Genomic DNA, 56,459 nt, shown 5'->3' on the forward strand with positions numbered 1-56,459 from the left:
TCAACGACTCGTCCAGAGCGGTCAACGACTCGTAAGGAGCGGTCAACGACTCGTTTGGAGCAATCAACTACTCGTCCGGAGCGATCAACGACTCGTCCAGAGCGGTCAACGATTCGTCCAGAGCGGTCAACGACTCGTTCAGAGCGATCAACGACTCGTCCGGAGCGATCAACGACTCGTCCGGAGTGATCAACGACTCGTCCGGAGCGATCAACGACTCGTTCGGAGCGATCAACGACTCGTTCGGAGCGATCAACGACTCGTCCGGAGAGGTCAACGACTCGTCCAGAGCGGTCAACGACTCGTCCAGAGCGGTCAACGACTCGTCGGTAGCGATCAGTGACTTTCGACCATCCCCCTCTCCCTCTGGGAGAGGGCGGGGTGAGGGCGTCGGCAGCAGCGATTCACTTCGGGCAGCGCCCTCCCTCCCCTTCGCAGAGGATCCGCTAAGTGGCAGGCCCGGAATCTTCACGTAGGTAGGGACGTAACGCCTCTCTTGGTCTGGGTTATAGATTCACTCGTTTACCCAAAATAGACAGGCTGTATTCCTCCCCGTCCATTTCAGCGATTCTTGGCAGCTTACCCCACTCCTCAAAGCCCAATGACTTGAACAACCGGATACTCGGTTCGTTATGTGAAAATATGAACCCGACAACGGTCTTGATCTGAAGTCCCTGCGTCATCTCCAATGCCTCTGCGAGCACCTCGCGTCCGAGCCCCTTGCCTCTCTGTTCTGGCGAAATATAGATACTTATCTCGGCAGTGTGGTCATACGCCGGGCGGCCGTAGAAGGACTGGAAACTCACCCACGCAACTATTTGGCCGTCTCTTTCACATACCAACAAGGGACGCTTGTGAGGCTCATGTTGCCGAAACCATTCCATCTTGGAGGCGACACTCACCTCTACTGTGTCGGCAGTGGATTGTCGCGTCGGTACCGTTGAGTTATAGATCGCGACGATCGTCTCGAGGTCATGCTCTGTTGCGATTCTCATGGGGTGCAGTCTCCTTTAACGTCCCGTCATCGAACCCCACAACCAGGCCAACGTTGCCCGACCTCGGCATCACGGAACCAATGCATGAGTTCCTTTTGCGCATCATCATCGGCAGAAGGCGACCAGGAGGCGAAGTCTTCCTCTTTGAAAGGAGCGTACGGGCCGTGTTTGACTTCAAAGATGACACCACCGGTATCAAGAGAGAGGACCGCATGCCATGTCGCGACCGGAGTTTCGACCACGCAAACGCCTTCACCTAGCACTGCACGACCGATGACGACGCCGTCATCATCAAAGGTCAAGACGACAAAGCGGCCCCGCAGTGGGGTCAAAAGCTCCCATGAATTGAGATGGCGATGAGGGCGAATATAGGTGTCCGGCTCCATTGCTATCGCTAAGCGCTGGATGGGGTCGGACAGTTCGGAATGAAGGTTACGATTCATCCGCTTGCGTGGGGATTGTTCAGCTTGGCTGCTAAGGCTGGAGAGGTCGTCGATAGAGATTGTTTTCATAGAGGCTCCCGCAATGAGTTTTGCGGGCGAGCGTAGACCGAATCGGTTAACTTTGCAATTCCGTTTTTAGCTATCGCGGCATCAACGCGAATACGCCCCAGCCCAGGTACTCGCGTGTGTTTGAGGCGTAGCGCTGCGGCTCCGAGGTCAGTTGCGCACGGACCTCTATCGCTAACTCATCGTCTGGATTGGCTTCAAGCCATCGGCGCATGGTAAGCCATTTGGCCGCCTCATATCTGTCCCAGCCGTCCTGATCGGCCAGCACCATTTCAACGACGTCATAGCCCAAGCGGCCAAAAGAAGCGAGCAGTTCCGGCAGCATGAGGAAATCGGAGATCGAATTGGCAAGACACCCCTTGGCAACATCGTCCGTCGGAGGCAACTGTCTCCAGTGAGGCTCGCCGATGAGGATGATCCCTCCGGCACGCAGACTCTGCGCCAAGAGCTCGATAGTGCCGGCGACTCCACCGCCGATCCAGGTGGCACCGACACAGGCTGCAACACCTACCTTGTCGTCCGAGACATAGCCGGCAGCATCACCATGGATGAACTGGACTTGTTCGGCGACGCCAAGTTCTTCGGCGCGGAGCTTTGCTTGATTGCTGAATAACTGGCTCATGTCGATGCCGGTTCCGATGATTCCGTAATCGCGGGCCCAGGTGCAGAGCATTTCCCCCGATCCGCTCCCTAGATCGAGCACCCGAGTCCCCTTTTCCATACGCAGTGCCGCACCGAGAGTTGCGAGCTTTTCTGGAGTGAAAGGGTTATGGATGCGGTGAGCACTTTCGGTGATGTTGAAGATCCGGGGTATGTCCATTTCGGAAATTCCTTTATGGGTTGTGTGTGTCGATTGGAATTTACCCTGTAAGGTGAGAACTAGCTGAAAGTCGGGTCGTGGATGTCACATCGCTGACAAATGAGGGGGAAACTTTTTGCTGATGGCAGGATAAATTGCTTTGTATGTTACTGCCAATGTGATGTTTACAACGCCAATCGGCCATTTTCTTTGACTTATGGGCGATAACAAAATGACATATTCAAGGGTAGGGTGTTCCTAACTTATCAAGTGTGGACTCACTATCTGTGCAGTACAACACACGCAGTATGAGCCGCGAAATTTAAAAGGAAGCCCATGACTGACGGCATTTACTTACTAAAATCAAACAGCAAAGCCCGGCTGCAAGCAGCCTAAAAGTTCCTGGTTCCGGGACTGCAGGGATAGCCTCTGGGTTACTGAAATGTAACCCTCCATCGAAACCGATCGAATAGTCAGTGGCCAGCCCCCCAAAGAAATAGAAAGAGTCCGGTAGGGTTATAGGCAGGCCGTTGGGGGAGTGGTCAAGCTCCTGGCTGACGGAACCGTAGCCTCCAGTAGGTGAATATTGATAAAAAGGGCCCAGATTCCAACAGTCGTTAGCTTGCCCATGCAGGTCCATCAGTTGAAGATAACCCGAGCCTACGTAAATATCCCCTGTGCTGGATGTCAAATAAAACTTAGGTATTGAGAAAGTTTCACTTACCTCAGCAGGAAAGTCGAAAGGACTAGGAGATTGGTAGATAGAGGTATAAATGGTAGGATTATTGTTGAAAATTGCGTACCCGTTAAAAAGCACTGAATCGTCATGACCAGTAAGGTTATACCTCGTGTAGGGGAGAGCTTCGGCTGAAGAGGGTAGAGCACTGCACAAAAGTAATAGAACGGCACAGTATTTCATGATAGCAAGAAACATCATAAACCTCCCGGCTTCAATACCACAATAAGCCATTTCCGAAGATTTTATCGGGACTTGAACGGCCAGAAACGTTCGAAATCCCTCTGGTAAACCTTACAAAATTTGCAGTAAACGTGCCAGCGATTTAGGTCTCTATTTTTCAACCCCTTAGCGGGTTTTAGTTTTTGGATTAATATGTTAAACGTAAACATCTTCGACATATTTGTGGCCTATCGTAAAGATCTCCGACATCATCAGGTTTCAAAACCGAGCAACAAGGCGGGCCTTTGGAGAAGTGATATCCACCCCGATTACATCATGTGCAGCACACCAATGTAAGGGAGGCGGGAGAACGACACGCCGAAAACTTTCTATCTGAAACGCAAAATTCCAATTACCAAAGCGATTAGGCAACGTCTTGACATCCTCCTGCCCAAGAGCACCGGCGATCTGGTTAGGGCCTAGCTGGTCTCAGCTGGGCCCTTTCCCTTTATGGTCTGAAAAACCGCATCGAATCATCGCAGCTGCCTCCTCCCTTCCCCCGTGCACACCCAAACCAAGCAATATCTGTCAGGATTAGCGACGATCTTACGCTGATCCCATCACCCTCTGGGAGAGGGATCGTGGATGTCTGTAGCGAAAGGTCATGCCTAATCAGCATATCTGTTGATTTGAGGTAGCGTGCTCGACGATGTCCCATTCGACACACTCGTCGTTGCGGGAATCATCCCCCTGAGATGGCCTGCATCACGGGAACTGACTACAATGGTGGACGTCTGACGCAAACACCCTACAATTGGCAGAAGAGCCTTGTGTCGGAGACCCTCTGAGGGCCGCCCCCTCTCTCTTTGAAAGAGCAGAAAACAACAAACGCCAGTATCGGTCAAGCCGGTCAGCCTGGTGGTGACCAGTTGGAACAAAAGCACGAAGTCAACGGTTACCTTCGTTCTGTTTTAACCATGGTGTCCAATATGCGATTGCCAGTATCGTTAGTTTTGATCGTTTCTTTCGGATTAGCTTCCGGGTGCGCAACCCTGCCCAAAGCATCTGAAGTCATAGACAAGGTCCAGTCTGACGGGACCCCCCCGCGGATTTCGTCGATTGCCGGAGTGTTGTCCCCAAAACAGAGCAGGACCATCATGGATCGTCTGAAAGCATCAGCCGGCCCGACGGAGGTTCTGGAGCGCCAGATCGCGGTAAACGAGGAGGTGAGCGGAGCCCCCCTCATCAAGGGGAACAGAGTAAGGCTACTTGTCGACGGACCCGCCACGTTTGCTGCCATGTTCAAGGCGATAAAGAGCGCAAGGCACACGGTAAACATGGAAACGTTCATTTTTAAGGATGACGAAACGGGGCAAAAGCTCGCGGATCTGCTCATCTGGAAACGGCAGGAAGGAGTCCGGGTGAATCTCATGTACGACAGCGTTGGGAGTATGGCGACATCCGCTTCATTTTTCAAAAGGTTGCGGGACAAAGGCGTCAACGTCGTAGAATTTAATCCGATAAATCCGCTGAAAGCTTCGAAGAAGTGGCGGCTGGCTTTGCGGGATCACCGAAAGCTACTGGTCGTGGACGGCAAGATGGCGATAACCGGTGGGGTCAACATCAGCCAGGTCTATTCGAGCAAGTTCGTCGGTGAAGGAGAGGACACGACCAAAATTCCATGGCGCGATACGGACATCCTTATAGAAGGTCCGGCCGTGGCTGAATTACAGAAGGTATTTCTCCACGCATGGACAATGCAGAAGGGGCCGGTTCTGAATGACAGGGACTACTTCCCGGTACAGAAGGAGTACGGCAACAACCTGGTGCAGGTCGTAAAGAGCAGTCCCGGCGAAGCGGGCAGAACCACCTTCATCATGTATGTGTCCGCAGTCGCCTTCGCCGAGAAATCGATTCATTTGACGATCTCTTATTTCGTTCCTGACCGGCAGATGATAAAAGCTCTATGCGATGCCGCCCAAAACGGGGTGGACGTCAGGATCATCCTGCCGAAAACCAGCGATCAGAATCTGGCGCTATATGCAGGAAGGTATTATTATGACGAGCTGCTGGAGTCGGGTGTCAAACTTTATCAACGACGCAACGCCATCCTGCACGCCAAGACCGCAGTTATAGACGGCGTCTGGGCAACCGTCGGATCTACCAACCTTGACTTTTTAAGCTTTTCCCAAAACTTCGAGATAAATACGGTCATTTTAGGCGGAGATTTCGGCGCCAAAATGGAGAATATGTTTACTAAAGACCTCGCCGAATCAGATCCAATAAAGAATGAAGAATGGGAAAAGAGGCCATGGAGCTCAAGGATTAGGGAGTGGTTTTCGCACCTCTTCTCTCATATGCTGTAAAAAGCGGTCTCCTTTGCCATCGCTGAAAGAGTTGCTTTTCCGCTGACAAGACACTGCCGCCCGGCGTGTACTGCTAATCGCGAAGGACAGTACATTTACATTGATCGCGGCTAATCGCGCGTGCTAATCTTCGTCCCGTCCTGCTAGCGCCGGTCCGGACGAAGGGCTGGAATCTCAAAAGGTAGAGTTCAGCGTTGGAGCAGGACCGTCTGAAGATCCTCGCCTACTTCGGGGAGGGACTTCAAAAACGGCAGATAAGCGAAAGCCCCGGCCGCATGCGAAAGTTCATGCGAAAGCCGGGGCTTAAAGAGAAGAATCCGTAAGGATTCCTTGTAGGTAAATGGAGCGGGAAACGGGGTTCGAACCCGCGACTTCAACCTTGGCAAGGTTGCACTCTACCACTGAGTTATTCCCGCTCAGAAGAGATCCTGTTTATAGCAAACCGATGGCTCCCAGTCAACCCCTTTTTTTAATGACACGAAAAAATCCGGTACCCCCTCCTCCGCAAATGTCGTATCATATCGCGCGTCATCCGCTATACTCTCATCATGAGAAAGGACGACAAGATACGCGACATGATCGCCAGCGAGGCGGCGCGGCTCATGTACGAGGACGGCGTCCGTGAGTATCGCGACGCGAAACGCAAGGCTGCGAAACGGTTCGGCCCCGAGAAGGCACTGTCGCTCGGCTCCCACCTCCCCACCAACGCGGAGATTCACGACGAGCTCGCCCGTTTGATCGCGGCCAGGGAAGAGAAGGTGCTTCCGGAACGGCTTTTGCGCCTGAGGCTCACCGCCCTCTCCTACCTGGAGTTCTTCGCCCCCTTTTCGCCGTACCTGGTAGGCTCGGTCCTCTCCGGGGCGGTCACCGAGCGCAGCGACATCGACATCCACCTCTTTGCCGATGCCGTCGAGGATGTGGAGAAGATGCTTGCGGAGCACGGGATGGCCTTCCAGACCGAGACGGTCCCCATCAGGAAGGGGGGCGTGATCAGGGACTACACCCACATCTACCTCGAGGACGACGGCGTCGAGATCGAATGCTCCGTCTACCCGACCGAGGAGAGGCGCAACCGCACCATAAGCAGCATTACGGGTAAAGCGATGGAGCGCGCCAACGCGGCACAACTGAAAAGAATCATCGCGGCCGGTATCAGGACGCAATGAAAAGGAGCTTTCATGGATAACAGGAAGGCGGAACTGATCGAGACCCTCCTCCCGAAGGATACGAACTCTTACGGCAACATCTTCGGCGGGGTCATCATGAGTATCATGGACAAGACGGCCGGTGTGGTCTGCTGGAGATACGCGCGCAAGAGGGTCGTGACCGCTTGCGCGCAGCGCATAAGCTTCCTCACCCCCATCAACGTGGGCGAGGTGATCTACTCGCGGGCCACCATCATCCACGTCGGGCGCTCGTCAATGGAGGTCGAGGTCGAGGTCGAGGCGGAGAACGTCACCGACGGCGTGAAGCGTCTCGCGGCGAGCGGCATATTCACCATGGTGGCGGTGGACGAGAACTGGCATCCCTCTCCGGTCCCGCAGTGGCAGCCGGTAACGGAGGCGGAGCTTGAGAAGTGGCGCGCGGTGGAGAAGAGGAGAAAGGAAGCGTGAGGCCTTCAAGTTTCCTGCTGCTCGGCTTTCTCTTTCTCTCGGGATGCAAGACGCTGAACGAGGCGATGGTGCGGCACATGATGAAGGAACCGGGGATGAGCGGAGAGATGCTGGACCAGATCAGGGAAGGGTTGCAGAGACGAGAACAGGGTCCTCCGGCGAAGAGGGAATCGCTGCCGGCTTCACCTTTTCTCGATCAGGGATGAATAAGGGTAGCACGGGGTTCAAAGGCAAATCCCCCCTGCCCCCCTTCGCAAAAGGGGGGACACTTGGCCACGCTCACTACTTCGTGGCAACAACCCCTTTGCTCCCAGAATTCTCGGATTCGCAAAAAGGGGGAACGTCAGGGCTCTTGCAGCGCTTCGTGGAGAGCTGTACGGAATTCTTCTCAGTGCTTTAAAGAAATGGGGCGGGGGTGCGGGGAACGGCGCCTAGATTGAGATGGGCGACACCCCAGGCGAGCACTTCCGCGGGAGGGGCATCCTGCAGTTCAGGCGGCGGGGCCTGCCCCAGAAAACGAAGCGCGGCACAGAGGAGGCTGCCGCCGTCGCGGTCGAGATCGCGACCGGCAGCCAGGGAAACGGCGTTGTCGCGCTTGCTTAGTTTCGAACCATCGGGCCCGGTCACCAGCGGCAGATGGTAGTAATCCGGCGTCGGGAATCCGAAGATGCGCTGCAGGTAGATCTGGCGCGGCGTGGAGGCAAGCAGATCGCAGCCGCGCACCACCTGATTCACCCCGGAGGCGGCGTCGTCGACCACCACGGCAAGATGGTAGGCATAAGGCCCATCGGCCCGATGGATGACAAAATCGCCGCAGGACGCGGAGAGATGCTGGCTGTAGCGCCCCACGATACCGTCCTCGAAGGAAATCACCTCATCGTAGACCTTAACCCGCAACGCCCTTTCCACCTTTTCCGGCGGTAATCCTTCTCTGCACACCCCGGGATAGACCAGCTCCCCTTCATGGGGTGCGGAGGCGATCTCGGCGATTTCCTTTCTGGTACAGCCGCAGGCGTAGGCAAGGCCCTTCTGCTGCAACTCCCTCGCTGCGGCGCGGTACTGCTCGGTGCGTCGGCTCTGGTAGAGCACCTCGCCGTCCCACTTAAAGCCCAGCTTCTCAAGCGTCGCCATCATGTCGTCGGCGATACCCGGGACCACGCGCGGCAGATCCAGATCCTCCATGCGCAAAAGCCAAAGGCCTCCAGCGCGCTTCGCGATCAGGTAACTCCCCAGCGCCGCCACCAGTGAACCGACGTGTAGCGGTCCGGTAGGGGAAGGGGCGAAACGGCCTACGATGCTTTTTGTCTCTGAGGGTTGGGAAATCAAGGTCACGCTCGTGCCCCTTGCCGAGGATCAGCCTCGGCAAGGGGCGTCATGTTAGAGGTAGGAGCAGCAGTAGTCGGTGACGGTGGTTACCTTGAGCTCGAAGCTCGCGTTCTCGGGGACCTCGAAGGCCTCCCCACCCCTGATGGTGGCCCAGTCAGGGGAACCCGGGAGCAGCACGGTCAGCTCACCCGACAGGATCTCCATCACCTCGGCGGAGCCGGTGTTGAAGCTGTACTCGCCAGGCATCATGATGCCCAGGGTCTTGCGGGACCCGTCTTGGAAGAATACGGTACGGCTGGTGACCGCCCCGTTGAAATAGACGTTGGCCTCTTTGACGACGGTTACATTGTTGAACTCAGACACGAAGAACCTCCAGTTTAGTTATGTTGATTCCATTTAGTGACGGCAGTCCATCGGGACCAGCCGGGGCTATTTCTCCCAGTCGCCGTTTTCCCAGCGCTCAAGAGCTGCCTGCGCCCTGAACCCGATCAATCCGGGCAGCGCCGCGATGGCGGTTAGGGCCACCACGCAGCGTCCTGGGGCCTCGCGCATGGCATAGACAGCTACCATCCCGACAACCGCCGGGTCTGGATGGCCGAGTCGAAGCAGAAGTTCATCCACTCCCCCCTCGCGCTTGAGTGCCGCATAGTAGCGATTCAGGTCCGCGACTTCAGCTGGAGCCGCCTCATCGTCCATGGTCTCCATCGCCGCGGCATGCCGCAACGCCCCCTTCACGAACCACTCGACCAGCTTTTGCACCTTCTCATGCTGCTGCAAACTTCCCCCTAGCGCCACGGCACTCTGCCGCCTCAGCGGCAAATCGGCAGTGCGTGAAGTTAGCAGTTTTTCCGAATGGCATCAAGGAGAAAGGCCTCCTCCCATGACGCGAAAAAGGCGGGGAAATAATCCCCCGCCTTTTTTGCTGCCCGTATGAGCAGATCTGCCTAGATGTCGAAGTACAGTGCGAACTCGAGCGGTACCGGACGCATACGGACCGGGTTGACTTCGGCTTCGGTTTTGTACTCGATCCACTTGTCGATGACGTCCGGGGTGAAGACGTCGCCTTTGTAGAGGAACTCGTTGTCTTCCTTGAGGGCGTTAAGAGCCTCCTCAAGGCTGCCCGGAGCGGACGGGATGGTGGAGAGCTCCTCCGGGGAAAGACCGTAGATGTCCTTGTCCAGCGGCTGGCCCGGATCGATCTTGTTCTCGATGCCGTCAAGACCCGCCATCAGCAGTGCCGCGAAGGCAAGGTAGCCGTTGCAGGACGGGTCCGGAGTGCGATATTCGATCCTCTTCGCCTTCGGGTTGGAGGAGAACATCGGGATGCGCAGCGAAGCGGAACGGTTACGGCTGGAGTAAGCCATGTTCACCGGAGCCTCGAAGCCCGGCACCAGACGCTTGTAGGAGTTGGTGGTCGGGTTGGTGAAGGCGCAGAGGGCACGGGCGTGCTTGATGATGCCGCCGATATAGTACAGAGCCATCTGGGAAAGCCCGCCGTATTTGTCGCCGGCGAAGAGGTTGGTGCTGTCTTTCCAGAGGGACATGTGGCAGTGCATACCGGAGCCGTTGTCGCCGTAGAGCGGCTTCGGCATGAAGGTGACCGTCTTGCCGTTGCGGTTCGCGACGTTCTTGATGACGTACTTGAACCACTGGAGCTGGTCGGCCATATCAACGAGCGAGGAGAAGCGCATGTCGATCTCGGCCTGGCCGCCGGTGGCGACCTCGTGGTGCTGGCACTCGACGCGAATGCCGACTTTCTGGAGCTCCATCACCATCTCGTTACGGAGGTCGTTCTGGGAGTCGGTCGGTGCAACCGGGAAGTAGCCTTCCTTGTGACGCGGCTTGTACCCGAGGTTCGGGAACTCTTCACGACCGGAGTTCCATGCGCCTTCGACGGAGTCGACGGCGTAGAAGGAGGAGTTGGCGGTGGAGTCATAACGGACGTCGTCGAAGATGAAGAATTCAGCTTCCGGTCCGAAGTAAGCGGTGTCGGCGAGGCCGGTGGACTTCAGGTAGCTCTCAGCCTTCTTCGCGATGTTACGCGGGTCGCGGGTGTAGCTCTCTTTGGTGATCGGGTCGAAGATGTCGCAGATCAGGGAGAGGGTCGGAACAGCGGTGAACGGATCCATTTTAGCGGTGGTCGGATCCGGGAGGATGATCATATCGGAAGCGTGAATCGGCTGCCACCCACGGATGGAGGAGCCGTCGAAGCCCTGCCCTTCCTCGAAGGTGTCCTCGCCGAACTCGCTCATCGGCACGGTGAAGTGCTGCCAGATGCCGACGAAGTCCATGAATTTGAAATCGACCATCAGCACGCCGTTTTCTTTGGCAAACTCCACTACTTGTTTTGGTGTCATCTACTGTCTCCTTTCAAATTAAGTAAAGAATCAGCCGACTAGAGAGCGTCCTCGCCCCTCTCACCGGTCCTGATCCGGACTACTTCTTCTACGGGGGTGACAAAGATCTTGCCGTCGCCGATGCGACCTGTTTTCGCTGCCTGCTCGATGGCGTCTACCACCTTGCTTACCACTTCGTCTGACACGATGATTTCCATCTTGATCTTCGGGATGAAATCGACCACGTACTCGGCGCCGCGGTAAAGCTCGGTGTGCCCTTTTTGACGACCGAAACCTTTGACCTCACCGATGGTGATGCCCTGGATACCGATCTCATTGAGTGCTTCTTTCACTTCATCAAGCTTAAAAGGTTTTATGATTGCTTCGACTTTTTTCAAGGCAGTTATCCTCCGCTTGTTGTTCAGTGCGCCGCGAATTATAGATACCTTGCCATTGAATTGCAAGGTTTAATAAACCGCTGGCTGGTGCTTGGTGACCCTGTTGCAAGACTTTGGCCAATCAACTGGAAGGTAAACACCCATTCCTGATTCCGGGAACTTAGCCGGGGCGACCCAGCCTCCGGCAATCAAGGCAACAAGACTGTTGCCTAAAACTTACGCAGGCTATTGTCTGCAATATGGCCAGTCAGACCACGGCTTGATTAACCAGTTATTTATTAACACGTCCTAGCGGCAAAGCTGAAATAGGAGCCCCGTCAAGAGGCTCCTATTGTCAGGCAAGTAATAGACTCAGGGATTACAGAACGAAAAGCATTTCCCTGTAGGTCGGCAGCGGCCAGTACTTGGCAGCGATGATTTTCTCCAGCGCATCACCGGTGGAGCGCAGCTCAAGCATCTTGGTGAAGACGTTTGCCCTGAATGCAGCGGCCTGCTTGTCGGCATCGGCGATGCCGTTCGCCTCTTCAAGGGCCTTCTCAAGCGCCTTGGTGTTGGCGCTCATCGCGGCAAGCTTGTCGCTGAGCTCTTCCAGTAGTTCCTTCTGGGTGGAGACGTCCAGCTTGCTGGATACCGCGGTAACCGCATTGACGGACGCTGCCACCGTGGTCGCATACTCGATGGCGGTGGGGATGATGCTGTGGTTGGCCATGTCGATCATGGTCAGCGCTTCGATGTTCAGGGTCTTCACGTACTGCTCGACCATGATTTCGTAACGGGCATGCAGTTCCTTGTCACTGAAGACACTGTGAGCGGCGAACACCTCCTGGGCTTCCTTGGAAATCAGCTCTTTGAGTGCTTCGGGAGTGCTCGGGATGTTGGGCAGGCCGCGCTTGGCAGCTTCCTGGACCCACTCGTCGGAGTAGTTGTTGCCGTTGAAGATGACGCGCTGGTGTTTCTTCGCGGTATCCTGCAGCAGCTTGTCGAGGTCGGCGTCGAAGTTGGTGGATTTCTCCAGCACGTCGGCGAATTCCTTCAGGGCTTGGGCGATGATGGTGTTGATGATGATGTTCGGGCCCGAGATGGAGAAGGAGGAACCGAGCATCCTGAATTCGAACTTGTTGCCGGTGAAGGCGAACGGCGAGGTCCTGTTCCTGTCGGTGGCGTCTTTGGGCAGCGAAGGAAGGGTGCTTACACCGATGTCCATGTGACCGCTCATCTCGGAGGATTTCGTCTTGCCCGCTACGATCTGGTCGATGATGTCGGCAAGCTGCTCGCCGAGGAAGACCGAAATGATCGCCGGAGGTGCTTCGTTGGCGCCCAGGCGATACTCGTTGCCGGCGTTGGCGCAGGAGCAGCGCAGGAGCCCGGCAAAGGTGTCCACAGCCTTGATGGTTGCCATGAGGAAGGTGAGGAACTGGGCATTTTCATGGGGGGTGCGGCCCGGCTCGAGCAGGTTCTGCCCGTCGTTCGAGCTCATGGACCAGTTGTTGTGCTTGCCGGAACCGTTGACGCCTGCAAACGGTTTTTCGTGCAGCAGGCAGACCATGTCGTGCCTGAGGGCAACGCGTTTGAGAACCTCCATGACCATCTGGTTGTGGTCGGTGGCGATGTTGGTGTTCTCGAAAATCGGGGCTATTTCGAACTGTCCCGGCGCCACCTCGTTGTGCTGGGTTTTGGCGGACACACCGAGCTTCCACAGCTCTTCATTCACTTCCTTCATGTACGCCAGCACTCTTTCCTTGATGCTGCCGAAGTAGTGGTCTTCCATCTCCTGCCCTTTGGAGGACATGGCGCCGAAGAGGGTTCTACCGGCCATCATCAGGTCGGGTCTTTGCAGGTAGAAGGACTTGTCTACCAGGAAGTATTCCTGCTCTGCTCCGACGGTCGAGGTAACCCTGGTGACACTGGTGTTTCCGAACAGTTTAAGAACACGCACGGCCTGCGTGGAAAGCGCTTCCATGGAACGAAGCAGAGGAACCTTCTTGTCCAAGGCCTCACCGGTGTAGGAGCAGAAGGCGGTGGGGATGCAGAGGGTGACGACGTCGGCCTCTTCCCTCAGGAAGGCAGGCGAGGTGCAGTCCCAGGCGGTATAACCCCTCGCTTCGAAGGTCGCCCTCAGGCCGCCGCTCGGGAAAGAGGAGGCATCCGGCTCGCCCTTGACCAGCTCTTTACCGGAGAACTCAAGCAGAGCGCCGCCATCCGCCGGCGAAATGAAGGAGTCATGCTTCTCCGCGGTGATGCCGGTCATCGGCTGGAACCAATGGGTAAAATGTGTTGCACCTCTTTCAACTGCCCACTCTTTCATTGCCGAAGCGACAACATCTGCGATGGAGGGATCCAGCGGCAGACCTTCGTCTATGGTTTTCTTGAGGTTCTTGAAAACACTTTTCGGCAGCCTATCTCTCATTACGGACTGGTTAAACACATTTTGCCCAAACATCTCCACGGTGCAGCCTCCTTTTTGTGCAGCGGTGTCTAAAAAATAAGCAGAATGCTTATCGAAGATTTCAGAGTTCCAGGCATTTACAGTCGATCACGCCTGAGTCACGCTTATTAAGCAAGAGAAGTGCCCAGCCAGGCAACCCAATGATTAATATTCGCACACCCATCAGCACCGTCACTGGCACAAGCGCCGCCCGGTCCGTAGATACAAGTAGCTGCCACTTGCAAAGCGCCGACAATACTAATATAGTACGACTGCCTCAAGCAGAGTGAGACGCTCCCCGAAGTCCGGACCAAGGATCAACAGTGAAGAAACAGGCAATCACACGACGGTGGAACGGAACTTCACGGCTGGCGCTTGCACTGCTACCTGCCTTATTCTGCCTAATATCGAAGCAGAGTGTCTACGCTGACTTCTACCGATACACCGACGAAAACGGCGTAGAGGTCTTCACCAACACCCCTTCCAACAAAAGCGCGGTCCGTATCATCCGCGAAGCGCGGAAACCAAAACAGACGAACCTGCCGGCGAGAACCACAGCCAAGACGCCGTCCGCATCGTCCGAGCCTGCCGGCACAGAAGGGCTCCTCCCGGTCCAGGGGGTAATCACCTCCGGATACGGTATGCGCCATGACCCAATCGACGGAGGTCTGCGGCATCATAACGGCCTGGACATTGCGGTGCCGACCGGCACGAAGGTGAAGGCGATTGCGGCGGGAACGGTGGTCGAAAGCGGCATGCATGGGGGGTACGGCAACCTGGTGACCATCCGGCATGCCGACGGCATGGTCTCTATGTACGGGCACAACGCGCAGTTGGAGGTCAAGGTCGGGGACCAGGTGGCGGCGGGGCAGACCGTGGCGCTGTCAGGCTCGACCGGGAGATCGACCGGCCCGCATGTGCACTTCGAACTCTGGAGGAACGGCGTGAACGTGACGCGTAACTATCTGGAGACAGGGGCAGGTATTCCTGAAGTTGCCGACAGCATCAGGAGCTACGTACACAAGGACGGGTCACTGGTCTTTACCAACATCAACTGAACCGGCAATCAACGTACTCTTCATCCCCTCTCCCTCCGGGTCGCCGCACAGCACCACAATTACATTCTCTTCTTCACATGCCTTGTTGCCGGGGCGTTCCACGGGTCGTCAGGCCAGGGATGCCTGGGGTAGCGACCTTTCAATTCCTTGCACACCTCACGGTAGGCACCGTTCCAGAAGCTCTTCAAATCGGCAGTCACCTGGATGGGACGCCGTGCAGGCGACAACAGGTGGATCAGGACCGGCACCCTCCCCCGCGCGAGCCTCGGCGTTTCGGCCAGGCCGAACATCTCCTGAAGCTTCACCGCCAGAAACGGCTCCCCTTCTGCCGGATACTCAAGCGAAACGCGGGACCCGCTGGGGACCTGCAGGTGCGTGGGTGCCTCCCGCTCCACTAACTGCTGCTTCCGATAGTCAAGAAGGGCCTTCAAAGGCTGCAGCAGATCCACCTTGGCAAGCTGGGCCTGGCTCCGCACCCCTTGCAGGTAGGGGAGCAGCCACTGCCCGACGCTCTCGGTGAGCGCCTGGTCGGAGAGGTCGGGAAGTTCCTCCTCGGGGAGCACCCGTGCCAGGAAGCGCACCCGGTTCCGGTACTGCGCGGCCTGCTCGCTCCAGTTGAGCCCGCCGATGCCAGCCCCCGACAGTATCCCCTGCAGAAGCGCAGCAGCCACCTCCCCCTTCTCGGGGACCGCGGCCCGCTCGGAAAGTACAACCGCGCCAAGCCGCTCTTCATCCCGGGCTACCACCCTTCCCTCGCGCTCTTCCCAGAACACCCTGCGCTCGCGCGTGATGGCGCCCGCGCATCCGGAGCGGACCGCCTCCAGGGAAACAGCGCTCGCCATGTGTATGTCCGCCTCGCCACCCCCACCCTCGACCTCAACGGCGACGATGAAGGGCTGCGCCCTCAGGTTACTGCGCGGGGAAAGTTTGGCCCCGGTGCCGTTGGCCATCAGGTAGCGCCCGGAGCCGGGATTCCTCTCGCGCGCGACGCGGTCCGGATAGGCCATAAGGAGGAGCCGCCCCACGGTAGCCGCATCGGCATGCGTGGAAGCGTCCGGCACCCCGAGGGCGCCGCGGAAGTAGGCGGCGAGCCGTTCAACCGTGCGCGCCCCCTGCGGGTCGCGGCGTTCGCCCAACGCATCCAGACGGTCCAGCAGATCGCTATCGGAAATGCTACCGCTGCCACGCGGCATGAGGTCACGTTCCGAGAGGATGGCGGCGAGTTTACAGGCAAGCGGTGCGTGTCCCGCGGCGAGCGAACCAACCAGCATGGCGGCAAGGCGCGGGTGCATGGGAAGCGCCGCCATCCTCGCCCCCAGGTCGGTGAGGGTGCCGCGCGCATCGAGAGCGCCCAAGGCGCGCAAGAGCGCCCGACCTTCGGCGAGATGGGCGGCCGGGGGTGCGTCGAGAAAGCTAAGCGAAGCGGGATCGGCCACGCCCCACTGCGCCAGGTCCAGCGCCAGCGGAGCGAGGTCGGAAACCTTGATCTCGGGGGGGGTGAAGGGAAGCAGAGCGCTCTGGGTGTGCTCGGTCCAGAGGCGGTAGCAGGCGCCGGGGGCTACGCGGCCGGCGCGGCCGGCGCGTTGCTGGGCAGAGGCGGCCGAAATGCGCATGGTGTCGAGGCGGTTCAGGCCGGTCGAGGGATCGTAACGGAGCTGGCGGGAATAGCCGGTATCCACCACCACCCGCACCCCCTCGATGGTGAGGCTCGTCTCGGCGATGTTGGTGGCAAGCACCACCTTACGGCGCTCGCCCGGGAGGATGGCCCGCTCCTGCGCCGCAAAGGGAAGGTCGCCGTACAGGACCGCGATCATCACCCGGGAGCCGACCTGCCCCTGAAGGATGTTCTCGCAACGCCTGATGTCGCCCGCGCCCGGCAGGAAGACCAGAAGGTCCCCTTCGGTCTCGGCAAGCGCCTTCATGACCCCGGCGCAGGCGGTTTCGGCGAGCCTCGTCGCAGGTTCTGTGCTGAGATAACGGACGTCGACCGGGAACTGGCGACCTTCGCTGGTGACGAGGGGTGCGCCGCCAAGGAGTTTCGCTACCGGCTCCGCATCGAGCGTCGCCGACATGACCAGCAGGCGCAGGTCCTCGCGCAGCCCGAGCTGCACGTCGCGGCAAAGGGCAAGGGAGAGATCGCAGGTGAGGCTCCGCTCGTGGAACTCGTCAAAGATCACCGCCGAGACCCCTTCGAGGAGCGGGTCGCTCTGCAGACGGCGTGCGAGGATTCCCTCGGTGACCACCTCGATGCGGGTCGCCCGGGAGACCTTGCGTTCGAAACGGATGGCGTAGCCTACCCGCTGACCCACCTCCTCGCCGAGGCACTGCGCCATGTAACGGGCGGCGTTGACCGCGGCAAGCCGGCGCGGCTCGAGCATGATGATTTTCCCGTCACCGAGGAAAGGGGCGTCGAGGAGGGCAAGAGGGACGCGGGTGGTCTTGCCGGCGCCGGGTGGCGCCTGCAGCACGGCAACGTTCCTTTGCGTGAGGGCCGCGATCAGCTCGGGGAGGACCCCGTCGATGGTGGTGGCGTTCCGGCTTTGCATTGCGCTATACGAGGAGGCTCAGCCCCTCGATATCGACCCCGACCAAGGAGTTGACCACGCGGCTTGCGCCGGAGAGCTTCTCCCGCGGGTAGCTGTTGGTGACGGCAAGGACCTTAAGCCCCGCACCGGTGGCGGAGGTGATCCCCGCCGGGGTGTCTTCGACGGCGATCGAGGCCGCCGCGTCGACCTTGCCGGGAAAGCGCTCCTGCAGACGCTGCACCGCGAGACGGTAGCTCTCGGGATCGGGCTTGGAGGCGGCGACCTCGTCCGCGGTCACCTTGACGTCGAAGGCGTCGGTGAGTCCCAGCTGCTTGAGGATCGGCTCGATGTCGCTTTTGAGGGCGCCGCTGCACAGGGCGAGCGGGAGGGTGCCGGAGATGGAACGGATCAGCTCGACGACGCCGGGGTAAGCCGCCACGCCACCGGAAACGATGTCGAGGAAGGCCGCCGCCTTGCCGCGGATCAGCTCCTTCAGCTCGTCTTCCGAGAGCGCGCGCCCGTGCACGCGGAAGGCCTCGCGGAAGGCATCGCGATCGTCGAAGCCGATGTAGAGCTCCATGTACTCCTCCCAGGAGTAGCCAAGGCCCAGGGGGACCAGCAGCTCCTGGAAGGCCTTGTAGTGCAGCGGTTCGGTATCCACGATGATGCCATCGAAATCGAAGATGACTGCGTTCAGCATGGGAAGCTCCTTATAGATAAGTTGGCTGTTTTCAGAATTTGCCTACAACGGCGACGGCCGGGGTCCCCTCGATGGAGAGCGGGGCGATGGTGACGCCGCCGGGAGCGAGGGAGCGGTATCTGCCGACGGTGGCACCGGCCAGCTCGCCGATGGCCGCGGCAAGGACCACATCGCTCGCCCAGTGTTTGGTCTGGTACACGCGCGAGAAGGCGACCAGCCCCGCTCCGCCGTACCAGGCGAGTTTGCCGGCGATGCTGTCGGTCCTGGAAGAAAGGACGTGGGCAAGCGCGAAGGTACTCGCCGTGTGCATCGAGGGGAGCGAGTCGTAGCCCCCCTTGTACTGCAACGGGCGGTAGCTCGTGCTGCTCTCTACCTGGTACGGGCGCCCGCGCCCGATGACGCCTTTAAGCACGAAGACGGTACCGTCGGCCAATAAAAGCGCCTCCCCCATCTCCTCACCCAAGCCCATCACCTTCGTATTATCGGTCGCGGCCCCGGCGCCGTAGAAGACGGCGGCGACGCCCAGGTGCAGCAGCGGATCGCTTACCGCGTTCCCCACGTTGGTGATCCCTTTCATCACGCCGTGGTGGGGGCCCGCAAACTCGTCGCGGATCTTTTCATCGAAGACGTAGGCAACTCCGAAGAGAGTCGCGGCCACTGCTGTCTCGGTGAGATAGGGATCGACCGGTCCCTTGAGGAAGAGCTTCGTCTCGCCGGCAAGGCGCCCGGCCTCTTCGGCGACGGCCTTGCCGCTGGTGAAGACGTTTTCCGCAGCGTGGAGCGGCGTGGTGAGAAGAAGGAAGAGGAGGCTCAGGAAACCGATGAGGGACGGGATACGGGACGGTCGGGGCCCAGGGGTATGTTGCCTCAAAGGGAGGGTCGAGCCCACAACGCCCCCCGTAGCTCCGTTGCGAAGGGGGGATTTCAAGCCAACGGCAAATCCCCTCTGTCCCCCCTTCTCAAAGGGGGGGACGCGAGTTCCCGTGCAGCGCTTCGTGGATAGATCAATCCCACGCCCCGGCTTTCGCGAAGAAACCTCAGCAGAAGTGGGGACGCAACAGTCTCGCGTGGTTCTTGGAGAGGACATAACCCTGGCTCCCTGGTATTCCGGAGTTGGACAAAAAAAAACAGCGCCCTGCTTCTGGCGCTGTTTTTAAGGTGGTGATCCCAAGGGGACTTGAACCCCTGTTACCGACGTGAAAGGCCGGTGTCCTAACCACTAGACGATGGGACCTGACTATGTAGCAGCTTGCAATGAAGCTGGATTAGCTATGGCTGGGGTACAAGGATTCGAACCTTGGATGACGGAGTCAGAGTCCGTTGCCTTACCGCTTGGCGATACCCCATCGTTGAGAGACCAGATTAATACCAGAATCGTAGAACCAAAGTCAAGCTTCTTTTTTCGACTTTGCCACCTGCGCCCCGGTTTCTATCGCCTTCACGTTGGCGGGGATGAACCGGTGGTTGCGCTCCGGCAGCGCCTGAGCCAAGGCGGTTGAAAGCGACTCCATCTGCACCGCTCCGGTGAGCGCGACGTAGGCCCCTACCGCAACCATATTCACCATCCTCAGGTCGCCCAGGTCGGTGGCAATATCGTTCATGGGTACCGGGATGATGGTGATGTCGCTGCGGTTCAGCTCGGTGATGTCGACGAGCGACGAGTTGACGATCAAAAGGCCGCCGGGACGAACCTTGGCGCCGAAGCGCTCGAGCGACGCCTGGTTCAGGACCACGAGAACCGCCGGTTGCCCGAGCACGGGTGAGCCGACCGTGCCGTCAGCGATCACGACGGTGCAGGTGGCGGAGCCGCCACGCTTTTCCACGCCGTAGGCGGGGAAGTAGCTCACGTTCTTGCCTTCATCTATAGCCGCATAGGAAAGCAGGTTCCCGGCCAGGAGCACGCCCTGCCCGCCAAACCCGGCTATCAAAACTTCTGTACGCATCGTCCCTCCTCAAACTGCAGAACAGGTTCTACGTTCTGCGTTCTAGGTTCTACGTTAAAAGGGCCTTCCCTAGGCCTCTTCTTTCTTGAAGATGCCGAGCGGGAAATACGGAATCATCTCCTCACCTATCCTCGCGTTGGCCTTGAGGGGGTTCATCCCCCAATTGGTCGGACAGGAGGAAAGCACCTCGACGAAGGAGAAGCCTTTCCCCTCTGCCTGGTACCCGAACGCCTCGCGCATCACCTTCTTGGCCTCGAGAACATGCTTGGGCGAGTCGACGGCGACACGCGCCGAGTAGGCAACGCCGCCCAACTGCGCCATCAGCTCCGCCATCCGGATCGGGGAGCCGTCTTTCGACTTGTCCCTGCCGTACGGTGAGGTGGAGGTCTTCTGGCCCACCAGGGTGGTGGGGGCCATCTGGCCACCGGTCATGCCATAGGTGGTGTTGTTCACGAAGACGACGGTGATGTCCTCGCCGCGGTTGGCGGCATGGATGATCTCCGCGGTGCCGATGGCGGCAAGGTCGCCGTCACCTTGGTAGGTGAAGACGAAGTTGTCGGGCTTCGCGCGCTTCACGCCGGTGGCGACCGCGGGCGCCCTGCCGTGCGGTGCCTCCACTACGTCGATGTCGAAATAGCCGTAAAGGAACACGGAGCAGCCGACCGAGGCCACGCCGATGGTTTTATCCTGAACGCCGTACAGGTCCATCGCGTCGGCCACCAGGCGGTGGATGGTGCCGTGATGGCAGCCGGGACAGAAATGGGTCTGAACGTCCTTCAAACTTTGCGGTCTTTTGAAAACCTGCTGCATATCTCCCCCCCTGCCTAGCGCGCCGTGTCGTCGTACTGCTTCCTGATCACATCGAGAAGTTCCTCAGGTGAGGGCAGCGAGCCGGCTCCCGGCGGCCTGCCGTAGAAGCAGACCTGCGCCGCGGCTCCGACGGAGAGGCGCACGTCCTCAACCATCTGTCCGGTGTTGAGTTCCACGACCAGCACCTTGCCGGCACGGCCGGCGGCCTCGGCAAGGGCCTTCTCCGGGAACGGGAACAGGGTGACCGGACGGAAAAGACCGACCTTCATCCCCTCTTCACGGGCCATGGCGACGGCGGTGTGGGCGATCCTGGCGACGGAGCCGAAGCCGGTGACGATGAGACGGGCGTCGGCGGTCTCGTACTCCTCGCTGATGCACTCCTTCTCCTTCATCACCTGGTACTTCGCGTGCAGGCGCCAGTTGTGCGCCTCTAGCTCTCCGTCACCGAGGAACAGCGATTTCACCACGCGCTGCTCGGCGCCGCTTTTGCCGCGCACAGCCCATCCCTTCTCCGGGAGCTCGCGCACCGGACGTGCGTTCGGGACGAGCGCCTCCTTCATCTGACCGATCACCGAGTCCCCCAGGAGCATGACCGGGGTGCGGTACAGATCGGCGAGATCGAAGGCGTGCATGGTGAGGTCGTACATCTCCTGCACCGAGTTCGGGGCGAGGACGGGGATGTGGTAGCCACCGTGCCCGCCACCCTTCACGGACTGGAAATAATCGGACTGGGAGGCGTCGATGCCGCCAAGGCCCGGTCCGGAACGGGAGATGTTGATGATCACGCCGGGGAGTTCCGCGCCGGCCATGTACGAGATCCCTTCCTGTTTGAGCGAAATACCCGGGCTCGAGGAGGATGTCATGGCGCGCACGCCGCATGAGGAGGCGCCCAGGAGCATGTTGATCGCACCGATCTCGCTCTCCGCCTGGATGAACTCGCCGTTCAGCTTCGGAAGCTCACGCGACAGATATTCCGGAATGTCACTTTGCGGGGTGATCGGATAGCCGAAGTAGTAGCGGCAGCCGGCTTCTACAGCCCCCATGGCCGCGGCTTCATTTCCTTTAACAAACAGCCGTTTAGACAATTGACCCTCCCACGGTTCCTGTTCGTTCGGATGCACTTAGAGACACCGATATCGACACGGACCGGTCGATCCGCTGCGACATCTCTCAGTGCTGAACGAAAGGATTTACTTGAAGACGGTTATGGCAACGTCAGGACAGATTTCGGCGCAGAGAGCGCATCCCGTACACTGCTCCAGATTGGGAGCTTCGGCAGGTGCGTACCCCTGGATATTGACCTTCTCGCAGAGCCTGATCAGCTTCTTCGGGCAAGCAATCGTGCAGATACCGCAACCCTTGCAGCGCAACTCGTCTATTACAATTCTTCCCATACTAAGTATCCCTCATTGTCTTGCTGCCGTTACCCGGCATGCAATCAGCGCAAAAACCTAGCAGAAATCTGTCAGGCCAGTCAACTTTTTTGTTTACACGAGTGATTTATCGCTTGCTTTTAAACAGGTGTGTAGTTTAATAAAAAGCGACTCATGTACCTTAACTAAGAATTTAAAAGGAGGAGCGAAACGATGGCATCATCACTGCTCGAGTTGACGGCCAGTATTGTCTCTTCACATGCCTCGGTTACAGAGATGTCAGGCGACGATCTGCTTCTTGAACTGCAGAAGGTGCATGGCGCACTGCAGAAACTCGAAGTGGAAACAGGCGAGGGAATGGAGGTGGGCGGCGAAAGGGGACCGACGCTTACCCTGAAGAAGGCGTTCCAACCGGACCAGATAAGCTGCATGTTGTGCGGCAAGACCGGCATGAAGACCCTCGCGCGCCACCTTGCCCAGGTCCATGGAGTAAAACCCGGAGAGTACAGAAAACAGTTCGGCATCCCGAGCAATCAGGCGCTGACCGCCAAGAACTTCTCCGAGGCGCGCAGGCGGATGGCCCAGGAGAAGGGGCTTGCCGACAACCTTGCCAAGGCGCGCGCCGTCCGCGCGGCGAAGCTCGCCGCCAAAGGGGGCGCGGAAAAAAAGCCGGTGAAACAACCTCGCGGCTCGAAGCAGAAGCAGCAGATGAGCGCCTGAATCCTAATGTGATCCTCTTTGCAGCTTTCAATATAAATGAAAAAGCCGCCCTGCAAGGGGCGGCTTTTGTTGTTCATGCAAACTCGACTTCGGCCGCACCACTTCCTGCAGCGCTACAAACTAACGACGCGGCGCGATCTTTCTTCTCGCCACCACACCGGTCTTTTTCGGCCCCCGACCGGTACCGACCGCAACGATCTTCCTTTTCAGCTTGGTCACCTCTTCGGAGGTCAACTCCCTGAACTCGCCCGGCTTCATCTCGCCGATCTCCAGGAAGTCGTAGCGCGCGCGCTTCAGGCGCACGACGTTCAGCCCCACCGCCTCGCACATGCGCCGCACCTGCCGGTAGCGCCCTTCGTGGATGGTGATGGAGATCCAGGCGTTGTTCTCGCTCTCGCTTACCTGCGCGACCTTGGCCGGAGCGGTCATGCCGTCCTCCAGCTTCACCCCCTCGGAGAGCTTCTTGATCTGGACCGTACTGACGTGTCCGCTAACCCGGACCAGGTATCCCTTGTCCACCTCGTGGCTTGGGTGCATCAGCATGTTGGCGAAGGCACCGTCGTTGGTGAGCAGCAGGAGCCCTTCCGTGTTGTAGTCGAGACGACCGACGGGATACACCCGCTCCTGCACCCCTTTGAGGAGATCGGTGACGATGGGGCGCCCTTCGGGGTCCTTCATCGTGGTCATGTACCCTACCGGCTTGTACAGGAGCAGGTAGACCCGCTTTTCCTCAACGGCGATCGGCTTACCGTCCACCGTGATGGTGTCGGTTTCCGGATCGGCCTTGGTGCCGAGCTCGGTGACTACCGTGCCGTTCACGGCCACTCGCCCCGAGGTGATGATGGTTTCGGACTCGCGTCGTGAGGCGATGCCCGCCTGCGACAGTATCTTTTGCAAACGCTCCTGCATATGTCTCTCCTTACCTGGGCTCTCGCCGGTGAATTTACGCGGATCAAGTCATATCACAGCAGCCGTGCAGGTAGCAACCAGTTATGCGGTAAACAGTGCGACCTATCAGCGAAGCTGTTGCCTTGATGTGCGGAACCTGCTAAAAAGACAGGCTGCGCTTCAGGCGCAGTACAGAGATATGTTCGCAAGGAGTAGATGTACATGCAGATGACGGATGTAAGAACCGCAGCTTTGAAAAAGAACAAGACCGTAGCCGGTGCGCTGCTTGTCGGAGCCGCCCTGCTCTTTATCGTCGCACGCCTGCAGCACGGTAGCGGGGCCTGGGGGTGGGTTGCCGCCTTCGCCGAGGCCGCCATGGTGGGTGCTCTCGCGGACTGGTTTGCGGTAGTCGCCCTCTTCAGGCATCCGATGGGGCTTCCCATCCCCCACACCGCCATCGTTGCGGAGAAGAAGGAGACCATCGCCGACAATCTCGGGCAGTTCATCCAGGAAAAGTTTCTGGCCACCGAGGTGCTGGTCGAGAGGATGCGGGCCTTCGACCCGGCACGGCGCCTGTGCGATTACCTCGTCTCCCGGCAAAACGCCGAGGGGCTTGCCACCGGGATCACCCGGATCATCTCCGAGTCGATCGACTTCCTCGAAGACGAGCGGGTCAGCAAGGTGGTGAGTGCTGCGCTCAGCGACCGGGTGGAGAAGTTCGATGCCGCCTCTTCCGCGGGGGTGCTGCTGGAAAGCCTCAGGAGTGAGAGCCGGCACCAGGTGGTGCTGGACGAGTTGCTGCGCCGCCTCGGGGGATGGCTCGCGAAACCGGAAGCGCAGGAGAAGGTGGCGATCGCCCTCGACAACTGGGTGGACGCCGAGTATCCGCTGCTCAGCAAGTTCATCCCGAACCGTCCCCAGTTCGCCAGAAACGCCGGGGAGAAGATCGTGAGGAAGGTAAGCGGCTTCCTCGACGCGGTGAACGCCGATCCGAGCCACGAGCTGCGCCACGAGTTCGACAGCGCCGTCGGGGATTTCATCGTGAAGCTGAAGCACGACACGGCGATGCGAGCAAGGGTCGAGGAGTTGAAGCAGGAGTTGGTGGGTAACGAGCAACTCGGGCACTACGCCCGTGGGCTGGTCGGCGACCTGAAGGCCTGGGTGGTGCAGGACCTCGAGCGTGAGCATTCCGCGATCAGGCATAAGGTTGCAGACGCAGCGGTAGCGCTTGGCAACACCCTTTCGAAGAGCGGCGAGCTGTCCGAGTCCATCAACGAACACCTGGAAGGGGTGGTGCGCAAGTACGCCGACGGACTTAGGACCGGGTTCGCGAAGCACATCTCCGGAACGGTGAAGGAATGGGACAACGAGGAGTTCATCAGGGAGATCGAGCTAAGCATCGGTTCGGACCTGCAGTTTATCAGGATGAACGGAACGCTGGTCGGCGGCATGATCGGCATCCTGCTGCACGCGGCGTCGCTTGTCATCGGGTAGAGCCCTTCGCAAAGGTGGATACTTTCCAACCAAGCGCCGCACGCGAACTCGGCGCTCCCCCCTTTGCGAAGGGGGGACGCCAGGGTCCGTGCAGCGCTTCGTAGGAAGCTACACTCAGGTTCCACGAATTCTCTTAAGAAACTTATTTTCCACAATGAACCAAAGAAAAAGGGGGCATGGCTTTACGCCATGCCCCCTTCTCTTTATTGCTGTTGACCCCGCCGCGGACTACTCGGCGAAGCGGCTCATCTTGCGGAACTTCTGGTAGCGCTGTTCGATCAGCTCGTCGGCCGGAATCGCCTTCAGCTCCTTCAGGTTCCTGGAAAGCGCCTCATGCAGGTTCTTCGCCATGGTCTCGTGGTCGCGGTGCGCGCCGCCGGCCGGCTCGGGGACGATCTCATCGATGACCTCGAGATCCTTGATGTCTTTGGCGGTGAGCTTCAACGCCTCGGCGGCCTGGGCTCCCTTGGTGCCGTCGGACCAGAGGATCGCGGCGCAACCCTCGGGGGAGATGACCGCGTAGACGGAGTGCTGCAGCATCAGGACACGGTCGCCCACGGCGATGGCGAGCGCGCCGCCGGAGCCACCCTCGCCGGTGATGACGACGATGATGGGGACGGTGAGACGGCTCATCTCACGCAGGTTCCTCGCGATCGCCTCGGCCTGGCCGCGCTCCTCCGCGCCGATGCCGGGGAAGGCGCCCGGGGTGTCTACGAAGGTGATGATGGGGAGCTTGAAGCGCTCGGCCATCTCCATCAGGCGCAGCGCCTTCCTGTACCCTTCCGGGTTCGGCATGCCGAAGTTGCGGAACACCTTCTCCTTGGTGTCGCGCCCCTTCTGGTGACCGATCACCATGACTGGCTCGCCGTCGAGACGGGCAAGGCCGCCGACGATGGCGTGGTCGTCGCCGAAGTTGCGGTCACCGTGCAGTTCCACGAACTCGGTGAAGATCAGGCTCAGGTAATCGAGGGTGAAAGGACGGTTGATATGGCGGGCAACCTGGGCCGTCTGCCAGCGGGAAAGATTTGCAAACATGTCTTCGCGCATCTTCTCTGCCTTCTCCTCAAGTTTGGCGACCTCCGCGGAGAGATCGACCCCCTCAGTGGAAAATGCCAGCAGTTCCTGGATCTTCTTGTCCAGTTCCGCCAGCGGCTTCTCAAAATCCAGATAGCTCTGCTGCAATGCCATATATCTCTATCTCCTTGTTCTCAAATAAAATAACCGCATGCGTCCTGAGTCTACTCGAAGGACACGGCATTATAGCCGAAGAGGTTACTCACTTCCACTGTTAATTCTTCGCTAGCGGCCACTTTGTATACGTCAGAAAGTTTGATGGTTACGCGCGAGCTGTTCTCTATGTCCAGATGCAGAAAGCTGCGACAGATCCCCTGATAGCGCGAGATGATGTCCTTCAGCCTGTCGAGCTTGCCCGTATCGGCTTCCTTCGCGTCTATGGTGAAGTTCACCCTGCGCGTATCACGCTCGACCAGGTCGCGCAACAGCATGATGTCGCTCGCCATGATCTTGGCCCCCTTCTCGCCTTGCTCGACCGTGCCGGTGATGTGAATGGGGTCGTCCCCCTTCAGGTGCTCTGAGCAGCGGGCGTAGACGTCGGAGAAGACGACGACCTCCAGGGAGCCGACCAGGTCCTCGAGGGTGATGAACCCCATCCGGTCCCCCTTCTTGGTCATGATCTCCTTGAGACTCGCGGGCACGCCGCAGATCTTCACCTCGCTCTTATCCTTTGCCTCGTTGATCGAGGAACAGTCGACATTAGAGAAGCGGCGCATGTCGGCCACGTAGCGGTCCAAGGGGTGCCCGGTGATGAAGAAGCCGATCGCCTCCTTCTCGCACCCGAGGCGGTATTTCTCGTCCCACTCAGGGATGTCCGGAAGGCGGTTCCCCGAGCCGTTCGCACTGCGCTGGATCTCGGCTATGCCGAAGAGGGAGACCTGCGCGCTCTCGCGCTCCTGCTGCACGCGCTGTCCCTGCGCGGCGGCGTCGTCGAGTCCCGCCATCAGTTGCGCGCGTTTGGCGCCGGTGCAGTCGAAGGCGCCGCTTTTTATCAGTGCCTCGATCACCCTCTTGTTGCAGCGACGCAGGTCGACGCGTTCGCAGAAGTCGAAGATGTCCTTGAACGGCTCGTCCCCGCGCGCCTCGAGGATCGCCTCGATGGCCCCCTCCCCCACGTTCTTCACGGCACCGAGACCGAAGCGCATGGCGTTTTCGAGCACGCGGAAGGAGCGCAGCGACTCGTTGATGTCCGGCGGGAGCACCTCGATGCCCATCTCGCGGCAGTCACCGATGCTCTTGATCACCTTGTCGGTGTTGCTCATGTCCTCGGTGAGGAGGGCGGCCATGAACTCCACCGGGTAGTGGGCCTTCAGGTACGCGGTCTGGTAGGCGACGAGCGCGTAGGCGGCGGAGTGCGACTTGTTGAAGCCGTACTCGGCGAACTTCGCCATGAGGTCGAAGATGGCGGCGCACTTCTTGGAATCGAGCCCGAGCTTTTCGGACCCCTCCATGAACTTCAGGCGCTCTTTCGCCATCTGTTCGGCGTCCTTCTTACCCATGGCGCGACGCAGGAGGTCCGCGCCGCCCAGCGAGTAGCCGGCCAGGGAACGGGAGATCTGCATGACCTGTTCCTGGTAGACGATGACGCCGTAGGTGTCCTTGAGGACCGGCTCGAGCTGCGGCAGGTCGTAGACGGTCTGCTTGCGGCCATGCTTTCGCTCGATGAAGTCGTCGACCATGCCGGAGCCGAGCGGACCCGGACGGTAGAGGGCGCAGACCGCGATGATGTCCTCGAAGCAGGAGGGCTTCAGCTTGACCAGGAGCTCCTTCATGCCGCTCGACTCGAGCTGGAAGACGCCGGTCGTGTTGCCGGCCTGCAAAAGCTTGTAGGTTTCGGGATCGTCGTCGGTAAGGAGGGTGATGTCGAAGTTCGGATCCTTGCCGTTACGGATGTGCTTGCAGGCGTTGTCGATGACGGTGAGGTTCTTGAGGCCCAGGAAGTCGAACTTCACGAGGCCGACCTTCTCGACGTACTTCATCGAGTACTGCGTGGTCAGCGATCCGGTCTTCTGGTCCTTGTAGACCGGGCAGAAATCCTCCATCTGCCTCGGTGCGACCACGAGGCCGGCGGCGTGGGTCGAGATGTGGCGCGCGAGCCCCTCGAGGCGCAGGGCGACCGTCATGACCTCGTTCACCTTCGGGTCGGCGGCCATCAGCTCCTTGATTTTGGGCTCCTGCTCGAGCGCTTTTTCGAGCGTGATGCCGAGGACCTCGGGAACCAGCTTCGCGATCTTGTCGACGTCGGCGAAGGTTAGATCGAGCGCGCGCCCGACGTCGCGGATGACGCCGCGGGCCGCCATGGTACCAAAGGCGGCGATCTGGCACACCTTCTCCCTGCCGTAGCGGTCGACCATGTACTGGATCACCTCTTCGCGGCGGTCCTGGCAGAAGTCGACGTCGATATCCGGCATGGAGATACGTTCCGGGTTGAGGAATCGCTCGAACAGCAGGTTGTACGGCATGGGATCGATGTCGGTGATCCTGATGCAGAAGGCGACGAGGCTACCCGCCGCCGAGCCCCTGCCCGGTCCGACCGGGATGCCGTGGTCCTTGGCCCAGTTGATGAAGTCCGCAACGATGAGGAAGTAGCCCGGGAACCCCATCTGCCTGATGCAGTCAAGCTCGATGCGCAGTCGGTCGTGGTAGGACTGCTCCTGCTCCGGGGTCAGGTTCGGGTACTTGATCTTGATCTTCTGGAGGCGCAGCTTGAGGCCTTCGATGGACTCGCGCTCTAACTGGTCATCGAGGGTCTCACCCGGCGGCGCCTCGTAGGCCGGGAAGTGATAAGTCTTGAAGTCGAACTCGTAGTTGCAGCGCTCGGCGATCTTGACGGTGTTGGTGAGCGCCTCCGGGCAGTAGTGGAAATCCTTCGCCATCTCCTCCGGGCTCTTCACGTAGAAGGCCTCGGTGGTGAAGCGCATCCTGCTCGGGTCGCTCATGGTCTTCCCGGTCTGGATGCACAAAAGGATCTCGTGCGCCTTCGCGTCCTCTTTGTTCAGGTAATGGCAGTCGTTGGTGGCGACAAGCGGAAGATCCAGCTCGCGCGCGATTTCCATCACCCTCTGATTCGCGATGGTCTGCTCGGGGAGCCCGTTCTCCTGGATCTCCAGGTAGTAGGAGCCCGGGAACATCTCGGCGTACCACTTCGCTGCGTTTCTCGCCTCCTCCATCTTGTTCCTGCCGGCGAGATAGGCGATCTCGCCCTGCAGACAGGCGGAGAGGCAGATGAGCCCTTCACTGTGTTTCTCCAGCAGTTCCTTGTCGATGCGGGGGCGACGGTAGAAGCCGTCCTTGTAGCCTGCGGAGGTGAGGTAGCAGAGGTTCTTGAAGCCGACCATGTTCTCGGCCAGCAGGATGAGGTGGTAACTCGTGACCGGGTCGGCGCCGGTCGGCGCCTTCTTTTCCAGGCGGGAGCCCGGTGCGATGTACACCTCGCTCCCGAGGATCGGCTTGATCCCCTTGTCCTTCGCCTTGAGGTAGAACTCGAGGGAGCCGAACATGTTGCCGTGGTCGGTAACCGCCACGGCAGGCATGTGGTACTCCTTCGCCTTCTTGACGAGGTCGCCGATACGGATGGCGCCGTCGAGTAGGGAGTACTGGGAGTGCAGATGGAGATGTACGAAGTTTGCTGAATCCATAACAGGAAAGCCTTAATCAAGTGGGAAACTATCTGGTTTGAAACAACAAAAGGAGCCGTAGTTTGAAGTGGCTCCAGTGACTGTTTCGGGCGAAAAAATTGCGCCCAAATATCGCATGAAGCGGAGGTTATGTCAATGGAACAGAAGGACTCTTGGCCGGAAGGAAGGGAATGAAGGGGGGGGCCTCCACTCTCCGGTGGAGGGTCGCCGAAGGCCGGGTGAGAGCCGCGCACAGGCCCGCATCTTGCCGATAGCTGCGCCCTCAACCCGCCCCTCTCACCCCTTCGCGGACCGAAGCGCTTCGGCGCGCAGCCCCGAAGGGAGAGGGAGGACAAAGAAAAATAAAAAAGGGGACAGGCTACTTTACCTGAAAAAGTAGCCTGTCCCCTTTTCTGTTGTGTTGTTTTTACCGCTCCTTCCCTCTGGGGGGATTGATCGGGAAAGCTAGGTCTCGGACTTCATGGCGGCCTGGATGGCCGCCGCATCGAGCGCAACCTCGGCCTGGTTGCCGACGTCCATGTTCTTGAGGGGGGCGGTGCCGCGGGCGAGTTCGTCGCCACCGATGATCAGCGTGAAGCGGGAGCTGAACTTGTCGGCGCGCCTCATCTGGCTCTTCAGGCTCTTCCCTTCGTAGTCGATCTCGACCGCAAGCCCCAGGCGCTGCAAGGCGCTCATCAGGCGGAAGGCTTCTGAGTGCGCCTCATCACCAAGCGCCGCGATGAAGAGGTCGGGACGGCGCGAGAAATCCTTTTCGGCCAGCAAAAGCGCCACGCGCTCTACGCCCATGGCGAAGCCGATGCCGGGGATCTGCGGCCCGCCGATCTCGGAGATGAGGCCGTCGTAGCGGCCGCCAGCTGCAACGGCGCTCTGGGAACCGAGCATGGTGGTGACCATCTCAAAGGTGGTCCTCGTGTAGTAGTCGAGGCCCCGCACCATCCTCGGGTTTATGCTGTACGGGGTGCCGACCAGTTCGAGGTATTTCCTCGTCTTGTCGAAGTGGTCACCGCACTCGGGGCAGAGGTGGTCGAGCATGGAGGGTGCGCCCTTCGTCGCCTCCTGGCAGCCGGCGGACTTGCAGTCGAGCGCACGCAGCGGGTTCGTGTCGTAGCGGCGCTTGCAGTCGTCGCAGAGCTTGTCGATGCGGTCGAGCAGGAACTTCTTGAGCGCCTCGCGGTAGGCCGGACGGCAGCAGGGACAACCAAGGGAATTGATCTGCAGGCTAGGCTCGGTGAGCCCCAGTTCCTGGAAGAAATGGGTCAGCATGGTGAGCACCTGGGCGTCGACGGTAGGGGCCGCAACACCGGTGATCTCGGCGCCGATCTGGTGGAACTGGCGGTAACGCCCTTTCTGCGGACGCTCATAGCGGAACATCGGCCCCATGTAGTAAAGGCGCGCGACCGGGTCGAGGGCGTGCATCTTGTGCTCCACGTAGGCGCGCATCACCGACGCGGTCCCTTCCGGGCGCAGGGTCACCTTGTTGCCGCCTTTATCCTCGAAGGAGTACATCTCCTTCTCCACGATGTCGGTGGCGTCGCCGATCGAGCGGCAAAACAACTCGGTCTTCTCCATGATCGGTATCCTGATCTCGGAAAGGCCGTACAGTTCGAAAACCCGGCGCGCAGTAGCCTCGATGTGCTGCCACTTCTCGACCTCGCCCGGGAGGATGTCATTGAACCCCTTGATGCCGGTGATTGCCACGGTGATGCTCTCCTTGCTCACACAAAATTTAAGACGAAGGCTTTAACGCAAAGACGCAAAGCCGCAAAGACGCTAAGAGAAACCTAAATAGGGGAACGGCAAAACCTTTTACCTTGATTTTACCTTTGCGCCTTCGCGCCTCCGCGTCTTTGCGTTGAGGCCGTAAAAATAAAAAAACCGGCATAGACTGCTGTCCGGTCCGCCGCACATCCATTCGCCCCACCGCTTTCGTCAGGGAGGGGTCGTCAGCCTTTCCGCGTGGAACGCCCTGTTCTTGCCGGCGCTCTTGCCGCGGTACATCGCCTGGTCCGCCATCTCCAGAAGCTCCGCCTTGGTGCCGGCATCGTCCGGCGCGCACGCGTAACCAAGGCTCACGGTGAGCTTGATGGCGAGCCCGTCGGCCTTCGCGAAGGTGTGCGACTCGATGGTTTTCCGGATACGTTCGGCGACGATGGCCGCGCCTTCCATCCCGGTCTCCACGAGAACGATGGTGTACTCGTCGCCGCCGTAACGAATCACCGCATCGACGTCACGCACGCTCTTTCGCACCAGTGCGCCGACCTCGCGCAGTACGCGGCTCCCGATCAGGTGGCCGAAGTTGTCGTTCACCGATTTGAAGAGGTCGATGTCGAGGAAGAGCACGCCGAGGTTGGAGCCGTAACGCTCGCAGCGCTTCAGCTCGCGCTCCAGTACGACGTCGAGGTAGCGGTAGTTGTACAGGCCGGTTAGCTCGTCGATGTAGAGGAGGTCTTTCGCGATGTTGTAGCGGACGGCGTTGTCGAGGGCAAGCAGCCCCTGGTCGAGCAGGAAAGAGATGTGCTTGCGGTTTATGTCCCTCGGGAGCATGGCGCCCGGATCGTTGAACAGGATGACCACGCCCTGGAGGTCCGACTTGTAGCGCAGGTAGAGACACATCGCCTCGGTGATCTCGCTCGCGTATTCGGCGCCGTCCGGCAGGAAGTTCCGCAGGTAGATCAGGTGCGAGGTGCCGTCGTCCCTCAGGTCGCTTTCACTGATGACCGCCTGGCCCAGGAGATGCGCGTTCAGCTCGTCGATCCCCTTCAGCTCGCACAGCTTCAGCTGCCCATTCTCGGCAAAATAACCAATGGCACGGCTCACGCCGACTTCCTTCATCAGCGCGTCGGTGAGCATCTGGTATAGGCGCTCCAGTTCCAGACAGTTGGAGATGTTCTGACTCACCTGGAAAAGGTTAACCAGCCCTTTAAGCTCGAGATTCTCGTCGAGCAGCCTGCGCTGTTCCATGCAGTGGCTGACGATGTGGCGGAATTCGTCCTGGTTGATGGGCTTTATGAGGTAATCGGTGGCGCCGTTTTTCAGGGCGTAGATGGCGGTCTCGACGTTGGCATGGCCGGTGACCATGATCACTGCGGTTGCAGGGTCGAGCCGTTTCACTTCGGAGAGGATATCGAGGCCGCTCACGTCGCGCATCACCAGGTCGGTGACAACGAGGTGATAGCCGCCTCTCCCGATCATATCCAGCGCCTCTTCACCTGAGGCGGCCACATCGACGTTATAGCCGTCCTCCTTAAGAAGGTCGGTATAGACCTCTCGGAAAAAGCTATCGTCTTCGACTAAAAGAATCCTTTGCATGCTACGGATCTCCTGGATCGTCGGGGTATACGTGAGAATGCCCGCCTAAACTAGCAGATAGCGCTCTAGAGTGTCAATTAAAATGCCCCAAAGGGGTCGTAATTGTAAGTGTGCCGTCAGCCGTGCAGATCACGATTATCGTGCCGTCCTGATCGGTGCGGTAGGTGCGGATACCCTGCCGCTGCAGCCTGAGTAGGGTCGCGGGTGCCGGGAGCCTGAAGGTATTGCGGTATCCGGCGGAGATGACCGCAGCGGCGGGTCGCACTGCGGCTAGAAAGGAATCGGTCGAAGAATATCTGCTGCCGTGGTGCGCAACCTTAAGCAGGGAACAGGGCTCGACCGCTTGGCGTGCCAGGAGTCCGCGCTCCGCGGCGGCTCCGATGTCACCGGTAAAAATGACCGCACTCCGACCATAAGAGAGGCGAAAGACAAGGGATGCTTCGTTCGCGTCGGTGTAGCTTTCGCGGCTATCGGCGAGGGGCCAAAGAGGACGCAGCAAGGCGCCGCCGAGCTGAAGCGGACCTCCTTCCGGGCCCAGAGGCATGACCGGAACGCCACGGGCAGTCAGGATCCATTTCAGTTGCTGCGTATCCGGTGATCTGAAGAATAGCGGGCTCGCAAGGAACTGACCGATCTCGAAGTACGCGGCGAGGTGCACCACGCCCTGCAGGTGGTCCGGATGCTCGTGTGAGAGCACCAGGTAGTCGATGCGCCGCACGGAAAGTGCCCTCAGGGCCGGCACGAGTACCCGCGGGCCGACACGCGCCTCGGTGTCCGTCGCGTTGCCGCCGCCGTCAACAAGCATCCACTTCCCCGCGGGGAGATGCACCAGCGCAGCATCCCCTTGCCCGACGCTCAGAAAGTAGATGCGCATGGCGCTCTCCGGTGCGCTCGACGCGGGCACTGCGCGCAGGATCAGTGCAAAGAGCAAGAGGCTTGCGGCGGCCACACGCTGCGGAAGGGAGGAGACAAAGGTGATCACGAAGAGCGCGAGGCACGCAAGGAGCAGGTCGAGCCGCCCGGGGGCATATCCCTCCAAGACCGGTGCCCGGGAAAGATATACAACGATATGGTCCGCCCAGCGCACAAGCAGCGCGGCTAGGTGCAGCAACAGGCGGGCTGGCGCTTCCCCCACCCCGCTCGCGGCAAGGCCCAACAGACCGAAGACTACGGCACCGTACCCCATGAGCGGCACCACGAGAAGGTTCGCTACAAGACCAATGACGGACACGCGCCGGAAGTAGTACGCCACGTGAACGAAGGTCGCGAGAATGGCAGCCGCGGACGCGGCAACAAGAAGCAGCGTCCAACGCAGCGCCCTCCCCTTCGCGGCAACGAACCTGGAAAGTGGCGGGGCCAGGACGGCCAGTCCCCAGATGGCCAGAAAGGAGAGCTGAAAAGAGACGTCGAAGAGGGTCTCGGGAGCGGTGAAAAGGATGGCGCAGGCAGCGAGCATGATGGTGTTCACCGGGTCCAATTCGCGCTTCAGGTACAGTGCGGCAACCGCGGCGAAGATCATCAGCACGCTGCGCTGCGTGGCGGGGGCGGCGCCGGAGAGAAAGAGGTAAAAGAGCACCACGGGAAGCGACGTGAACAGGACGGTCTGGCGCAACCTCACGTGCAGGGCGAGCCACTCGGAACGACGCGCCAGGAAGTAGAGTCCGTTGAACAGGGTAAGAAACAGGACCCCGACGTGGAAGCCGGATATGGAGAGGATGTGGTTCACGCCGCTGCGGGAAAACGATTCCTGCAACGGCTCCGACAGATCCCCCCGGTCGCCCAGCAGCAGCGCCTTCAGGACGCCCCCTTCGGTCCCAGGTTCCGCCGACATGATGAAGTCCCCCAACCTGTCGGCAAGGAGGTCGATGCCGTGCCGCCACCCGGTTCCCGCGTGCAGGAGCACCATGTCATCGGCTTCCGGTACGAAACCGGTTTCGAAGACGCCCAGGTAGGCGAGCCGCCGCGCGTAGTCGATCTCGCCGGGCACCCCTAGGCTGCGCGGCTTCCTGAGGCGGGTGGAAAGGCGGACCCGGTCTCCGGTAAAGAGTTTCGGTCGTCCCGATTTCACGTAAACCAGCAGTCGTCCCATCGTAGCGTACTCGCGGTCGTCTTCCACGATCTTATCCACGCTCAGGTAGATCCTGCTTCCACCATAAGCCGCTCCCTCGACGCGCGCATCTACGTACCCTTCCACCACAACCGGCCGATCCCGGATGAAGGCACCGAGCGCGTCGACCGGTCGCAGGAAGGGCTTCATGGAAAGTACACCCCAGACCATGAAGAAGGCGGCAATGGATAGTGTGAAAGGGAAACGGGATCTGACGAAGCAGGCGGCTAAGGTTAAGGCGAGCAGGGCTACGGCAGGCCAGGACGGTATGGCGATGTCGAGCAGGTCAGCCAGAACAAGCCCGGCCACCAATGAGCTAAGAGGCACCAAAAGCGGTTTCTCCAGGTGACACCCCCTTGGGGAGCATAACCGCGGCGCCCCAGGAATGATTAAATTCAACGAATGTTATAGCATCCCCCCTCCCCTGCACAACGGCATCTGCTCAGCAAGTTCAAGCTGTTCACAGTTCGACATCCGCATAAGTTGCTGAAATTACATACCTTACACCCTCCGACAGTAAAACCTTGTGCAGCTTTAGTACAGACGGCCCGGTTTTGTCCTTGCCGTAGGCGCCTGTACCAAGGCCTACAAAACCGTTTGACAACAATCACTTACGACACAGACAGAAGAATGTGCGATTTTGGTACGCCAGTTGAAAAGTAAGGAGAAAACGGCAACAAGGGGGGACATCATGGCATACAGAGATCGCAGCGCAAGTGAGAGGTCCGGCTCCTACGCATATACCATCATGGAAGTTCGTTTGAGGAAGAAGGGTGCTCCGGAAGGGACCGAGGACGATATTCGCCTCATGACCGTGGACAGCCACTGGGACACGCTACGCTTCGTGCAGGACAACATGGATCAGTGTGTTGGCAACGTGGTGCGCCTCAAGCGGACCGAAACGAAGCGCGAACAGGGCATGAATGAAAGCGCGGCGCTGTTCCAGAAGAACCTCGAACCGCTCGTCTCCACCCTGACGGCGAACCAGGGACAAGGGGTGATGGACAAGCTCTCCATCTCGCTGAAGAAGGCCCTTTTGCTCATGGTGATGGAGCGCTACCAGAGCGACCGAGACAAGGCATGCAGGGTGCTCGGCATCTCCCAGGAGAAGCTTGAGAGCGAGCTGAAACTGTGCGGCGTCCCCGCCAGATAGATAATCTCTAGTAGTACTCCTCCTGATACGAAGGGATCTCCGCACACCAGCGGGGGTCCCTTTTTGCTTTTGCGAGGGCGGCGTCGACGGTATCGATGAGGCGCTGCCGGTCTTTCGGGTAGCTCCCGGCAAGCTCCAGGAAATTGGAGACGTGGTTCGAGCGCAGGATGGTCCCCTGCGGCTCAAGGCGCTCGAGGAGAGCCCGGGTTTCGAGCAGAATCTCGCCGTGGCTCAGAGGCTCGATCAGCCTGAGGAAGTCGTCGTTGTGACGCTGAAACATGGTGAGAAGGGAAAAGTACTCGGGCGAAAGTGCGGTGATCCATCGTGCCGTCGCCGCCGCGTGTTCCGCGCTTCGCTTCTTACCGGCAAGCCCGAGGATCGCGGTCACCGACAGTTTCATCCCGGCGGCCATGGCCTTACGGCACTGCTCCAGCATCTCTTCCGGCGTGAACCCCTTGTCCACCAGGTGCAGCGTTTCGGGGTCGCCGCTTTCCAGGCCGAAGTAGAGGATGCGCAGCTTCTTCGCGCGCAGCAGCTGCAGGTCTTCCTTGCTCTTTCCGTTCAGGCTGTTGGGTGAGGCGTAGGCGCCGACACGGGTGAGGGACGGAAAGACCTCGTTCAGCTCCTCCAGGATCCGCGCGAGCCCCACCTGCGGATAGATGAGGGCGTCGCCGTCGGCGAGGAATACGCGACGGACCGCGTCACGGTAGCGCGGCGGTATCGAGCGAATCTCCGCTACGATCTCGTCTATAGGACGCACCCGGAAGCGTTTCATCTTGTACATGCCGCAGAACTTGCAACGGTTTTGGGAGCAGCCGATGGTGATCTGGAAGATGAGGCTTCCCGCCTCAGAGGGTGGCCGAAAGAGGGGCTCGTCGTAGTGGAAGAAGTACATGGCTGCTCCGCATGAAAGATGAGGTTCACGAACCCGGCCGGTTGCGTGACAACTTTAACGGATAACGGCGGGCTGACACCAGCAAAAACCGCGATGACGATGGTTCTTAAGTGAATCCAGGGAACGGCATGCAGCTGTCAACGAAGCACTGCACGAGCCCCAGCGTTCCCCCCTTTGCGAAGGGGGGGCAGGGGGGATTTGCCTTGCCCACGCTGCAAAAGATATATGACAGAGGCGGAAAAACCCTGGTGGCCGCTTGTAGCTGAGAAACTAGCCCCTCAACTTTATTCAAGCGGTGGTAAGACGTAAAAAAGCAAATCCCCCCCGTCCCCCCTTCGCAAAGGGGGGAGCGTGAGTTCACTTACGGAGCTTTGTAGCGCCTACATCTGCCTACCCGACACTCGTCGACAAGCTGCAATAAAAAAGGGGGGCGACTTGCGTCGCCCCCCTTCCCTTTATCCTGCTATCGATACCGCCCCTTGTTAGGCGAGACGGTCGGCGTACATCGGGAAGCGCTTCATCAGCGCGTTCACCTGGGTCTTCACAGCGGCGAGCTTCGCCTCGTCCCCCACGTTGCCGAGCACTTCGGCGATGAAACCTGCCACCTGCTCCATCTCGGCTTCTTTCAGGCCGTGGCTCGTGGCCGCCGGGGTGCCGATACGGATGCCGGAGGTGATGAACGGCGAGCGGGTGTCGAAGGGGATGCCGTTCTTGTTCACGGTGATGCCGGCGCGGTCGAGCGCCTCCTCGGCCACCTTGCCGGTCAGCTCGGTCTGGGAGAGGTCGACCAGCATCAGGTGGTTGTCGGTGCCGCCGGAGGTGAGCTTGAAGCCGCGGCTCATGAGGCCGGCGGCGAGCGCCTGAGCGTTCTTCACGATCTGCTGCTGGTACTGCTTGAACTCGGGGGCAAGCGCCTCTTTGAAGGCGACCGCTTTGGCGGCAATCACGTGCATGAGCGGGCCGCCCTGGATGCCGGGGAAGATGTTGGAGTTCAAGGTCTTCGCCCAGTCCTCGCGGCACATGATCATGCCGCCGCGCGGTCCACGCAGCGTCTTGTGGGTGGTGGTGGTCACGAACTCGGCGTAGGGAACCGGGCTCGGGTGGATGCCGGCGGCAACAAGACCCGCGATGTGGGCCATGTCGACCATGACCACGGCGCCCACCTTGTCGGCGATGCGACGGAAGGCCTCGAAGTCGATGATGCGCGGGTAGGCGGATGCGCCGACCACGATCATCTTCGGCTTGTGCTCGATGGCGAGACGCTCGCACTCTTCATAATCGATGGTCTGGGTCTCCTGGGAGACGCCGTAGGGGACGATGTTGAAGAGCTTGCCGGAGAAGTTGACCGGGGAGCCGTGGGTCAGGTGCCCGCCGTGCGCCAGGTTCATGCCGAGCACGGTGTCGCCCGGCTTCAGCACGGAGAAGTAGACCGCCATGTTGGCCTGGGAACCGGAGTGCGGCTGGACGTTGACGTGGTCCGCGCCGAAGAGCTCCTTGGCGCGCTCGATGGCGAGGTTCTCGACCTTGTCCACTTCGTGGCAGCCGCCGTAGTAACGCTTGCCGGGATACCCTTCGGCGTACTTGTTGGTGAGGACCGAGCCCTGCGCCTCAAGCACCGCCTGGGAAACGAAGTTCTCCGAGGCGATCAGTTCGAGGTTGTACTCCTGGCGCTCCGTCTCGTGCTTGATGACTTCCGCCACTGCCGGGTCGAATGTTTCCAGTACTGACATGTCTGATCTCTCCTAAAAAATGCTGGTGAAATAGGAAAACGGGACTCTGGGAGTCCCGTTCTTTGCTTCAGAATCGTTTGTCTTTCCAGTGCCGCCCTACCGAAAACCCTTTGTCGGAAACCGACGGTTATCCCTTGAGTTCGCGCTCCAGGGCGGTGATCTTGTCCAGACGGTTCTGGTGCCTGCCTGCGGCATACTCGGTGTCGAGCCAGGCCGCCACCATCTCGCGCGCCTTCTCGACTTCCAAAACGCGGCCGCCCAGCACCAGGATGTTGGCGTTGTTGTGCTCCTTGGCCATGGTGGCCATGAAGACGTCGGTGGCAAGTGCCGCGCGGATGCCGGGGAACTTGTTGGCGACGATGGACATCCCAATGCCGGTACCGCAGACGAGGATACCCTTCTCGGCACTCCCCTCGGAGACGCGGCGCGCCACGGCCTCCCCGAAATCGGGATAGTCGACCGAGTCGCCGTTATGTGTCCCGAGGTCTTCGCAGGGAAGCCCGCGCTCTTCGAGGAGTTTCTTTATCTCGTTCTTCAGATCGAGGCCGCCGTGATCGCTTCCAAGAACTATCATCCGTTAGACCCTCTTGAAAAGAAGCGAGGCATTGGTGCCGCCGAAGCCGAAGGAGTTGCTCATCGCGTACTCCACCTTCGCCTCGCGTGCGGTGTTCGGCACGTAGTCGAGATCGCACTCGGGGTCCGGCTCGTTGTAGTTGATGGTCGGCGGGACGACGGAGTTCTTCATCGCCAAGAGCGAGAAGACAGCCTCGACGCCGCCGGCAGCACCGAGCAGGTGACCGGTCATCGACTTGGTGGAGGAGACCATCAGTTTGGTTGCGTGATCGCCGAAGACGGTGTGGATCGCCGTGGTCTCGCCGACGTCGCCGTAGGGAGTCGAGGTGCCGTGGGCGTTGATGTAGTCGACCTGCTCCGGGTTGATGCCCGCGGTACGCAGCGCCATCTTCATGCAGCGCGCCGCCCCCTCACCGCCCGGGGCGGGAGAAGTCAGGTGATAGGCATCGCCGGAAAGGCCATAACCCACGATTTCGCCGTAGATCTTGGCGCCGCGCGCCTTGGCCGCCTCGTACTCCTCGAGCACCACGATACCGGAGCCCTCGGACAGGACGAAGCCGTCCCTCCCCTTGTCGAACGGACGCGACGCACCGGCCGGGTTCTCGTTGTTGGTGGAGAGCGCCTTCATCACGGAGAACCCGCCGATACCCAGCGGTGTCACCGTCGATTCGGTGCCGCCCGCGATCATGGCGTCGGCATCGCCGCGCTGGATCATGTGGTACGCGTCACCGATGGAATGGGTGCCGGTCGCACAGGCGGAAACGGAGGAAACGTTCGGGCCTTTTGCCCCGTACTTGATGGAGATGTGCCCCGGAGCCAGGTTGATGATCAGCATCGGGATGAAGAAGGGGGAAACCTTCTTGTACCCGCCTTCCAGCAGCGCGCTGTGGTAACGCTCGATGGCGGGAAGACCGCCAAGGCCCGCACCCACAAGGACGCCGACACGCTCGGCGTTCTCCTCGGTGATCTGCAGACCGGAGTCTTCCATCGCGAAGTGGGCCGCAGCGAGGGCGTACTGGATGAAGAGATCCATCTTCTTGATCTCTTTCTTGTCGATGAAATCCTCGGCGACGAAGTCCTTGACCTCGCCAGCGATTCTCACCGGCAGGTCGGAGGCATCAAAACGGGTGATGGGAGCAATGCCGGACGTACCGGCCACAAGGGCATCCCAGTTCTTTCCGTTACCGGTCCCCAGCGGGGAGACCACGCCTACCCCCGTGACAACAACTCTTCTCATACTCTGAACTCTCCTTGGTTGCTTTTGACTCACGCACGCCCGAAGGCGACATGAAAAAGGGGAAGCATAACTCCCCCCTCTCTACTAGGTGTGATCAGTGATGTAGTCGATTGCGTCCTGTACCGACTGGATCTTCTCGGCATCCTCGTCGGAGATCTCGATTTCGAACTCTTCCTCAAGGGCCATCACCAGTTCCACGGTATCCAGGGAGTCGGCGCCCAGGTCGTCCATGAAGGAGGACTCGTTGGTCACCTGAGCCTCGTCAACACCAAGCTGCTCAGCGACTATCTCTTTAATGCGTTTCTCGATCGAAGCCATTCAATTACCTCCATTTGATTGTAACGTCAGACGTTTTTAGTTTTGCTTTGCCGAAAGACTGCTATTTCATAGCATGAAAAGCAGAATTTGCAAAAGGTATTTTTGGCGCTGAAAGTAAAAAAGAACGCCGTTTGCGACATCACATGTACATGCCGCCGTTCACCGAAAGTACGTGTCCGGTGACGTATGCCGCGGCGTCGGAAACGAGGAACAGTACAGCCCCCGCTATGTCATCGGAGCTGCCAAGCCTTCCCATCGGGATCTGCTCCTGGAGCGCTTCTCTGGTCTTTTCGGAGAGCTCCGCGGTCATGTCGGTCTCGATGAAACCAGGGGTGACCGCGTTGACGGTGACGTTTCTCCTTGCGAGCTCTTTCGCCACCGACTTGGTGAGGCCGATCATGCCGGCCTTGGAGGCGCAGTAGTTGGCCTGCCCGGGGTTACCCATCTCGCCGACCACGGAGGAGACGTTGACGATCCTGCCGTAGCGTGCCTTGGACATGAGCTTTGCGGCCTCACGGGTGCAGTTGAAGCAACCCTTCAGGTTCACGTCGAGGACCGCATCCCAGTCTTCTTCCTTCATCCTGAGGAGCAGCCCGTCCTTGGTGATGCCTGCGTTGTTGACCAAGATGTCGACCTTGCCGAAGGCCTCGACGGCCTGTTTGAAGAGCCCCTCGACCTCGGCGACCACGGAAACGTCCACCTTGACGGCGAGCGCTTTGCCGCCTGCGGCGACGATCTCTTCGGCGGTCTTGGCGGCGCCCGCTTCGCTGGTCGCGGTGACGACTACGGCGGCCCCTTCTGCGGCAAGTTTCATCGCGATGGCGCGACCGATGCCGCGGGAGGCGCCGGTTATCACTGCTACCTGTCCGTTAAGACTCATTGTGCCACCTCCGTCAACGCTTTTACCCCGGCTGCGTCCTGCACGTTGGCGCAGGAGGTTTCCTTGTCGATCCTCTTCACGAGACCTGCGAGCACTTTGCCCGGGCCGATCTCGACGAAGTTGGTGACGCCGGCGGCGACGATGTTCTGGATGATCTGCTCCCAAAGGACCGGCGCGCAGACCTGTTCGACGAGAAGCTGCTTCACGCGTCCCGCGTCGGCATTGGGCTTCGCCTCGACGTTACTCACCACCGGGGCGATCATGGCGCCTACGGCGACCGCCTCGAGGGTCTGGGCCAGACGGTCCGCGGCGGGCTTCATCAGGGCGCAGTGGAATGGGGCGGATACCGGGAGAAGCATGGCCTTCCTGAAACCCCTCGCCTTCGCGATGTCGATGGCGCGGTTCACGGCGCCGGTGTGCCCTGCGACCACGATCTGGCCGGGGGAGTTGAAGTTGGCCGGGGAAACGACCTCGCCCTGCGCCGCCTCGGCGCATATTTCCTTGAGGACCTCGGCCTCGGCACCGAGGATCGCAGCCATGGCGCCAACGCCGATGGGTACTGCGTCCTGCATGTAGCTGCCGCGGGCACGCACGGTCCTCAGCGCATCGGCAAAGTCGAGCGCGCCGGAAGCGACCAGTGCGGAGTACTCACCAAGCGAGTGACCGGCCAGGAAGGAAGGCACAAGCGAGGATTCCGCCCTCAGCACCCTGAGCGCCGCGACGCTCGCCGCCAGGATGGCGGGCTGGGTGTTGGCGGTAAGCTTCAGCTCATCCTCGGGCCCTTCGAAGCAGAGCTTGGAGAGGGAGAAGCCGAGCGCGTCGTCGGCCTCCTCGAAGGTGACCCGGGCGGTCTTGAAGTTATCGGCCAGGTCCTTCCCCATCCCGGCGTGCTGGGAGCCCTGCCCCGGGAAGATGAATGCATAGGATTGCATAGATGACCTCTTTTCTTTTTAGTGGGAGCCAGGCGTCTGGCCAAGGTGGCGATCCACCTTCACCAAGGCTACGGCGGACAAGTCCGACAGCACCTCCGCCAAGGCTACGGTGGACACGGCCTGTGGCCTACGGTCCCAGGCCTACCAGCGGATCAGCGCGGAGCCCCAGGTGAGACCGCCGCCGAAGGCGTCAAGCAGCAGCAAGTCCCCTTCTTTCAAGCGACCGGCGCGCGCCGCCTCGTCGAGCGCGATGGGTATCGACGCCGCGGAGGTGTTGCCATAACGGTCCAGGTTCACGAAGACACGCTCGCCGGTGATGCCGAGACGCTTGCCGACGGAGTCGACGATCCTCTGGTTCGCCTGGTGCGGGATGAAGAGCGTTACGTCGTCGGGGGTGAAGCCGTTGGCCTCCAGGGCCTCCTGGGCGACCTCGCCCATGGCGCGTACCGCAAGCTTGAACACCTCGTTCCCCTGCATGGTCAGGTAGACCAGCTTGTCGTCCACGTTCTGGTGCGTGGCCGGCTTGCGGCTGCCCGGGCCCTTCTGGTACAGGATCTCCCAGTAGTTGCCATCGGAGTGCATGTGCGTGGAGAGGACACCGTGGTCCCCCTCCCGCGCCTCGAGCACCACCGCGCCGGCACCGTCGCCAAAGAGCAGGCAGGTGTTCCGGTCGGACCAGTCGACGATGCGGGAAAGCACCTCGGCGCCGATCACGAGCGCCTTTTTCACCTGTCCGGAGCGGATGAACTTGTCGGCGGTGGAGAGGGCGTAGATGAAACCGGAGCAGGCGGCGGAGAGATCGAAGCAGAAGGCGTTGGTGGCCTTGAGGGCTTGTTGCACGATGCAGGCGGTGGCGGGGAATGGGAAGTCGGGGGTCAGGGTACCCACGACGATGAGGTCGATCTCCTCGGCCTTAACCCCGGCGGCGGCAAGCGCCTTCTCCGCGGCAGCGATGGCGAAGGTCGAGGTGTACTCCCCCTCCGCGGCTATGCGGCGTTCCCGGATACCGGTCCTCGTGACGATCCACTCGTCGCTGGTGTCCATCATTTTTTCAAGATCGAAGTTGGTCAGCACTTTCTCCGGAACGGCGGAGCCGGTTCCGGTGATTCTTGCTCTAATCATGAAGCTACCCTTTCTGTTGCGGCGTCCGGGTTCTGGGCGCCGGCTCGCTCGCGCGGCTCACCGGGGAAGCTCTCGTTGAGCTTTTCCGCCATGCGGCTGTTGACCCCTTTGAGCGCGTATTCATGGGCAAAGCGGATCGCGTTCTTGATCGCCTTGGTATTCGAACCGCCGTGGCAGATCATCCCCACGCCGTTGATCCCAAGCAGAGGCGCTCCGCCGTACTCGGCATAGTCTACGGTTTTCTTGAAGTTCTTGAACGCCTTACGGCTAAGGAAGTAGCCGATCTGGGACAGAAGGCTCGCCTTGATTTCGGCCCTAAGCATCTTGCCCACGGCCTCGGCCAACCCCTCGGAAAGCTTCAAAGCCACGTTGCCGACGAAGCCGTCGCAGACCACGACGTCGACGGAGCCGTTGAAGATGTCCCGGCCTTCCACGTAACCTATGTAGTTGATGGGCTTTTCGCGCAGAAGTGCGCTGGTTTCGCGGGTGAGCTCGTTCCCCTTGCTGTCCTCTTCACCGTTGGAGAGAAGACCGACGCGGGGTTTGTCGACGCCCATGACGAATCTGGCGTACACCTCGCCCATGACGGCGAACTGAACCAGATGGATCGGCTTGCAGTCGACGTTGCCGCCGACGTCGAGAACGAGGGTTTTACCGGTAACGGTGGGGAAGAGTTGGGCGATCGCGGCGCGATCGATCCCCTTCATCCGCTTCAGCACGAACATGCCGGCCGCCATGGTGGCACCGGAGTTGCCGGCGCTGACGACGGCCACCGCCTCGCCACCTTTTACGAGCTCGAAGGCGACGCGGATGGAGGAATCCTTCTTCTTGCGTACCGCGTCGGAAGCGGAGTCGTGCATGCCCACTACTTCCGAGGCATGCCACACTTCGATATCCAGCCCTTTGCAGTCATGGCGGGCCAGCTCGGCCTGCACCTTTTCGACATCACCGACCAGAGTGACCGGGATGCCAAACTCTCTGGCAGCAGCTACTGCACCTTCAACTTCAACATGAGGGGCGTTGTCGCCCCCCATTACATCGACAGCAACTCTCATATTTCCCCTAGGGAGCGGATTTCGAACAGTCACGGCTGTGAAATCGAAATCCTAGAGCTCTTCAGCCTTCAGCACCTGGCGTCCCTTGTAAGTACCGCAGGACGGGCAGACGCAATGCGGCAGCTTCGGAGCCTTGCACTGGGGGCAGGTCGAGACGGTGGGAGCGGTCAGGAAGTCGTGTGCACGCCTCATGTTCTTGCGCGACTTGGAGGTTTTCTTCTTAGGTACAGCCATGATGTTCTCCTTTTTACTTTTCTATCTTGATCTTCTTCAGGGCGGCCATCTTCAGGTTTATCCCGCCGCGATCGCAGCCGCATTCTCCGGCGTTCAGGTCAGCACCGCACTCGGGGCAGAGCCCTTTACACGATTCGCTGCATAGTGGCTTGTATGGCACCTCCAGCATCACCTGTTCGGCGATCTCGGGGGCCATGTCGATCTCGTCACCGGTGTAGGTGGCGGAGATCAGCTCCTCGTCGGAGAGCTCTACTTCATCCTCGGAACCTTCATCCTCACCCTCGGTGTAGAAGATGGTGAAGTCCGAGGTGAGCGGTAAGTCATACTCGGCGAGGCAGCGGGAGCAGGTGAGGCGTGCTGCGCTCTCAACGTGCCCGGTCGCCCGCACATGGTCGTATTCCCATACCGCGGTGACCTTGGCGCTGACCGGTGCGGTGAAGGTACACTCGCCGGCCGCTTCCATTGCCACCAGGACCGGGAAGTGCGAAGCCGGCTCCACCTCCGAGAGGTCGAGCTGCTTCTTTTTCACCTTCTCTATCTCAATCTTCAAAGGAAGCTCTCCCTCATTTTCAAAGTTTCTCAGTATAGAGATGCCGGTTTTTTTGTCAAGGTAAATCTAGTTACCACCCCATCCTGTAGTCCACACTGACGCCGCTGTCTGCACCTGTGAGGACACCAAGCTTGCCAGCGGCTCCTTCAACCAGCATGTCCACAAGCTTACCCTTCTTCTTCGGGGTCCGGATAAGCCTCGGCTCTCCCTTGATGCCACCTAAGCGCGCCGCCTCATCGATGGCGTCCTGCATGGAGCCGATGCGGTCCACAAGCTTCAGGGCGAGCGCCTGTTCGCCGGAGAAGATCCTGCCGTCGGCGATGGCGCGCACCGTCTCCTCTGGAAGCTTTCTCCCCTGCGCCACCGCCTTCACGAACTGGCCGTGCGTCGAGTCGATCACCCCCTGCAGCATGGCCCTCTCCTCGTCGGTCATGGCGCGGGCGGGGGAGCCGGTATCCTTGAACTTGCCGGTCTTGATGGTGTAGGCCTTCATGCCGACCTTGTCCATGAGCCCCTCGATGTTCGAGAACTTCATCAAGACGCCGATGCTACCGGTGATGGTGCCCGGGTTCGCGTAGATGAGGGTGGCGGGAGCGGAGACGTAGTACCCGCCCGAGGCGGCGACGCTCCCCATGGAGACCACCACCTTCTTCGTTTTGGCGAGGTCCTTCACCGCCGCGTAGATCTCCTGGGAGGGACCGACCACGCCTCCCGGGGAATCGACACGGAAGACCACCGCCTTCACGTGTTCGTCCTTTTTCATGCTGCGCAGTTGCCGTATTACCTCCTGGCCGTCGATGATGGCCCCCTTGAGCTCCACGACGCCGATCCCATCGCCGCCGGCCAGCGTGTCGTCATCGCCTATGAGGGCGCTGACCACCGCGACACAGGCCGCGAAAAGCAAAGACAAGCCAAGAACCAGGGCGAGTATCCATAACAACAACTTCCTCATGACGCCTCCGTTAGTATCGGCAATACTCGATCACCCTTATCAAGTCAACTGTTTACAGCTTATTTTGCTTGTCATTTGACGGGACAATGTCCTATATCTGAACAAGGAAGAACAAAGACATCGCCCGATCAACGCCAACAACTGTACACCAAGCGGGATGCGGCGCAAAAACATATTGTCGAGCGGCTCGGCCGGCGCCGATGCCTTTGACGCGATAGATGTAAGAGGAATTATGAGAGTACTGGTGATTTCAGACAGTCACGGCAACTACGCCCACGCCTTCAAGGCGCACCAGCAGGCGGGTCCGGTGGATCATATCGTTCATCTGGGGGACGGATGCGAAGACGCACGCCTTATGGAGGAAGTGCTTGCGGTGCCGGTGCACCGCGTGGCAGGTAATTGCGACATGGACCGGCGCGTCCCCGCCGAGCTCACCCTGGAATTCGGGGCGTGCCGCATCCTGGTAACGCACGGATACCGGCAGCAGGTGAAAAGCGGCCTGAAGCAGCTGATCGACCAGGGGACGAAGGTGGGTGCCTCGGTCGTGCTCTACGGCCACACGCACCAGGCGGCGGTCGAGTCGGCGCAGGGGATGCTCCTGGTCAACCCGGGGGCCCTGAAGGAGGGACTCCCCGGCAGCTACGCCATCGTCACGGTCGATGGCGCAACGGCACGCGCCGAGATTTTCCCTCTTTAGCAGCCGCAGCCGCAGTTGTGGCAGACCTTGCGGTTTTCGTCATCGGGAGGCACGGTCTCCGGCGCGAAGGCGATGCGGTTCACGGCGCGCTTTATATCCTCATGCAGGTCAAGGCGCGGGCTTTGGCCGATAACGTGCCCTACGCAGACGTTGCTGATACCGTCGGAAGGCGAGGCGATGCGCACCGAGTTCAACAGGTCGCCGTAGCCGTTCACCTCGATCACCTGCCCGGTGTCGTCCCCAAGCTCCAGTGCTATGCCGAAGCGCTCCAGTTCCTGGGCCAGTTCCGCGAAAAATATGTCGAAGGTCACCCCTGAAAGCGGGGCTTCCCACTCTGGTTTACTCTTTGCCCTTCCGTAACAAGTAAGTCTCATCTGTTTTGCCATGCTGTGTAGCTCCTGAAAGGTTCTTCTAATTGGCCGCGGCCTTTCTGTGCATCGAGCTGAAGATCATGTCGAGCACCGCCTTCTGCTTCGCCTCGTACTTGTTGAGGACCGCGAGACAGGTCCCCATGGGGAACTGCTCGTGCAGGTAGTCCGAGTCGCGCCCGGACAGGATGACGATCCTGTTCTTGTCCATGCCGATGGAGACGGCGTACTTGAAGATCTTTGACCCGTCCAGGGTCGGCATCTCCAAATCCACGAGCAAAAGATCCACCTGCTCTTTCTTGAGCACAGCCAGGGCCTGCAAGGGGTCGGTACACGTTATCACTTCGAGCAGCGGGTAGAGCGCATGGATCTTGTCCTTTAGCGCCCCCACGAATGCCGCGTCGTCATCCACGATTACAATCTTTCCCATCAATACCTCTATGTATCTATTTAAGCACCCGGGTCGCGGCGGTGAGCACCGGGAAGGGAACGTTCAGGTCGAGCAGTCGGGCGGCCTTCAGGTTCACGATGAGATCGACCCGCTTCGGCGTGACGACGGGGAGATGCAACGCCTTCTTCCCGCTCAGGATGCGCGCCACGTAGTCGGCCGCGACCTGCCCCTGTTCCGCGGGATCCGCCTCCAGGGAGATGAGGGCCCCTTTGTGGGCTGCCCCCGGCATCTGCGATATCACCGGGATCTTCACCTCGTGGGCGCGGTGCACGATCTTCTCGAAGAAGCGCCCCCCCGCAGTGCATTCCGTCACGTAGATGCAGTCGACCCTCGTGGCCAAAAGCGTGGCGAGCGCGGCGTCGAGCCCGGCCGGAGAAGCGACGTTGGTTTCGACCAGCACCACGCCGGCCTGGGCGGCGATCTTGCGGGCCTCCTTCAGTTGGGCCATCGCCCCCTCTTCACGGCTTGCGCAGATGACCCCCAAGGTCCTGATCGGCTTCACCTCCATGGCGGTCTTAATCAAAGTGACTAGCGGGACCTTGGAGCTCACCCCGGCGATGTTCCGGCCGCTGGAGGCCATGCTTTTGGCAACGCCAGTTTCCACCGGACCGTACACGTCGGCGTACACGATCGGGATGTCCTGCGATTCTCTGAGGGCGGCCAGGGTGGCCGAGGTGCCGTAGGCGACGATGACGTCGGCTCCGATGGCGTTGAACTTGCGGATACTGTTGGACCAGGAGATGAGATCGGGGTTGGGTGTCTGCGTGATGACCTCCACGTTGCTCTGGTCGTACCCCTTCAGCACCAGCGCCTTCATGAAGGCCCGGTGGGCATCACGGTAGCGCGGCAGGTCGCACGTCAAGAGCGCCGCCACCAGTTTTCCGGCCGCGCGGGAGTCAGACGCGGGGAGAACCGAGCAGAACAGCAAAAGCAGGAGTATGGATCGGATGACAGTTTTGATATGCTACCCCTCGATCACCACTTGGCCGCCAGGCCGGCCACGATGGCATGCACCATCCCGTTGTACGTCTGGTAGTTGATGTTCTGGCTGTTCTTCTCGTCGTAATCCCTGAGCGTGTACTCGAGGGTCGTCGACAGTACGCGCGAGAAGCGGTATTCCCCCCGGGCGGAAAGTGCGCTGATCACTGTGTCCTGTGCCGTTATCCCGCTGATCCCCGCGGTGCTGCTGCCCGAGTACGCAGCGGAACTGAAGTCGGCCGGCGAGAAGGAGGCCCTCGAGCGTATCTGCTGGGCCATGAGCGACAGATCGCACTGCTCGCCCAGCGCGTAGGAGACGTTCACCGTGTAGACGTGAGAACTGCTGGAAAATTGGCTGTCGGCCTCGCTTCCCACGCCGACGGTGGTAAAGAACACCGGCTGCTCCACCTCGCTGTGCAGGTAGGAGTAGTTGAGCCCCACGGTCAGTTTCGGCAGCGGCATCCACCATGCCCCCACGTTCGCGTTCTCGCTGCTGCCGTTGCGTGAGGTGAGCGGCATTACGCTGTAGTCCAGCGGATCCAGGGTATTCAGCACGAAGTGGACCACCTCGTCGTTGCGGTCGTGGCGGAAAAGGGCGTGGGTGGAGACTCCCCACCGGCCGCCGGTGTAGGTCAAAAGGAGCTTCCCCTCCTGGCGCTCTTTGAACGAGGCGCCGTACGCCGGGTTGTCGGTGAAGGCGTAGCTGTATTGGGCGCTGCTGCGCAGCCCCTTAAAGGGGCGGTAGTAGACGGCGAGCGAGCCGGTGTGGGTCGCGGAGTGGTCCGGCAGGGCCCAGGTGGCAGGCGAAGGGAGATCGCTCACGTTGTCACGGTTCACGAAGTCGCCACGGTATTCCCCCACGAAGGAGAGGTCGTGCCGCGGCCGGTACCAGACGGTGCCGGTGACGAGGTTGCGGGTGGTCTCAAGGGGAGATTTGACTTGCTGGAGCGGATCGGCGAAGTTCACGCTCAAAAGCGCGCCGCGGTTGCCGTTGTCGAGCTCCTGGCGACGGTACTTCAAGGCGAAGGTGTACTCGCGGTTCGGCGTATAGGTGACGTCCCCGGCCGCATTTTGCAGGTACACCTTCATGTGGCGCGCGCCGGTCACGTCGGACAATTCGGAGAGGTTCTCACGCTGGTCCACGCTGTAGGAAGCGGAGCCGACAAGACCGCCGGACAAGGAGGTGTGCAGCTTCAGGGTGTGGGAGAAGAAACGGCTGTCGGGATTCTCGTTGTGCTGCTGCTCCCCGCCCAGCCGCTCGAGGTTCCCGTGGATGTCGTTACGCGCGGTGTAGGTGGCGACCGGCGTAGGAAGGCGGTCCTCGAAGTACCGGATCTTGAAGTCGTAGACGAGGTCGACCGGGCCCAGATGTGCGTCGAGACCTAGGCGCCCCTCCTGGATCTGCTGATCGATGCTGCGCGGGCGGGCGTAGACCGTGTTGGCTTCCCCCTCGAAGGAAGCGTCGGCGAAACGCTGCTGGATGGTCCCTTCCTTCGTGTAGCGCCAGTAGCCCAGGTTCAGGTGCAGCGGGAAGTTGTGCAGACGGTAGCGGAAGTCGGCCCGGTCCTGGACCACGCTCACCCCGTAGTGCGCCTGCGGGTCCTGCTGCTCGGCGCTGTAGGTGGCGGACCCGGGGGCGTCGGTCCTGGGCCCCTGGAAGCTGGGCGAGAAGAGGATGTCGCGGTCCAGGTTGTGGTAGAGCGACTCCGTCCTCAGGTGCAGACGGTAGTCACCCCGGTAATCCATCAGCAGATCGCCGTGGTAGTCGTTCTCGTTCAGGTAGAAGCCTTCCAGCTCGAGGTTCGTGTCCTTTTCCATGTGACGGTAGAAGAGTCCCCCGCTTCTGCTGGATTTAAGGAAGCCGTACTCGAGGGCGCGCCCACGGTTGTCCTCGCCGAAGACGAAGTTGTAGCCTAGCGAGCCACCCTTTCTTTCCAGTACCTCCACCTGGCGCTCGTCCTCCGGCACGTACGCCGGTTCCTCGGCCGCCTGGGAAACCGCTTCGTCCGCCGGCTCGGCTGCCGAGACGCCTGCCCCCTCCGGCGTACTTCCCGTCACATCCCCCCCCGGCTCCTCCGCCGCAGGGTCCTGCGCTGGCTCGACGGCGTCGGGTGCAGTCACCGACTTCGCAGGCTCCGTCCCTTTCGCCGATACGGCTGCCTTCTCGAGGTCGCCCGACGGCAACGCGTCCAGTTCCGCCGCGGAGACGCCCCCCGCCGCCACGAGCAGCAAAAGCAGCGGTGATAGTACGGTTGATGCGAGATCAAGCGGTGTTTTCACCATCGGCTCCTTTCGCGCTTACTGCCGCAGGGTGCCCCGGCCCGTTACGGCCTGGGATGGGATGTCGCTGCCGTGTATCTGCGAATGGCAGTCGGTGCAACGGTTCGTGTAAAGCTTTTTGAGCCCGCCGCCGGGGGTATCCGTGGCGAGATGCCCGGAGTGGCACTGCAGACAGAGAAACGGCATCGCGGCATTTAAGAGGTTGTTGTTCACCGAGCCGTGCGGGGTGTGACAGTTCATACAGTTCTCGGTCACGTCACCATGCTCGAAGGCGAAAGGCCCCTGCTTCTCCATGTGGCACCTGGTGCAGGTCTCCTTCGGCGTGTTCCCTTTGAGCAGGCGGTCCTGCGTGGAACCGTGCACCTCGTGACAGTCGACGCAGAACATCTTCTTCTCGCGGATGGGGTGGTGCGAAAAGAGCGAGTTCTCCGCCTGGACCTCGGGATGACAGGTGAAGCACATCTCGGACATCTGCTGCGGGCTCACCTTCTGCTGGGGTCCCTGGTGCAGTTTATGGCAGTCGAAGCAGCTCACGTCGTGCAGCGCGTGCGCGCTCGCCTTCCAGTGGCTCAGCACGGGGATCGAGGCGGCGGCGTGGCATTTGAGACAGATGAGGGACTGGGCCTGGGCGGGAAGATGGTTGATGTCGAGGAACTTCGAGGTGTCGCACTTCCTCTTTTCCCGGGTGTTCTCCTCGCGGTCGTCGCTTAGGTGCGCGATGGCGAGGCTTCCCGGTCCGTGGCAGGACTCACAGTTCACCAGGGGGAGCCCGGTTTCCGGCTTGATCTGTTCTCCGTGGAGGCTGTGGCTGAAGTCGTCGCTGATCTTGTCGTGGGCGTGGCACTTGGAGACACAGTTACTGGTACCGACGTACTCGGCGTCCAGGCGCCCGACGATCATCTTCTCGTATTCGCGGGTGGGGAGGATGGGCTTGCTTTGCTTTAGTTCGGCACAGGAAACGGAAAGGAGGGGAACGAGCGCCAAGAGGATCGCGACTTTCATGCGGCGCAACGGATGAACGTTCATCTATTCCCCCCTTATCCCCTTCGTTGTCGTGTAGATGAAACCGCGGACGATCGGGTTTTCGCTATTCTTGATCTCGCGCGGCGTGCCGATCTCGACCACGGAGCCGCCGTGCATCATGGCGATCCGGTCCGAGATGTAGAGCGCGAAGTTCAGGTCGTGCGTCACGATCACCGTGGTGTTCTTGGTGCTTTCCTTGAGCTTCAGGATCGTGTTTGCGAGCTCGTCCGTGGTGACCGGGTCTAGCTCGGCGGTCGGCTCGTCGTAGAGGATCAGGTCCGGGTTCATGGCGAGGGACCGGGCGATCGCCACGCGTTTTTTCATCCCGCCGGAAAGCTCCGAGGTGCGCAGCTCCTCCTTGCCGACGAGCCCCACCATCTCCAGTTTCTGCTTGATGATCTCGCGGATCTGCTGTTCCTTGCAGACACGCTTCTCCCTGAGCCAAAGCCCCACGTTCTCCCCTACGGTCAGGGAGTTGAAGAGGGCCGAGGACTGGAACACCATGCTGTAGCGGTAGTCTCTGGCGGCCGAGTCGGGCTTCGGGCCGAACAGGGGCAGGTCGTCGATGTAGATCTCGCCGCTGTCCGGGGTCTCCAGCTTGACGATGTGCTTTAAAAGGACGCTCTTTCCGGTACCGGAAGGTCCTATGATGCAGAAGGTTTCGCCGGCGCGGATTTCCAGGTTCACGTCCTTTAGCACGTGATTCGGGCCGAACGACTTGTTCAGTTGGTCGATCCTGATCCCGACGCCCCTGGTGTCCTGCAAATCGACGGGGCGATTGCCGTTTTCAGGGTGAAAGAAGGAGCCGGGCAGGCCGTGTTTTAGCTTCTCGAACATCCGTATCCTTTTGAGAGCGATTCTGCGTGATTGAGGCGCCGCGCAGAACACCGGCTTTGCCAGTAAATTCTGTCATCTGCCGTCGCGTAGAAGCGCGCACATACTACCAGAGATGTGACTGTGCTGGCAAGGGGGAATATTTGAACACACTTAACGTTTACACAAGGTCCGAGCCCCTGTTCCGGCTCGGTGAAGGCGGGGGCAGTGACGTCAGGAAATACGAAGCGGACGGGCAGGTCGTTGAGCGACATGCATGGCGGCGGGCAGGAGGCGACGCCCCCCGCCAGCCGCGGTTTTCAGCGTTTCATCGTCTTTACGTGTTCCTTCAGCATGCAGCGGTCCATCACCACGAGGAGCCCCGCCTCGTGGGCGCGCTTGGCGGCCTCCTCATGGACCACCCCTTCCTGCAGCCAGAGCACCTTCGCCCCCTTGGCAATCGCCTGCTCGACGATCTCGGGGACGAACTCGGAACGGCGGAAGACGTCGACGATCTCCACCGCTTCCGGGATATCTGTGACGCTCGCATAGCTCTTCTCGCCGAACACCTCGGGGACCGCGGGGTTCACCGGGATGATGCGATAGCCGGCCCGTTTGAGGTAGGCGGCCACCTCGTGACTTGGCTTGCCGCTATCGGGGGAAAGCCCGACGACGGCGATGGTGCGGTACTTGGTCAAGATCTCTTTGATGTCAGGAACCTGCATGAGCACCTCCCTTAGAGCTGTATTTTTACCGCTTACGCATCCCGCTCACGGCGACGAAGAAGAAGATCACCCCCATGACGCCGGCGATGAATATCCAGTCTGCCGCGCTGAATCCGAACATAATGCCTCCTTGGCTGTCTCTACTGTTCCAACTGTTCCAGCGCGGTCTGCGCCTCGGAGAATTCCGGGTTGATCCTGAGCGCCTGACGCAGGTAGAAGCGCGCATCCGCTGCGGCCCCCAGGTCCTTGCAGCAAAGCGCCAGGAGGTAGGGGATCTCCGCCATGGGGAACTCCAGCGCGAACCAGGCGTCCGCCATCACGTCGTTCAGGATCGCCGTCGCCTCCTGGTACCCCCCCTCTTCCCTGAGCGCCATGGCGCCCGCGATCGCCTCCATGTAATCTACGGCAGGCACACGCGGCACTTCTCCCCGGTCGATCCGCTCCAGGCGCGCTTTCAGCTCGGCCTTCGCCTTCTCCTCGACCTCCGGAAGCAGTGCGCGCCACAAGGAGGCCGCCTTGTCGTATTTCCCGAGCAGGAAGGAGACTTCCGCAAGGGTGGTCAGGCAGCGCGGCTGATCCCCGGCCAGCTCGCGGGCACGGTCCAGGTACTTTTCCGCCTTGAAAAGGGCCGCGGTGGAAAGGTGCAGCGCCGAGAAACGGCACGCCTGATCCAGAAGGGTGACGCCGATCTCCAGCGGGAAGTGGGCGTTTTCCGGCTCGAGGAGCGAGAAGATGCGCAAAAGCTTCACCCTGCGCTCAAGGTAGGGGACCTCGACGTCCTTCTCACCGAGCATCAGGATGTAGCTCGCGAGCTCGGAGACGTAATGGGGATACCCCTTCAGCATCTCAGCGTAGCGCTCGCAGTAGCGGCACCCCGGATCCTGGCGCAGGGCATGGTAGATGCCGCGTCCCACCGCGTCGTATCCGGGCACCTGCCCCTCCAGGGCGCGGTAATCCTCGTCCAGAAGCGGGATCGGCTCGGGACCGAGCGAAAACACCACCTTGCCGTCCAGGCCGCTCACCTCGCTCCCGGAGGGGGGGCGATAGTAGGTAACACCATTGATGGGGGTCATATCCCTTTCCATTAAGCGCACTCCTTTTCCCTTGTTACCGCTCCCGATGCGGGAACGTGTCCACACCGGCATGCACGCCGATGGTCTTGTAGATCCTCACGTCGTCCCACGGCTCGTCCATGATGCCGTCGTGGATCGCCCAGCTGCGCCCGAGGACGCTCTTCTCCATGCCGGGGCGCCTGAAGGGGGTGGAGCCGTCCAGCCTCCTAAACAGCACGCCCCCCGGGGCGAACCCGGCGTCGATCTCCTGCATGAGGCGCTTTCCCACCACGTAGTCGAAACCATATCCCTCGTAGCGGATCGCGTTGTCGTAGGTCAAGGGCTCGGCCACGATGAGCTGCATGCCGAGCCTGGCGACCAGGCGCTCAAGAAGGGGCAGGAACTCCCCGAACATCCTCAGGCCGCGCCGGGTCTGATTCGGGAAGAGCCCCGCCTCCATGGCCCGCACCTCCTCGGGGAGGTTGCGCCCAAGCGTCGCGAACAGGTTGTTGCGCCCCATTTCGTCCAGGTCGACGTCGTAGCGCGGCGCCGCCGGGTCGGCGATGGTGCAGTAGGAAAGCTCCATCTGGCCGTGATGCGTGTCGCACAGGTCCAGGATGAAGGCGGGATCCCGGTCGCCCGGGCTGCAGCGCGTCACAAGGCGCAGAAAGCGCAGCCCTTCCGGCGCGATCACCTCGATTTCCCCGCCTCCTTTCGCCACCATGGACAGCAGACGCTCGGGGAGCAGCGACCGGTAGATCGCCTCCTTTTCCGCGGAGGGCAACCGGTTGATGTCGTTCAGGGAGAAGAGCTGGCTTCCCCCCAGGTCCCTGAGCGGCTCATGTGAGGTGTCGTTTGCCATAGTCGCCAATGAGGACGGGGAAAACGTGTTTGCGCACGTAGGCGATGCTCTTCTCCACCGCGTCGAGCGCACGGTTGCGGTCGTCATCCTGTGCCCAGTGCATCGCGTCCAGGAGCATCCGGTGCGGGTAGCCAAGCTGCGCGATGAGCTTCACAAAGGAGGTGGGGAGCCTCGGGGAGACCTCCCGGTCGTTCATCACCCCCCAGGCGATGGTCCAGGCCCTGGCGACGTTCATCTGGTCGTACCCTCCGCCACCTACCCCGACCCAGGGGATC

General features: G+C 60.3%; 55 protein-coding genes and 3 tRNA genes (1 of these 58 running past the window's edge). 9 read left to right on the forward strand and 49 right to left on the reverse strand.

Annotation, left to right across the window (positions count from 1 at the left end):
* Window positions 1–67 precede the first annotated feature (67 nt).
* The 5 genes from E8K79_RS21110 to E8K79_RS09055 all read right to left on the reverse strand — a co-directional run bounded on the left by E8K79_RS21110 (window position 68) and on the right by E8K79_RS09055 (window position 3,237).
* Window positions 68–319 (reverse strand): hypothetical protein, encoded by a 252-nt coding sequence (locus E8K79_RS21110; RefSeq protein ID WP_162604640.1) that lies wholly within the window; start codon window positions 317–319, stop codon window positions 68–70.
* Window positions 320–506: 187 nt separating this feature from the next.
* Window positions 507–995 carry a GNAT family N-acetyltransferase gene (locus tag E8K79_RS09040; RefSeq protein WP_136514483.1) on the reverse strand — a complete coding sequence of 163 codons (489 nt, stop codon included), beginning with the start codon at window positions 993–995 and terminating at the stop codon, window positions 507–509.
* Window positions 996–1,021: 26 nt separating this feature from the next.
* Window positions 1,022–1,507 carry a WbuC family cupin fold metalloprotein gene (locus E8K79_RS09045; RefSeq protein ID WP_136514484.1) on the reverse strand — a complete coding sequence of 162 codons (486 nt, stop codon included), beginning with the start codon at window positions 1,505–1,507 and terminating at the stop codon, window positions 1,022–1,024.
* 70 nt (window positions 1,508–1,577) lie between these two features.
* Window positions 1,578–2,324 carry an SAM-dependent methyltransferase gene (locus E8K79_RS09050; RefSeq protein ID WP_136514485.1) on the reverse strand — a complete coding sequence of 249 codons (747 nt, stop codon included), beginning with the start codon at window positions 2,322–2,324 and terminating at the stop codon, window positions 1,578–1,580.
* Between the two features lie 301 nt (window positions 2,325–2,625).
* Window positions 2,626–3,237: a hypothetical protein gene (locus E8K79_RS09055; protein ID WP_136514486.1), complete on the reverse strand. Its 612-nt coding sequence runs from the start codon at window positions 3,235–3,237 to the stop codon at window positions 2,626–2,628.
* A gap of 1,121 nt (window positions 3,238–4,358) precedes the next feature.
* On the opposite strand from E8K79_RS09055, the gene cls reads away from it, so the two are divergent.
* Entirely contained in the window at window positions 4,359–5,567 is a 1,209-nt protein-coding gene (gene cls / locus E8K79_RS09060; protein WP_246043781.1) for a cardiolipin synthase, read from the forward strand.
* Window positions 5,568–5,908: 341 nt separating this feature from the next.
* Here cls and E8K79_RS09065 read toward each other — a convergent pair.
* Window positions 5,909–5,983 (reverse strand) — tRNA-Gly (locus E8K79_RS09065).
* A 132-nt stretch (window positions 5,984–6,115) separates the two neighbouring features.
* On the opposite strand from E8K79_RS09065, the gene E8K79_RS09070 reads away from it, so the two are divergent.
* Genes E8K79_RS09070 through E8K79_RS09080 form a run of 3 tightly spaced genes read left to right on the forward strand, consistent with a single transcriptional unit; the run spans window position 6,116 to window position 7,386 of the window.
* Entirely contained in the window at window positions 6,116–6,733 is a 618-nt protein-coding gene (locus tag E8K79_RS09070; protein ID WP_136514487.1) for a hypothetical protein, read from the forward strand.
* Window positions 6,734–6,745: 12 nt separating this feature from the next.
* Window positions 6,746–7,180 carry an acyl-CoA thioesterase gene (locus E8K79_RS09075; RefSeq protein WP_136514488.1) on the forward strand — a complete coding sequence of 145 codons (435 nt, stop codon included), beginning with the start codon at window positions 6,746–6,748 and terminating at the stop codon, window positions 7,178–7,180.
* Window positions 7,177–7,386, forward strand: coding sequence for a hypothetical protein (locus E8K79_RS09080; protein ID WP_136514489.1), 210 nt, complete (start codon window positions 7,177–7,179; stop codon window positions 7,384–7,386). The genes E8K79_RS09075 and E8K79_RS09080 overlap by 4 nt, the downstream gene beginning before the upstream one ends.
* 190 nt (window positions 7,387–7,576) lie before the next feature.
* Here E8K79_RS09080 and gluQRS read toward each other — a convergent pair whose 3' ends face one another.
* The 6 genes from gluQRS to E8K79_RS09110 all read right to left on the reverse strand — a co-directional run bounded on the left by gluQRS (window position 7,577) and on the right by E8K79_RS09110 (window position 13,680).
* The gene (gluQRS, locus tag E8K79_RS09085; RefSeq protein ID WP_136514734.1) at window positions 7,577–8,506 is read right to left on the reverse strand and encodes a tRNA glutamyl-Q(34) synthetase GluQRS; all 930 of its coding nucleotides are present in this window, start codon (window positions 8,504–8,506) and stop codon (window positions 7,577–7,579) included.
* A 51-nt stretch (window positions 8,507–8,557) separates the two neighbouring features.
* Window positions 8,558–8,869, reverse strand: coding sequence for a pyrimidine/purine nucleoside phosphorylase (gene ppnP / locus E8K79_RS09090; RefSeq protein WP_136514490.1), 312 nt, complete (start codon window positions 8,867–8,869; stop codon window positions 8,558–8,560).
* Between the two features lie 66 nt (window positions 8,870–8,935).
* On the reverse strand, window positions 8,936–9,283 hold the full coding sequence (locus E8K79_RS09095; protein ID WP_136514491.1) for a hypothetical protein: 348 nt from the start codon (window positions 9,281–9,283) through the stop codon (window positions 8,936–8,938).
* Window positions 9,284–9,450: 167 nt separating this feature from the next.
* Window positions 9,451–10,863, reverse strand: coding sequence for a type I glutamate--ammonia ligase (glnA, locus tag E8K79_RS09100; RefSeq protein WP_136514492.1), 1,413 nt, complete (start codon window positions 10,861–10,863; stop codon window positions 9,451–9,453).
* 38 nt (window positions 10,864–10,901) lie between these two features.
* Window positions 10,902–11,240, reverse strand: a complete 339-nt coding sequence (locus tag E8K79_RS09105) for a P-II family nitrogen regulator (protein WP_129126904.1) — start codon at window positions 11,238–11,240, stop codon at window positions 10,902–10,904.
* Between the two features lie 358 nt (window positions 11,241–11,598).
* The gene (locus E8K79_RS09110) at window positions 11,599–13,680 is read right to left on the reverse strand and encodes a glutamine synthetase III family protein (protein ID WP_281276069.1); all 2,082 of its coding nucleotides are present in this window, start codon (window positions 13,678–13,680) and stop codon (window positions 11,599–11,601) included.
* A 308-nt stretch (window positions 13,681–13,988) separates the two neighbouring features.
* On the opposite strand from E8K79_RS09110, the gene E8K79_RS09115 reads away from it, so the two are divergent.
* Window positions 13,989–14,723: a peptidoglycan DD-metalloendopeptidase family protein gene (locus E8K79_RS09115; RefSeq protein WP_136514494.1), complete on the forward strand. Its 735-nt coding sequence runs from the start codon at window positions 13,989–13,991 to the stop codon at window positions 14,721–14,723.
* Between the two features lie 59 nt (window positions 14,724–14,782).
* Here the strand turns inward: E8K79_RS09115 and hrpB are convergent, their stop codons facing one another.
* The 9 genes from hrpB to E8K79_RS09160 all read right to left on the reverse strand — a co-directional run bounded on the left by hrpB (window position 14,783) and on the right by E8K79_RS09160 (window position 22,095).
* Window positions 14,783–17,269, reverse strand: a complete 2,487-nt coding sequence (hrpB, locus tag E8K79_RS09120; protein ID WP_136514495.1) for an ATP-dependent helicase HrpB — start codon at window positions 17,267–17,269, stop codon at window positions 14,783–14,785.
* Between the two features lie 4 nt (window positions 17,270–17,273).
* Window positions 17,274–17,948: an HAD family hydrolase gene (locus E8K79_RS09125; protein ID WP_136514496.1), complete on the reverse strand. Its 675-nt coding sequence runs from the start codon at window positions 17,946–17,948 to the stop codon at window positions 17,274–17,276.
* Window positions 17,949–17,979: 31 nt separating this feature from the next.
* Entirely contained in the window at window positions 17,980–18,837 is an 858-nt protein-coding gene (locus E8K79_RS09130; RefSeq protein ID WP_136514497.1) for a phosphatase PAP2 family protein, read from the reverse strand.
* Window positions 18,838–19,107: 270 nt separating this feature from the next.
* A tRNA-Glu gene (locus E8K79_RS09135) sits at window positions 19,108–19,182 on the reverse strand.
* A gap of 38 nt (window positions 19,183–19,220) precedes the next feature.
* A tRNA-Gln gene (locus E8K79_RS09140) sits at window positions 19,221–19,294 on the reverse strand.
* Between the two features lie 42 nt (window positions 19,295–19,336).
* On the reverse strand, window positions 19,337–19,891 hold the full coding sequence (locus E8K79_RS09145) for a 2-oxoacid:acceptor oxidoreductase family protein (RefSeq protein ID WP_136514498.1): 555 nt from the start codon (window positions 19,889–19,891) through the stop codon (window positions 19,337–19,339).
* A 69-nt stretch (window positions 19,892–19,960) separates the two neighbouring features.
* Window positions 19,961–20,701 carry a thiamine pyrophosphate-dependent enzyme gene (locus E8K79_RS09150; protein WP_136514499.1) on the reverse strand — a complete coding sequence of 247 codons (741 nt, stop codon included), beginning with the start codon at window positions 20,699–20,701 and terminating at the stop codon, window positions 19,961–19,963.
* A gap of 14 nt (window positions 20,702–20,715) precedes the next feature.
* Window positions 20,716–21,786: a 3-methyl-2-oxobutanoate dehydrogenase subunit VorB gene (locus tag E8K79_RS09155; RefSeq protein ID WP_136514500.1), complete on the reverse strand. Its 1,071-nt coding sequence runs from the start codon at window positions 21,784–21,786 to the stop codon at window positions 20,716–20,718.
* Between the two features lie 105 nt (window positions 21,787–21,891).
* Window positions 21,892–22,095 (reverse strand): 4Fe-4S binding protein, encoded by a 204-nt coding sequence (locus tag E8K79_RS09160; RefSeq protein WP_129126895.1) that lies wholly within the window; start codon window positions 22,093–22,095, stop codon window positions 21,892–21,894.
* A gap of 192 nt (window positions 22,096–22,287) precedes the next feature.
* On the opposite strand from E8K79_RS09160, the gene E8K79_RS09165 reads away from it, so the two are divergent.
* Entirely contained in the window at window positions 22,288–22,794 is a 507-nt protein-coding gene (locus tag E8K79_RS09165; protein ID WP_136514501.1) for a MucR family transcriptional regulator, read from the forward strand.
* 120 nt (window positions 22,795–22,914) lie between these two features.
* Here the strand turns inward: E8K79_RS09165 and E8K79_RS09170 are convergent, their stop codons facing one another.
* Window positions 22,915–23,703 carry a pseudouridine synthase gene (locus tag E8K79_RS09170; RefSeq protein ID WP_136514502.1) on the reverse strand — a complete coding sequence of 263 codons (789 nt, stop codon included), beginning with the start codon at window positions 23,701–23,703 and terminating at the stop codon, window positions 22,915–22,917.
* A gap of 201 nt (window positions 23,704–23,904) precedes the next feature.
* On the opposite strand from E8K79_RS09170, the gene E8K79_RS09175 reads away from it, so the two are divergent.
* Window positions 23,905–25,176: a DUF445 domain-containing protein gene (locus E8K79_RS09175; RefSeq protein WP_136514503.1), complete on the forward strand. Its 1,272-nt coding sequence runs from the start codon at window positions 23,905–23,907 to the stop codon at window positions 25,174–25,176.
* Between the two features lie 228 nt (window positions 25,177–25,404).
* On the opposite strand, the gene E8K79_RS09180 is transcribed toward E8K79_RS09175, so the two are convergent.
* From E8K79_RS09180 to E8K79_RS09200, 5 genes are all read right to left on the reverse strand, one after another.
* The gene (locus E8K79_RS09180; protein ID WP_136514504.1) at window positions 25,405–26,364 is read right to left on the reverse strand and encodes an acetyl-CoA carboxylase carboxyltransferase subunit alpha; all 960 of its coding nucleotides are present in this window, start codon (window positions 26,362–26,364) and stop codon (window positions 25,405–25,407) included.
* A 50-nt stretch (window positions 26,365–26,414) separates the two neighbouring features.
* Complete coding sequence (gene dnaE, locus E8K79_RS09185; RefSeq protein WP_136514505.1) at window positions 26,415–29,888, reverse strand: DNA polymerase III subunit alpha; 3,474 nt, start codon at window positions 29,886–29,888, stop codon at window positions 26,415–26,417.
* Between the two features lie 444 nt (window positions 29,889–30,332).
* Complete coding sequence (hisS, locus tag E8K79_RS09190) at window positions 30,333–31,586, reverse strand: histidine--tRNA ligase (RefSeq protein ID WP_136514735.1); 1,254 nt, start codon at window positions 31,584–31,586, stop codon at window positions 30,333–30,335.
* 231 nt (window positions 31,587–31,817) lie between these two features.
* Entirely contained in the window at window positions 31,818–33,197 is a 1,380-nt protein-coding gene (locus tag E8K79_RS09195; protein WP_136514506.1) for a GGDEF domain-containing response regulator, read from the reverse strand.
* 73 nt (window positions 33,198–33,270) lie between these two features.
* Window positions 33,271–35,631: a DNA internalization-related competence protein ComEC/Rec2 gene (locus tag E8K79_RS09200; RefSeq protein ID WP_136514736.1), complete on the reverse strand. Its 2,361-nt coding sequence runs from the start codon at window positions 35,629–35,631 to the stop codon at window positions 33,271–33,273.
* Window positions 35,632–35,995: 364 nt separating this feature from the next.
* Between E8K79_RS09200 and E8K79_RS09205 the strand changes: the two genes are divergently transcribed.
* A complete protein-coding gene (locus E8K79_RS09205) occupies window positions 35,996–36,457 on the forward strand; it encodes a hypothetical protein (RefSeq protein ID WP_135870839.1) in 462 nt (153 codons plus the stop codon).
* 7 nt (window positions 36,458–36,464) lie between these two features.
* Here E8K79_RS09205 and E8K79_RS09210 read toward each other — a convergent pair whose 3' ends face one another.
* The 12 genes from E8K79_RS09210 to sppA all read right to left on the reverse strand — a co-directional run bounded on the left by E8K79_RS09210 (window position 36,465) and on the right by sppA (window position 46,935).
* Window positions 36,465–37,352 carry a radical SAM protein gene (locus E8K79_RS09210; RefSeq protein WP_136514507.1) on the reverse strand — a complete coding sequence of 296 codons (888 nt, stop codon included), beginning with the start codon at window positions 37,350–37,352 and terminating at the stop codon, window positions 36,465–36,467.
* 482 nt (window positions 37,353–37,834) lie between these two features.
* Window positions 37,835–39,082: a serine hydroxymethyltransferase gene (gene glyA / locus E8K79_RS09215; RefSeq protein ID WP_135870834.1), complete on the reverse strand. Its 1,248-nt coding sequence runs from the start codon at window positions 39,080–39,082 to the stop codon at window positions 37,835–37,837.
* A 127-nt stretch (window positions 39,083–39,209) separates the two neighbouring features.
* Complete coding sequence (gene rpiB, locus E8K79_RS09220) at window positions 39,210–39,656, reverse strand: ribose 5-phosphate isomerase B (RefSeq protein ID WP_136514508.1); 447 nt, start codon at window positions 39,654–39,656, stop codon at window positions 39,210–39,212.
* Between the two features lie 3 nt (window positions 39,657–39,659).
* The gene (fabF, locus tag E8K79_RS09225) at window positions 39,660–40,892 is read right to left on the reverse strand and encodes a beta-ketoacyl-ACP synthase II (protein WP_136514509.1); all 1,233 of its coding nucleotides are present in this window, start codon (window positions 40,890–40,892) and stop codon (window positions 39,660–39,662) included.
* A gap of 84 nt (window positions 40,893–40,976) precedes the next feature.
* Window positions 40,977–41,210 carry an acyl carrier protein gene (gene acpP / locus E8K79_RS09230; protein ID WP_012531540.1) on the reverse strand — a complete coding sequence of 78 codons (234 nt, stop codon included), beginning with the start codon at window positions 41,208–41,210 and terminating at the stop codon, window positions 40,977–40,979.
* Window positions 41,211–41,349: 139 nt separating this feature from the next.
* Window positions 41,350–42,090, reverse strand: a complete 741-nt coding sequence (gene fabG, locus E8K79_RS09235) for a 3-oxoacyl-[acyl-carrier-protein] reductase (RefSeq protein ID WP_135870828.1) — start codon at window positions 42,088–42,090, stop codon at window positions 41,350–41,352.
* Complete coding sequence (gene fabD / locus E8K79_RS09240; RefSeq protein WP_136514510.1) at window positions 42,087–43,022, reverse strand: ACP S-malonyltransferase; 936 nt, start codon at window positions 43,020–43,022, stop codon at window positions 42,087–42,089. Before fabD ends, fabG begins: the two co-directional genes overlap by 4 nt.
* Before the next feature lie 141 nt (window positions 43,023–43,163).
* Window positions 43,164–44,144 (reverse strand): beta-ketoacyl-ACP synthase III, encoded by a 981-nt coding sequence (locus E8K79_RS09245; protein ID WP_136514511.1) that lies wholly within the window; start codon window positions 44,142–44,144, stop codon window positions 43,164–43,166.
* A complete protein-coding gene (gene plsX / locus E8K79_RS09250; protein ID WP_135870823.1) occupies window positions 44,141–45,199 on the reverse strand; it encodes a phosphate acyltransferase PlsX in 1,059 nt (352 codons plus the stop codon). Before plsX ends, E8K79_RS09245 begins: the two co-directional genes overlap by 4 nt.
* 51 nt (window positions 45,200–45,250) lie before the next feature.
* Window positions 45,251–45,433, reverse strand: a complete 183-nt coding sequence (gene rpmF / locus E8K79_RS09255; RefSeq protein WP_015721360.1) for a 50S ribosomal protein L32 — start codon at window positions 45,431–45,433, stop codon at window positions 45,251–45,253.
* Window positions 45,434–45,446: 13 nt separating this feature from the next.
* On the reverse strand, window positions 45,447–45,983 hold the full coding sequence (locus E8K79_RS09260) for a YceD family protein (protein ID WP_135870821.1): 537 nt from the start codon (window positions 45,981–45,983) through the stop codon (window positions 45,447–45,449).
* Between the two features lie 70 nt (window positions 45,984–46,053).
* Window positions 46,054–46,935 carry a signal peptide peptidase SppA gene (sppA, locus tag E8K79_RS09265; RefSeq protein WP_136514512.1) on the reverse strand — a complete coding sequence of 294 codons (882 nt, stop codon included), beginning with the start codon at window positions 46,933–46,935 and terminating at the stop codon, window positions 46,054–46,056.
* A gap of 232 nt (window positions 46,936–47,167) precedes the next feature.
* Between sppA and E8K79_RS09270 the strand changes: the two genes are divergently transcribed.
* Window positions 47,168–47,632 carry a metallophosphoesterase family protein gene (locus E8K79_RS09270; RefSeq protein ID WP_136514513.1) on the forward strand — a complete coding sequence of 155 codons (465 nt, stop codon included), beginning with the start codon at window positions 47,168–47,170 and terminating at the stop codon, window positions 47,630–47,632.
* Here the strand turns inward: E8K79_RS09270 and E8K79_RS09275 are convergent.
* The 10 genes from E8K79_RS09275 to E8K79_RS09320 form a co-directional block, all read right to left on the reverse strand.
* On the reverse strand, window positions 47,629–48,018 hold the full coding sequence (locus tag E8K79_RS09275; protein WP_136514514.1) for a hypothetical protein: 390 nt from the start codon (window positions 48,016–48,018) through the stop codon (window positions 47,629–47,631). The genes E8K79_RS09270 and E8K79_RS09275 overlap by 4 nt on opposite strands.
* A 25-nt stretch (window positions 48,019–48,043) precedes the next feature.
* Entirely contained in the window at window positions 48,044–48,430 is a 387-nt protein-coding gene (locus E8K79_RS09280; RefSeq protein ID WP_136514515.1) for a response regulator transcription factor, read from the reverse strand.
* Between the two features lie 16 nt (window positions 48,431–48,446).
* On the reverse strand, window positions 48,447–49,325 hold the full coding sequence (locus tag E8K79_RS09285; RefSeq protein WP_246043783.1) for an ABC transporter substrate-binding protein: 879 nt from the start codon (window positions 49,323–49,325) through the stop codon (window positions 48,447–48,449).
* 101 nt (window positions 49,326–49,426) lie between these two features.
* On the reverse strand, window positions 49,427–51,712 hold the full coding sequence (locus E8K79_RS09290; RefSeq protein WP_136514517.1) for a hypothetical protein: 2,286 nt from the start codon (window positions 51,710–51,712) through the stop codon (window positions 49,427–49,429).
* Between the two features lie 15 nt (window positions 51,713–51,727).
* A complete protein-coding gene (locus tag E8K79_RS09295; RefSeq protein ID WP_135870807.1) occupies window positions 51,728–52,735 on the reverse strand; it encodes a DmsE family decaheme c-type cytochrome in 1,008 nt (335 codons plus the stop codon).
* The gene (locus E8K79_RS09300) at window positions 52,736–53,569 is read right to left on the reverse strand and encodes an ABC transporter ATP-binding protein (protein ID WP_135870805.1); all 834 of its coding nucleotides are present in this window, start codon (window positions 53,567–53,569) and stop codon (window positions 52,736–52,738) included.
* Window positions 53,570–53,865: 296 nt separating this feature from the next.
* On the reverse strand, window positions 53,866–54,270 hold the full coding sequence (locus E8K79_RS09305) for a CoA-binding protein (RefSeq protein ID WP_136514518.1): 405 nt from the start codon (window positions 54,268–54,270) through the stop codon (window positions 53,866–53,868).
* Between the two features lie 140 nt (window positions 54,271–54,410).
* Entirely contained in the window at window positions 54,411–55,355 is a 945-nt protein-coding gene (locus E8K79_RS09310; protein ID WP_136514519.1) for a hypothetical protein, read from the reverse strand.
* A gap of 22 nt (window positions 55,356–55,377) precedes the next feature.
* A complete protein-coding gene (locus E8K79_RS09315; protein WP_135870799.1) occupies window positions 55,378–56,184 on the reverse strand; it encodes a hypothetical protein in 807 nt (268 codons plus the stop codon).
* Window positions 56,162–56,459 carry the 3' portion of an acetoin utilization protein AcuC gene (locus tag E8K79_RS09320; protein ID WP_136514520.1) on the reverse strand. The gene runs 860 nt beyond the window's last position, so 298 of the gene's 1,158 nt are visible here — the last part of the coding sequence; its start codon lies off the right edge, out of view — the gene reads right to left on this strand; it ends in the stop codon at window positions 56,162–56,164. Before E8K79_RS09320 ends, E8K79_RS09315 begins: the two co-directional genes overlap by 23 nt.

The organism is Geomonas edaphica (assembly GCF_004917075.1).
GTDB lineage: Bacteria > Desulfobacterota > Desulfuromonadia > Geobacterales > Geobacteraceae > Geomonas > Geomonas edaphica.

Coding starts and splice junctions, on each gene's coding strand:
- E8K79_RS09290 (WP_136514517.1), bottom strand. CDS start 51,712: ATGGTGAAAACACCGCTTGATCTCGCATCAACCGTACTATCACCGCTG.
- glnA (WP_136514492.1), bottom strand. CDS start 10,863: ATGACACCAAAACAAGTAGTGGAGTTTGCCAAAGAAAACGGCGTGCTG.
- hrpB (WP_136514495.1), bottom strand. CDS start 17,269: ATGCAAAGCCGGAACGCCACCACCATCGACGGGGTCCTCCCCGAGCTG.
- E8K79_RS09245 (WP_136514511.1), bottom strand. CDS start 44,144: ATGATTAGAGCAAGAATCACCGGAACCGGCTCCGCCGTTCCGGAGAAA.
- E8K79_RS09110 (WP_281276069.1), bottom strand. CDS start 13,680: ATGTTTGGGCAAAATGTGTTTAACCAGTCCGTAATGAGAGATAGGCTG.
- E8K79_RS09315 (WP_135870799.1), bottom strand. CDS start 56,184: ATGGCAAACGACACCTCACATGAGCCGCTCAGGGACCTGGGGGGAAGC.
- E8K79_RS09045 (WP_136514484.1), bottom strand. CDS start 1,507: ATGAAAACAATCTCTATCGACGACCTCTCCAGCCTTAGCAGCCAAGCT.
- plsX (WP_135870823.1), bottom strand. CDS start 45,199: ATGAGAGTTGCTGTCGATGTAATGGGGGGCGACAACGCCCCTCATGTT.
- fabD (WP_136514510.1), bottom strand. CDS start 43,022: ATGCAATCCTATGCATTCATCTTCCCGGGGCAGGGCTCCCAGCACGCC.
- cls (WP_246043781.1), top strand. CDS start 4,359: ATGGATCGTCTGAAAGCATCAGCCGGCCCGACGGAGGTTCTGGAGCGC.
- E8K79_RS09070 (WP_136514487.1), top strand. CDS start 6,116: ATGAGAAAGGACGACAAGATACGCGACATGATCGCCAGCGAGGCGGCG.
- E8K79_RS09075 (WP_136514488.1), top strand. CDS start 6,746: ATGGATAACAGGAAGGCGGAACTGATCGAGACCCTCCTCCCGAAGGAT.
- E8K79_RS09145 (WP_136514498.1), bottom strand. CDS start 19,891: ATGCGTACAGAAGTTTTGATAGCCGGGTTTGGCGGGCAGGGCGTGCTC.
- E8K79_RS09305 (WP_136514518.1), bottom strand. CDS start 54,270: ATGCAGGTTCCTGACATCAAAGAGATCTTGACCAAGTACCGCACCATC.
- glyA (WP_135870834.1), bottom strand. CDS start 39,082: ATGTCAGTACTGGAAACATTCGACCCGGCAGTGGCGGAAGTCATCAAG.
- fabG (WP_135870828.1), bottom strand. CDS start 42,090: ATGAGTCTTAACGGACAGGTAGCAGTGATAACCGGCGCCTCCCGCGGC.
- E8K79_RS09175 (WP_136514503.1), top strand. CDS start 23,905: ATGCAGATGACGGATGTAAGAACCGCAGCTTTGAAAAAGAACAAGACC.
- rpiB (WP_136514508.1), bottom strand. CDS start 39,656: ATGATAGTTCTTGGAAGCGATCACGGCGGCCTCGATCTGAAGAACGAG.
- sppA (WP_136514512.1), bottom strand. CDS start 46,935: ATGAGGAAGTTGTTGTTATGGATACTCGCCCTGGTTCTTGGCTTGTCT.
- E8K79_RS09170 (WP_136514502.1), bottom strand. CDS start 23,703: ATGCAGGAGCGTTTGCAAAAGATACTGTCGCAGGCGGGCATCGCCTCA.
- E8K79_RS09050 (WP_136514485.1), bottom strand. CDS start 2,324: ATGGACATACCCCGGATCTTCAACATCACCGAAAGTGCTCACCGCATC.
- E8K79_RS09300 (WP_135870805.1), bottom strand. CDS start 53,569: ATGTTCGAGAAGCTAAAACACGGCCTGCCCGGCTCCTTCTTTCACCCT.
- dnaE (WP_136514505.1), bottom strand. CDS start 29,888: ATGGATTCAGCAAACTTCGTACATCTCCATCTGCACTCCCAGTACTCC.
- E8K79_RS09160 (WP_129126895.1), bottom strand. CDS start 22,095: ATGGGAAGAATTGTAATAGACGAGTTGCGCTGCAAGGGTTGCGGTATC.
- E8K79_RS09275 (WP_136514514.1), bottom strand. CDS start 48,018: ATGGCAAAACAGATGAGACTTACTTGTTACGGAAGGGCAAAGAGTAAA.
- fabF (WP_136514509.1), bottom strand. CDS start 40,892: ATGAGAAGAGTTGTTGTCACGGGGGTAGGCGTGGTCTCCCCGCTGGGG.
- E8K79_RS09205 (WP_135870839.1), top strand. CDS start 35,996: ATGGCATACAGAGATCGCAGCGCAAGTGAGAGGTCCGGCTCCTACGCA.
- E8K79_RS09210 (WP_136514507.1), bottom strand. CDS start 37,352: ATGTACTTCTTCCACTACGACGAGCCCCTCTTTCGGCCACCCTCTGAG.
- E8K79_RS09295 (WP_135870807.1), bottom strand. CDS start 52,735: ATGAACGTTCATCCGTTGCGCCGCATGAAAGTCGCGATCCTCTTGGCG.
- E8K79_RS09125 (WP_136514496.1), bottom strand. CDS start 17,948: ATGCTGAACGCAGTCATCTTCGATTTCGATGGCATCATCGTGGATACC.
- E8K79_RS09195 (WP_136514506.1), bottom strand. CDS start 33,197: ATGCAAAGGATTCTTTTAGTCGAAGACGATAGCTTTTTCCGAGAGGTC.
- E8K79_RS09150 (WP_136514499.1), bottom strand. CDS start 20,701: ATGCAGCAGGTTTTCAAAAGACCGCAAAGTTTGAAGGACGTTCAGACC.
- E8K79_RS09310 (WP_136514519.1), bottom strand. CDS start 55,355: ATGGAAAGGGATATGACCCCCATCAATGGTGTTACCTACTATCGCCCC.
- E8K79_RS09270 (WP_136514513.1), top strand. CDS start 47,168: ATGAGAGTACTGGTGATTTCAGACAGTCACGGCAACTACGCCCACGCC.
- rpmF (WP_015721360.1), bottom strand. CDS start 45,433: ATGGCTGTACCTAAGAAGAAAACCTCCAAGTCGCGCAAGAACATGAGG.
- E8K79_RS09165 (WP_136514501.1), top strand. CDS start 22,288: ATGGCATCATCACTGCTCGAGTTGACGGCCAGTATTGTCTCTTCACAT.
- E8K79_RS09040 (WP_136514483.1), bottom strand. CDS start 995: ATGAGAATCGCAACAGAGCATGACCTCGAGACGATCGTCGCGATCTAT.
- E8K79_RS09180 (WP_136514504.1), bottom strand. CDS start 26,364: ATGGCATTGCAGCAGAGCTATCTGGATTTTGAGAAGCCGCTGGCGGAA.
- E8K79_RS09055 (WP_136514486.1), bottom strand. CDS start 3,237: ATGTTTCTTGCTATCATGAAATACTGTGCCGTTCTATTACTTTTGTGC.
- acpP (WP_012531540.1), bottom strand. CDS start 41,210: ATGGCTTCGATCGAGAAACGCATTAAAGAGATAGTCGCTGAGCAGCTT.
- E8K79_RS09280 (WP_136514515.1), bottom strand. CDS start 48,430: ATGGGAAAGATTGTAATCGTGGATGACGACGCGGCATTCGTGGGGGCG.